The sequence below is a fragment of the Pseudomonas sp. NFPP12 genome (assembly GCF_900103205.1).
In the GTDB taxonomy this organism is placed as follows: domain Bacteria; phylum Pseudomonadota; class Gammaproteobacteria; order Pseudomonadales; family Pseudomonadaceae; genus Aquipseudomonas; species Aquipseudomonas protegens.
Window position 1 is genome coordinate 563,412 of record NZ_FMWW01000005.1, and the last position, 56,537, is coordinate 619,948.

At 64.9% G+C, this 56,537-nt stretch carries 51 protein-coding genes (2 of these 51 cut by a window edge); 32 read left to right on the forward strand and 19 right to left on the reverse strand.

The annotated features are described in order from the left end of the window. On the reverse strand, positions 1–832 hold the 5' portion of the coding sequence (locus BLS75_RS23755; protein ID WP_011064292.1) for a LysR substrate-binding domain-containing protein. The gene continues 83 nt to the left of window position 1, outside the view; the window shows 832 of its 915 coding nt (coding positions 1–832); it begins with the start codon at positions 830–832; its stop codon lies off the left edge, out of view. Positions 833–1,013: 181 nt separating this feature from the next. Between BLS75_RS23755 and aspA the strand changes: the two genes are divergently transcribed. The 13 genes from aspA (at position 1,014) to BLS75_RS23820 (ending at position 15,486) form a co-directional block, all read left to right on the forward strand. After that, positions 1,014–2,438 (forward strand): aspartate ammonia-lyase, encoded by a 1,425-nt coding sequence (gene aspA / locus BLS75_RS23760; protein ID WP_019094636.1) that lies wholly within the window; start codon positions 1,014–1,016, stop codon positions 2,436–2,438. A gap of 474 nt (positions 2,439–2,912) precedes the next feature. Then, positions 2,913–3,269, forward strand: a complete 357-nt coding sequence (locus BLS75_RS23765; RefSeq protein ID WP_072451884.1) for a DUF6124 family protein — start codon at positions 2,913–2,915, stop codon at positions 3,267–3,269. A gap of 201 nt (positions 3,270–3,470) precedes the next feature. Beyond that, the gene (locus tag BLS75_RS23770; protein ID WP_072443427.1) at positions 3,471–4,196 is read left to right on the forward strand and encodes a hypothetical protein; all 726 of its coding nucleotides are present in this window, start codon (positions 3,471–3,473) and stop codon (positions 4,194–4,196) included. Between the two features lie 93 nt (positions 4,197–4,289). Further along, complete coding sequence (locus BLS75_RS23775) at positions 4,290–4,937, forward strand: hypothetical protein (protein WP_072451885.1); 648 nt, start codon at positions 4,290–4,292, stop codon at positions 4,935–4,937. Positions 4,938–4,982: 45 nt separating this feature from the next. Beyond that, entirely contained in the window at positions 4,983–6,002 is a 1,020-nt protein-coding gene (locus BLS75_RS23780; RefSeq protein ID WP_072451886.1) for a beta-ketoacyl-ACP synthase 3, read from the forward strand. Then, complete coding sequence (locus BLS75_RS23785) at positions 6,002–7,009, forward strand: NAD-dependent epimerase/dehydratase family protein (RefSeq protein ID WP_072451887.1); 1,008 nt, start codon at positions 6,002–6,004, stop codon at positions 7,007–7,009. The genes BLS75_RS23780 and BLS75_RS23785 overlap by 1 nt, the downstream gene beginning before the upstream one ends. After that, positions 7,006–7,860 (forward strand): MBL fold metallo-hydrolase, encoded by an 855-nt coding sequence (locus tag BLS75_RS23790; RefSeq protein ID WP_072451888.1) that lies wholly within the window; start codon positions 7,006–7,008, stop codon positions 7,858–7,860. Before BLS75_RS23785 ends, BLS75_RS23790 begins: the two co-directional genes overlap by 4 nt. Beyond that, positions 7,850–9,208, forward strand: a complete 1,359-nt coding sequence (locus tag BLS75_RS23795; protein WP_072451889.1) for a F390 synthetase-related protein — start codon at positions 7,850–7,852, stop codon at positions 9,206–9,208. Before BLS75_RS23790 ends, BLS75_RS23795 begins: the two co-directional genes overlap by 11 nt. Further along, positions 9,196–10,350, forward strand: coding sequence for an ATP-grasp domain-containing protein (locus BLS75_RS23800; protein WP_072451890.1), 1,155 nt, complete (start codon positions 9,196–9,198; stop codon positions 10,348–10,350). Before BLS75_RS23795 ends, BLS75_RS23800 begins: the two co-directional genes overlap by 13 nt. Next, positions 10,347–11,486, forward strand: coding sequence for a hypothetical protein (locus BLS75_RS23805; protein ID WP_072451891.1), 1,140 nt, complete (start codon positions 10,347–10,349; stop codon positions 11,484–11,486). The genes BLS75_RS23800 and BLS75_RS23805 overlap by 4 nt, the downstream gene beginning before the upstream one ends. Then, positions 11,483–12,499: an aromatic ring-hydroxylating oxygenase subunit alpha gene (locus BLS75_RS23810; RefSeq protein WP_019094627.1), complete on the forward strand. Its 1,017-nt coding sequence runs from the start codon at positions 11,483–11,485 to the stop codon at positions 12,497–12,499. The genes BLS75_RS23805 and BLS75_RS23810 overlap by 4 nt, the downstream gene beginning before the upstream one ends. A gap of 441 nt (positions 12,500–12,940) precedes the next feature. After that, complete coding sequence (locus BLS75_RS23815) at positions 12,941–14,380, forward strand: alanine/glycine:cation symporter family protein (RefSeq protein WP_011064304.1); 1,440 nt, start codon at positions 12,941–12,943, stop codon at positions 14,378–14,380. A 104-nt stretch (positions 14,381–14,484) separates the two neighbouring features. Next, a complete protein-coding gene (locus BLS75_RS23820) occupies positions 14,485–15,486 on the forward strand; it encodes an asparaginase (protein WP_072451892.1) in 1,002 nt (333 codons plus the stop codon). Between the two features lie 72 nt (positions 15,487–15,558). On the opposite strand, the gene BLS75_RS23825 is transcribed toward BLS75_RS23820, so the two are convergent. Next, the gene (locus BLS75_RS23825) at positions 15,559–16,104 is read right to left on the reverse strand and encodes a hypothetical protein (protein ID WP_026020147.1); all 546 of its coding nucleotides are present in this window, start codon (positions 16,102–16,104) and stop codon (positions 15,559–15,561) included. Between the two features lie 198 nt (positions 16,105–16,302). Between BLS75_RS23825 and BLS75_RS23830 the strand changes: the two genes are divergently transcribed. From BLS75_RS23830 to BLS75_RS23850, 5 genes are all read left to right on the forward strand, one after another. Further along, on the forward strand, positions 16,303–17,295 hold the full coding sequence (locus BLS75_RS23830; protein WP_015637519.1) for an AraC family transcriptional regulator: 993 nt from the start codon (positions 16,303–16,305) through the stop codon (positions 17,293–17,295). Between the two features lie 184 nt (positions 17,296–17,479). Next, positions 17,480–19,276, forward strand: a complete 1,797-nt coding sequence (locus BLS75_RS23835; RefSeq protein WP_072451968.1) for an ankyrin repeat domain-containing protein — start codon at positions 17,480–17,482, stop codon at positions 19,274–19,276. A gap of 109 nt (positions 19,277–19,385) precedes the next feature. Continuing rightward, positions 19,386–21,299 (forward strand): ankyrin repeat domain-containing protein, encoded by a 1,914-nt coding sequence (locus tag BLS75_RS23840; protein WP_092214983.1) that lies wholly within the window; start codon positions 19,386–19,388, stop codon positions 21,297–21,299. 164 nt (positions 21,300–21,463) lie between these two features. Next, positions 21,464–22,495: a histone deacetylase family protein gene (locus tag BLS75_RS23845; RefSeq protein WP_072451894.1), complete on the forward strand. Its 1,032-nt coding sequence runs from the start codon at positions 21,464–21,466 to the stop codon at positions 22,493–22,495. A gap of 12 nt (positions 22,496–22,507) precedes the next feature. Then, entirely contained in the window at positions 22,508–23,608 is a 1,101-nt protein-coding gene (locus BLS75_RS23850) for a polyamine ABC transporter substrate-binding protein (protein ID WP_047338155.1), read from the forward strand. 113 nt (positions 23,609–23,721) lie between these two features. On the opposite strand, the gene BLS75_RS23855 is transcribed toward BLS75_RS23850, so the two are convergent. Beyond that, entirely contained in the window at positions 23,722–24,933 is a 1,212-nt protein-coding gene (locus BLS75_RS23855; RefSeq protein ID WP_072451895.1) for a YeeE/YedE family protein, read from the reverse strand. Between the two features lie 39 nt (positions 24,934–24,972). Then, positions 24,973–26,523 carry a MocR-like pyridoxine biosynthesis transcription factor PdxR gene (locus BLS75_RS23860; protein WP_065365004.1) on the reverse strand — a complete coding sequence of 517 codons (1,551 nt, stop codon included), beginning with the start codon at positions 26,521–26,523 and terminating at the stop codon, positions 24,973–24,975. Positions 26,524–26,629: 106 nt separating this feature from the next. Between BLS75_RS23860 and BLS75_RS23865 the strand changes: the two genes are divergently transcribed. From BLS75_RS23865 to BLS75_RS23875, 3 genes are read left to right on the forward strand one after another with little or no spacing between them, the layout of a single operon-like run. After that, entirely contained in the window at positions 26,630–27,253 is a 624-nt protein-coding gene (locus BLS75_RS23865) for an FMN-binding negative transcriptional regulator (protein ID WP_015637526.1), read from the forward strand. 30 nt (positions 27,254–27,283) lie between these two features. Then, entirely contained in the window at positions 27,284–27,730 is a 447-nt protein-coding gene (locus BLS75_RS23870; RefSeq protein ID WP_072451896.1) for a GNAT family N-acetyltransferase, read from the forward strand. A gap of 19 nt (positions 27,731–27,749) precedes the next feature. Continuing rightward, complete coding sequence (locus tag BLS75_RS23875; protein WP_072443398.1) at positions 27,750–28,421, forward strand: GNAT family N-acetyltransferase; 672 nt, start codon at positions 27,750–27,752, stop codon at positions 28,419–28,421. An 83-nt stretch (positions 28,422–28,504) separates the two neighbouring features. Here the strand turns inward: BLS75_RS23875 and BLS75_RS23880 are convergent, their stop codons facing one another. Continuing rightward, a complete protein-coding gene (locus BLS75_RS23880; RefSeq protein WP_011064317.1) occupies positions 28,505–29,404 on the reverse strand; it encodes a homocysteine S-methyltransferase family protein in 900 nt (299 codons plus the stop codon). 110 nt (positions 29,405–29,514) lie between these two features. On the opposite strand from BLS75_RS23880, the gene BLS75_RS23885 reads away from it, so the two are divergent. Further along, the gene (locus BLS75_RS23885; RefSeq protein WP_072451897.1) at positions 29,515–30,336 is read left to right on the forward strand and encodes an ABC transporter substrate-binding protein; all 822 of its coding nucleotides are present in this window, start codon (positions 29,515–29,517) and stop codon (positions 30,334–30,336) included. Further along, on the forward strand, positions 30,333–31,169 hold the full coding sequence (locus tag BLS75_RS23890) for an amino acid ABC transporter permease (RefSeq protein WP_072451898.1): 837 nt from the start codon (positions 30,333–30,335) through the stop codon (positions 31,167–31,169). The genes BLS75_RS23885 and BLS75_RS23890 overlap by 4 nt, the downstream gene beginning before the upstream one ends. A gap of 3 nt (positions 31,170–31,172) precedes the next feature. Here the strand turns inward: BLS75_RS23890 and BLS75_RS23895 are convergent, their stop codons facing one another. The 4 genes from BLS75_RS23895 to BLS75_RS23910 form a co-directional block, all read right to left on the reverse strand. Then, the gene (locus BLS75_RS23895) at positions 31,173–31,442 is read right to left on the reverse strand and encodes a helix-turn-helix domain-containing protein (RefSeq protein ID WP_072451899.1); all 270 of its coding nucleotides are present in this window, start codon (positions 31,440–31,442) and stop codon (positions 31,173–31,175) included. Beyond that, positions 31,439–32,713 carry a type II toxin-antitoxin system HipA family toxin gene (locus tag BLS75_RS23900; protein ID WP_072451900.1) on the reverse strand — a complete coding sequence of 425 codons (1,275 nt, stop codon included), beginning with the start codon at positions 32,711–32,713 and terminating at the stop codon, positions 31,439–31,441. Before BLS75_RS23900 ends, BLS75_RS23895 begins: the two co-directional genes overlap by 4 nt. 232 nt (positions 32,714–32,945) lie before the next feature. Further along, positions 32,946–34,754, reverse strand: a complete 1,809-nt coding sequence (gene oadA / locus BLS75_RS23905; RefSeq protein ID WP_011064322.1) for a sodium-extruding oxaloacetate decarboxylase subunit alpha — start codon at positions 34,752–34,754, stop codon at positions 32,946–32,948. A gap of 11 nt (positions 34,755–34,765) precedes the next feature. Continuing rightward, the gene (locus BLS75_RS23910) at positions 34,766–36,181 is read right to left on the reverse strand and encodes an acetyl-CoA carboxylase biotin carboxylase subunit (RefSeq protein ID WP_015637534.1); all 1,416 of its coding nucleotides are present in this window, start codon (positions 36,179–36,181) and stop codon (positions 34,766–34,768) included. A gap of 190 nt (positions 36,182–36,371) precedes the next feature. Here BLS75_RS23910 and BLS75_RS23915 point away from each other — a divergent pair, with 190 nt between their 5' ends. Further along, entirely contained in the window at positions 36,372–37,334 is a 963-nt protein-coding gene (locus BLS75_RS23915) for a LysR family transcriptional regulator (protein WP_072451901.1), read from the forward strand. Here BLS75_RS23915 and BLS75_RS23920 read toward each other — a convergent pair. From BLS75_RS23920 to BLS75_RS23930, 3 genes are all read right to left on the reverse strand, one after another. After that, positions 37,276–37,488 carry a PA3496 family putative envelope integrity protein gene (locus tag BLS75_RS23920; protein ID WP_072451902.1) on the reverse strand — a complete coding sequence of 71 codons (213 nt, stop codon included), beginning with the start codon at positions 37,486–37,488 and terminating at the stop codon, positions 37,276–37,278. The genes BLS75_RS23915 and BLS75_RS23920 overlap by 59 nt on opposite strands. Before the next feature lie 185 nt (positions 37,489–37,673). Next, entirely contained in the window at positions 37,674–38,540 is an 867-nt protein-coding gene (gene hexR, locus BLS75_RS23925) for a transcriptional regulator HexR (RefSeq protein ID WP_011064325.1), read from the reverse strand. 167 nt (positions 38,541–38,707) lie between these two features. Further along, a complete protein-coding gene (locus BLS75_RS23930) occupies positions 38,708–41,572 on the reverse strand; it encodes a putative bifunctional diguanylate cyclase/phosphodiesterase (protein WP_011064326.1) in 2,865 nt (954 codons plus the stop codon). A gap of 247 nt (positions 41,573–41,819) precedes the next feature. Between BLS75_RS23930 and uvrD the strand changes: the two genes are divergently transcribed. The 4 genes from uvrD (at position 41,820) to BLS75_RS23950 (ending at position 46,161) form a co-directional block, all read left to right on the forward strand. Then, the gene (uvrD, locus tag BLS75_RS23935; RefSeq protein ID WP_011064327.1) at positions 41,820–44,003 is read left to right on the forward strand and encodes a DNA helicase II; all 2,184 of its coding nucleotides are present in this window, start codon (positions 41,820–41,822) and stop codon (positions 44,001–44,003) included. 117 nt (positions 44,004–44,120) lie between these two features. Continuing rightward, positions 44,121–44,561, forward strand: coding sequence for an EamA family transporter (locus BLS75_RS23940; RefSeq protein WP_047290249.1), 441 nt, complete (start codon positions 44,121–44,123; stop codon positions 44,559–44,561). Positions 44,562–44,741: 180 nt separating this feature from the next. Then, entirely contained in the window at positions 44,742–45,617 is an 876-nt protein-coding gene (locus BLS75_RS23945; protein ID WP_011064329.1) for a Tim44 domain-containing protein, read from the forward strand. Positions 45,618–45,753: 136 nt separating this feature from the next. Beyond that, positions 45,754–46,161, forward strand: a complete 408-nt coding sequence (locus tag BLS75_RS23950; RefSeq protein ID WP_011064330.1) for an SMI1/KNR4 family protein — start codon at positions 45,754–45,756, stop codon at positions 46,159–46,161. 71 nt (positions 46,162–46,232) lie between these two features. Here BLS75_RS23950 and BLS75_RS23955 read toward each other — a convergent pair whose 3' ends face one another. After that, positions 46,233–47,996: a cation:proton antiporter gene (locus tag BLS75_RS23955; RefSeq protein ID WP_011064331.1), complete on the reverse strand. Its 1,764-nt coding sequence runs from the start codon at positions 47,994–47,996 to the stop codon at positions 46,233–46,235. A 289-nt stretch (positions 47,997–48,285) separates the two neighbouring features. Here BLS75_RS23955 and BLS75_RS23960 point away from each other — a divergent pair, with 289 nt between their 5' ends. Continuing rightward, positions 48,286–48,771 (forward strand): acyl-CoA thioesterase, encoded by a 486-nt coding sequence (locus tag BLS75_RS23960; protein ID WP_011064332.1) that lies wholly within the window; start codon positions 48,286–48,288, stop codon positions 48,769–48,771. A gap of 254 nt (positions 48,772–49,025) precedes the next feature. Continuing rightward, positions 49,026–50,438 carry an APC family permease gene (locus BLS75_RS23965; protein WP_072451903.1) on the forward strand — a complete coding sequence of 471 codons (1,413 nt, stop codon included), beginning with the start codon at positions 49,026–49,028 and terminating at the stop codon, positions 50,436–50,438. 7 nt (positions 50,439–50,445) lie between these two features. Here the strand turns inward: BLS75_RS23965 and pdxY are convergent, their stop codons facing one another. Beyond that, positions 50,446–51,318 (reverse strand): pyridoxal kinase PdxY, encoded by an 873-nt coding sequence (gene pdxY / locus BLS75_RS23970; protein ID WP_015637539.1) that lies wholly within the window; start codon positions 51,316–51,318, stop codon positions 50,446–50,448. Between the two features lie 117 nt (positions 51,319–51,435). Here pdxY and BLS75_RS23975 point away from each other — a divergent pair, with 117 nt between their 5' ends. After that, entirely contained in the window at positions 51,436–51,828 is a 393-nt protein-coding gene (locus BLS75_RS23975) for a DUF3301 domain-containing protein (protein WP_015637540.1), read from the forward strand. Between the two features lie 23 nt (positions 51,829–51,851). Here the strand turns inward: BLS75_RS23975 and BLS75_RS23980 are convergent, their stop codons facing one another. The 4 genes from BLS75_RS23980 to dksA all read right to left on the reverse strand — a co-directional run bounded on the left by BLS75_RS23980 (position 51,852) and on the right by dksA (position 55,304). Beyond that, positions 51,852–52,814, reverse strand: a complete 963-nt coding sequence (locus BLS75_RS23980; RefSeq protein ID WP_072451904.1) for a CobW family GTP-binding protein — start codon at positions 52,812–52,814, stop codon at positions 51,852–51,854. A gap of 145 nt (positions 52,815–52,959) precedes the next feature. Continuing rightward, the gene (locus BLS75_RS23985) at positions 52,960–53,661 is read right to left on the reverse strand and encodes a DUF1826 domain-containing protein (RefSeq protein ID WP_072451905.1); all 702 of its coding nucleotides are present in this window, start codon (positions 53,659–53,661) and stop codon (positions 52,960–52,962) included. Then, positions 53,661–54,869, reverse strand: coding sequence for a zinc metallochaperone GTPase ZigA (gene zigA / locus BLS75_RS23990; protein WP_072451906.1), 1,209 nt, complete (start codon positions 54,867–54,869; stop codon positions 53,661–53,663). Before zigA ends, BLS75_RS23985 begins: the two co-directional genes overlap by 1 nt. 30 nt (positions 54,870–54,899) lie before the next feature. Then, positions 54,900–55,304, reverse strand: coding sequence for an RNA polymerase-binding protein DksA (gene dksA, locus BLS75_RS23995; RefSeq protein ID WP_011064339.1), 405 nt, complete (start codon positions 55,302–55,304; stop codon positions 54,900–54,902). Between the two features lie 121 nt (positions 55,305–55,425). Here dksA and BLS75_RS24000 point away from each other — a divergent pair, with 121 nt between their 5' ends. Beyond that, complete coding sequence (locus BLS75_RS24000) at positions 55,426–55,803, forward strand: glutamine synthetase (RefSeq protein ID WP_072451907.1); 378 nt, start codon at positions 55,426–55,428, stop codon at positions 55,801–55,803. 109 nt (positions 55,804–55,912) lie between these two features. Here BLS75_RS24000 and BLS75_RS24005 read toward each other — a convergent pair whose 3' ends face one another. Then, positions 55,913–56,537, reverse strand: the 3' portion of a protein-coding gene (locus BLS75_RS24005; RefSeq protein WP_072451908.1) for an N-acetylmuramoyl-L-alanine amidase. The gene runs 599 nt beyond the window's last position; only the last 625 of its 1,224 coding nucleotides appear in the window; its start codon lies beyond the right edge, outside the window; the stop codon is at positions 55,913–55,915.

The window sequence follows — 56,537 nt, forward strand, 5'->3', positions numbered from 1 at the left end:
GGTACAGGCGAATCTCCAGCGGCACATGCCATTGCGCCCCGCCGCAGACCACCAGCTCGCCCCGGGCCAGCTCGGCGCGCACGCTCAGTTGCGGCACCCAGGCAATGCCCAGGCCTTCCAGGGCCATGCTCTTGAGGCTGTCGGCCATGGCGGTCTCATAAACCGTGGTGAAACGCAGGTTGCGCTGGCGCAGCAGCAGGTTCACCGAACGCCCGAGGAAAGCCCCGGCGCTGTACGCCAGCAACGGCACGCTGGCCTCGCCTTCCAGGTCGAACAGCGGCTTGCCCTGGGCATCGGCGGCGCACACCGGGAGCATCTCGGTGTGCCCCAGGTGCAGCGAGGGGAAGATTTCCGAGTCCATCTGCAAGGCCGCGTCCGGGTCATAGAAGGCCAGCATCAGGTCGCAGCCGCCTTCGCGCAGGGCGTGCACCGCATCACCGACGTTGGTGGCCACCAGCCGCGTGGCGATGTTCAGCCCTTCGTTGCGCAGTTGGGCGATCCAGCGCGGGAAGAAACCCAACGCCAGGGAGTGGGCAGCCGCCACCTGCATCACCTCGCCCTGCCCGCCTTCCAGGTGGTGCAGGTGACGCACCACCTCGCCGAGCTGTTCGACCACGGTGCGCGCGGTCACCAGGAACAACTGCCCCGCTGCCGTCAGCTCCACCGGCGTGCGCGAGCGGTTGACCAGGGTCAGGCCCAGGGCCGCTTCCAGGCTGCGGATCCGCCGGCTGAAGGCCGGCTGGGTCACGAAACGTCGCTCGGCAGCCTGGGAAAAGCTGCGGGTGGCGGCCAGGGCACTGAAGTCCTCGAGCCATTTGCTTTCCAGATTCATCACGTCCTCCCGGACACGCACCATTTTAGGTCACACGCTCGCCGGCAACCCGGCGTCACACCGGCATTATGCCGAATATGCATAGCCCAGTGTTTAACAGCATTGGCCCAAAAAATCCCTTCGGCCTAGGATTCGCAGCGTTCCCGGCACAGACCGGGTCCCTACCGAGATGATCTCCGTCATGTCCTCCGCTGCATCTTTCCGCACAGAAAAAGACCTGCTTGGCGTACTCGAAGTACCGGCTCAAGCGTATTACGGCATCCAGACCCTGCGAGCGGTGAACAACTTCCGCCTCTCCGGCGTTCCGATTTCGCACTACCCAAAACTGGTCGTGGCCCTGGCAATGGTCAAGCAGGCAGCTGCTGACGCCAACCGCGAACTGGGTCATCTGAGCGAAGCCAAGCATGCAGCCATCAGCGAGGCTTGTGCCCGCCTGATCCGCGGCGACTTCCACGAAGAGTTCGTGGTGGACATGATTCAAGGCGGCGCTGGCACTTCGACCAACATGAATGCCAACGAAGTCATCGCCAACATCGCGCTGGAGGCCATGGGCCACAGCAAGGGCGAATACCAGTACCTGCACCCGAACAACGACGTGAACATGGCGCAGTCCACCAACGACGCCTACCCGACCGCGATCCGCCTGGGTCTGCTGCTGGGCCACGACGCGCTGCTGGCCAGCCTCGACAGCCTGATCCAGTCGTTCGCCGCCAAGGGTGAAGAATTCAGCCACGTCCTGAAGATGGGCCGTACCCAGCTGCAAGACGCCGTGCCGATGACCCTCGGCCAGGAATTCAAGGCCTTCGCCACCACCCTGGGTGAAGACCTGGCTCGCCTGAAGACCCTGGCGCCGGAAGTGCTGACCGAAGTCAACCTGGGCGGCACCGCCATCGGTACCGGCATCAACGCCGACCCGCGCTACCAGCACCTGGCCGTACAACGCCTGGCCACCATCAGCGGCCAGCCGCTGGTACCGGCCGCCGACCTGATCGAAGCCACCTCCGACATGGGCGCCTTCGTGCTGTTCTCCGGCATGCTCAAGCGCACCGCGGTCAAGCTGTCGAAGATCTGCAACGACCTGCGCCTGCTGTCCAGCGGCCCACGCACCGGCATCAACGAAATCAACCTGCCAGCGCGTCAGCCCGGCAGCTCGATCATGCCCGGCAAGGTCAACCCGGTCATCCCGGAAGCGGTCAACCAGGTGGCGTTCCAGATCATCGGCAACGACCTGGCCCTGACCATCGCGGCCGAAGGCGGCCAGCTGCAACTGAACGTGATGGAGCCGCTGATCGCCTTCAAGATCTTCGACTCGATCCGCTTGCTGCAACGCGCCATGGACATGCTGCGCGAGCACTGCATCACCGGCATCACCGCCAACGAAACCCGTTGCCGTGAACTGGTGGAGCACTCCATCGGCCTGGTCACCGCGCTGAACCCGTACATCGGCTATGAAAACGCCACCCGTATCGCCCGCATCGCCCTGGAAAGTGGCCGTGGCGTACTGGAACTGGTGCGCGAAGAAGGCCTGCTGGACGACGCCATGCTCGACGACATCCTGCGTCCGGAAAACATGATTGCCCCGCGTCTGGTTCCGCTGAAAGCCTAACCGCCGCGACCCCGAAACATGCAACACCGCTCACCAGGTTGAGGGACTAGACACCTCTCACCTTTTGAGGGCTTGGAGATACGTCTCCAGGCCCTTTTTTTTGCCTGGAGAAAAGCAGAGTTTGTAAGGGGATGCCGCCCGGCATCGAAGCGGATTCGCTTTGTTTTGTAGGGCAAATCCGAGAGAATCCCCAACGCCTTTGAGCGCCTTGTACCCCTTCGAACGATCAGGCAGTCTCCCGGTGCCGCTGCCAAATCAGCGGCCCGGATGTGGAAGTTCGGACCTGAGTAAGCATGAGCGCTCATGAGCATGGCTCGACGCATAGTCGTCGGCATCGCTTTATGGCGGTTGTGCGCGGGACACCTTCGGGTGTGCTGGGTTACTCAGTCCCGGTCTTCCACACCCTCGCACAACTGCCACCCCTCATGTGGAAGTGAGCTCGGCAGTCCGTTAACTACTGAGTGAGTGACCGTCATGAAAAAGCTCGTCCCCGATCCACCCTTGCCCACCGATCATCCGCGCCGCGACCCGGAGCTGGACCGCGCCAACGCCAACCTGCTGGCTGCCTTGCACGGCACCCGCCATCGCCCCTTCGGCCTGCGCGATGGCCGGGGCCATCCGCTGTTCGCCGTAGAGCCCCTGGTGAATGCCGAAGACGCCCTGATGCACGTTTCCTTGCTGCTCAAATGCGCCGAAGAGGTGTCCGATGAAATCACCGAACGGGCCAGCGGCATCGAGCGCGGGCTGATCTGGTCCATGGTGCATTCCGTGGAAATGGCCCGCGCCGTGGTGGACGCCCTGCTCGACGGCGCCCGCCCCGGCCCCGCCTAAACACCGCCCCGTAGGAGCTGGCTTGCCAGCGAAGAGGCCTGCCCTGCCTTCACCGAAATCCGGCCGACGCCTTCGCCGGCAAGCCGGCTCCTACAGGTCTTGCGAGCGTTATGGTCCCTTGTTTTAAACCAGCACAATCCATCGCCCGCAGTGGATAATCGCCTCTCTCAAACATCCGCCATCCCCGAGGCACCGCAGTCGATGGACCCGACGCACACCCAAGCTCTGCAACAGCTACGCAAGCTGATCCCCATCGGCCTGCGCCATGCCCAGGCCCTGCTCGCCCGCTGCGCCAATAATCCGCAGCAAGCCGCCGAGTTCTACAAAGCCGAGCTGTTGCAGGTGCTGGTAGACAAATCCGGCCTGCCCCCCGAGCAAGCACGAGAACACTTGCTCAACGCCGGTTACGACCTGAACTGCGCCCTGCACGCTATAGAAGAAGCGCGCTTCACCCTGACCCAGCGCATCCTGCGCAAGCATCACCGGGACAAGGGCCAGGCCCTGGACCTGATCGCTCAGGCCATCGAAACCGCCGAGCAACTGCCGCGTCAGTACTGGCTGGATTTTCAGCGACTGGAACAACTGCCCCCGGCGCTGCGCTGCTTCATGGTGCTCCACGAGTGGCTGGCCTTCGAGGACTGGGAGGGTTTCGACAGCGCCCTGCACTTTCACCTGCCCCAGGCCATCGCTCAGTTCAGGTACCTGCAACTGGACGCCCTGGCGCACACCCTGGAACAGGCCGATCAGCGCCAGCAACAGGTGCGGGCCGCCCATGCTGCAAGCGACAGCGCCACCGAGCTGGCGGCTCGGGTCAATCAGGACCCGCTCTTCAACCGTTGCCAGGACAGTTATCGCCAACATCGAGCCCAGCTCGACGAGCGTCTGTTGGAGTGGGTGGAACAGCATCTGCCAGCATTTCCCGCCTGAGCGGCTCTGTCGCCGCTCATGCCACTCCTCGTCACACCCCAGAAGCCGGTAGACTGCCGCCCTCACCGAACACGGACCTCGGATTCAGCCCCCATGGAATTGCACTACCGCATCACCCCCGCCCACACCGAAGCCTGGATTGCCGAACCGCTGAAGCAGGAATTGCTCAAGGATGATCAGCAGCATGTCCGGGCCATGAGCACATTTGCCCGGTGGCAAAGCCGCTTTATCGGTCCCGTGATGTTCACCCTGTGTCTGATCGGCGGCTGCCTGTCGATCTATTTCCCCGAGCGGACCTTCACCCCGGAGAAGGTCATCGCCATGGTGGCGTTCGCCTTGATCTTCATCCCCCTGTGGTGGCGCTTTTCCGGGCGCTGGATCAAGCACCTGCAAGCCCGTATTGCCGCCACCCCGATCAAACCCCAAGCGCCGTTGCGCGGGTTGAGTCAGCGCCTGATCGAAACCCGCTTGCGGGCCGTCGAAGGCACCTATTGCCTGAACTTCGACGACCAGGGCTTCACCCTGCTCAACGCTCGCGGAGGTCAGAGCAGCCTGGCCTGGAAGCAGATCGCAAGCGTGCAGGAAATTCCCGACTTCTACCTCGTGGCGGACGCCGATATGGAGCGTCAAGGCGTGGCCTGCTTCATCGCCAAACACACTGACCTGATGCCCACCGAGGCCTACCAGCAGGGGCTGCAAGCCTTCCTGAGCCAATGCCCGGCGGCACTGCCAGCGCACTAACCGCCTCTCTCAACGCCAGCCCCGACGCCCACACACGGAATTTGCATGCACACATCAGCGTCCTCCCCTCGCCCGGCCCGCGCCCTGGCCATCCTCGGCACGGGCCATGCCCTGCCGCAGCGGGTAGTCACCAGTGCTGAACTGGACCGCCAGCTCGGCCTGGAAACCGGCAGCGTGGCGCGCATCAGCGGGGTGCAGCAGCGCCACGTCGCCGATCCTGCGGACACCGCCGCCAGCCTCGGCGCCAGCGCCGCGCGCCAGGCCCTGCACGCGGCGGGCCTGGCGCTGGATCAGTTGGACCTGATCGTCTGCGCCAGCGGCACCATGGATCAGGGCATGCCCTGCAATGCGGCGCTGCTGCAACGGGAGCTGGGCCTGGGGCAGTCGGGCATTGCGGCCATGGACATCAACGCCAGTTGCCTGGGCTTTATTGCCGCCCTGGACACCCTGTCCTGGCCGATCCAGGCCGGGCATTACCGGCGCGTGCTGCTGGTGTGCGCCGACATCGCCTCCTGCGGCCTGGACTGGCAGCAGGTGGAAGTCTGCGGCATCTTCGGCGACGGTGCGGCGGCGGTGGTGCTGGAGGCGGGCGACGGCGGCCCGAAGATCCTCGCCTCGCGCCTCAAGACCTACGCCGAAGGCGCCGCGCTGTGCCAGATCCCCGCCGGCGGTTCGCGCTTTCATCCGCGGCGCATCCAGGTGCCGTTCGAGCCCCTGACCAGTTTCACCATGCAGGGCAAAGGCGTGTTCCGCCTCGCGGCCAAGCACCTGCCCGAACTGCTGGACGATTTGCTGCAGCAAGCCGCACTGTCCCTTGCGCAGATCGACTGGATCATCCCCCATCAAGCTAGCCAACAGGCCATGCAGCATGCGGCCAAACGCCTGAGCCTGGGGCCGGAGAAAGTCATCGATATCTTTGCCCAGCATGGCAATCAGGTGGCGGCGTCCCTGCCCACCGCTCTGGATATCGCGGTGCGCGACGGGCGCATTCAACGCGGACAAACCCTGATGCTGATCGGCACCGGCGCGGGCCTGTCCCTCGGCGGCATGATCCTGGAGTACTGATGAAGATCCTGGTCACCGGCGGCACCGGTTTTATCGGACGGCATCTGGTCTGGAAGCTGGCCGCCGAAGGCTGCGAGGTGCAGTTCAGCGGGCGCAACCCCGAGGCGGCGGCGCAAGTCATTGCCCACAGCCCGGCGCCCGTGCGCTGGCTGCCCCTGGAGCACGGCAGCCCGTTGGCCAAACGCCTGCTGGCCGATGCCAGCCGCGAGCATGACGCCATCGTGCATTGCGCCGCCTTGTCTTCACCCTGGGGTTCGCCCCAAGCGTTTGCCCGGGCCAACCTCGACTCCACCGCCGAGGTGATCCACGCCTGCGGCAAGAACCGCATCCCGCGGCTGGTGCATATCTCCACCCCCAGCCTGTATTTCAATTTCAGTGATCGCCTGGGCATCCGCGAAGACCAGCCGCTGCCGCCACCGGTGAATGACTACGCCCGCAGCAAGGCCCAGGCCGAAACCCTGCTGGCAGACGCCAAATTGCCCGAATGCGTGATCCTGCGCCCCCGGGCGGTGTTCGGCCCCTGGGACGCAACCCTGATGCCGCGCCTGCTGCGGGTGATGCAACGGGGGGCGATTCCACTGATGCGCGGCGGCCAGGCACAGCTGGACCTGACCTGCGTCGACAATCTGGTGCACGCGGTGTGGCTGGCCCTGACCCGGCCCCTGCCGCGCCCGCTGTGCGTGTACAACCTGAGCAACGGCACACCCCTGGCCTTCAAGGACCTGCTGCAACAGATGGCCGAGCACTTCCGCCTGCCCCTGCGCACCCGTCGCCTGCCCTGGCCTCTAGTGCATGGCGTGGCGCGCCTGCTGGAGCTCAAGGCACGGCTGGGCAACGGCGCCGAACCCCTGATCACCCGCTACGGCGCAGGCGTCCTGGCCTTCAGTCAGACCCTGGACATCAGCGCCATCCAGCGCGAGCTGGGCTATCGCCCGGTGATCAGCCAGGACCAGGGCATCGCCCAGCACGCCCAATGGTGGCTGGCCCAACAGAGACAAAAACCATGAGCCGCAGCGTCAGCTTGAATATCCTCCGGGCCGGCTGGTGCCAGCACCTGGAATGCATGGCCGACCGTGGCGGGCGCCTGGCGCCGGTGCAGTTTCCGGCGCTGTGCGGGCTGATCCAGCACCCGGAGCACGGCTGGATTTTGTACGACACCGGCTACGCCGAGCACTTCTTCCAGGCCACCCGCGCCCTGCCCGAACGCCTGTACCGCAGCGCAGTGCCGGTGCAGTTGCCGGTGGTCGAGCAGCTGGGGGCGCAGCTGCATGAGCTGGGCATCGGCCCGGGGGATATCCGCCATGTGATCATTTCCCACTTCCACGCCGACCATATCGCCGGGCTGCGGGATTTTGCCAATGCGCGCTTTATCGCCCTTGAAGCCGATTACCGGCATATCGACAGCTTGCGCGGACAGCGTTGGCGCGCCACCCTTGGCGGCCATCTGCCGGGCTTGCTGCCGGACGACTTCAGCGCCCGCCTGCGCCTGGCCGAAGCCAGCCCCAACTGTGCGCTGCCAAGCTGGATGGCGCCCTTCGAGCAAGGCCTGGACCTGTTCGGCGATGGCAGCCTGATCGGCGTGCCGCTACCGGGGCACAGCGCCGGCCAGCTGGGCCTGTTCATCCCCGATGCCCAGGGCCGGCCGGTGTTCCTGGTGGCCGACGCCTGCTGGTCGGTGCCGGCCTGCCGCGCCGAGCGCCTGCCCGCTGCACCGGCACTGTGGTTTGCCAGCGCCGACCGTCAGCAATACGTGCGCACCTACAGCGGCCTGGGCCAGCTGATTCGCCGCGAACCGGCGGTGGCGGTGCTGCCGTCCCATTGCACCCAGGCCTGGGAGGCGTTCGCCAATGAACAGTGAGCGCCTGCTGGGTACCCTGCGCAGTATTGGCGCCTTCGTGTTCAGCCGCTACGCCCTGCGCTTTCGCCGCCGTGAGCGGCTGGAAGCCTGGCAGGCCCGGCGCCTGCGGCACTTCATGGCCAAAGTCCTGCCCCGTGGCCAGCGCTTTGCGGGGCTGGGCAACAGCGACCTGCACAGCTTGCCGCTCATGGACAAAGCCACCCTGATGAGCGAGTTCGCTGCCTTCAACACCCGCGCCCTGGGCCTGGAACAAGTGTTGCCGGTGGCCCTGCAGGCGGAGCGTTCCCGGGACTTCAGTCCGACCCTGGGGGACATCACCGTGGGCCTGTCCAGCGGCACCTCGGGGGCTCAGGGGGTGTTCCTGGTCAGCAGCGTGGAACGCCAACGCTGGGCCGGCATCCTGCTGGCGCGCACCCTGCCCCGGGCGCTGCTGCCGCGGCTGCTGTGCCCCTGGCTGGCGCCGCTGCGGATCGCCTTCTTCCTCCGGGCCAATAGCCGCCTGTACACCACCCTGGCCAGCCGCCGTATCGACTTCGCCTTTCATGACCTGACCCTGGGCCTGGCCGCGTCCCTGCAACGCCTCAACCAGCAGCATCCGGACGTGCTGGTGGCCCCGGCCACGGTGCTGCGGGGGCTGGCCCAGGCGGCCCTGGCCGGGCAGCTGACGATCCGCCCACGGCACATCCTGTCGGTGGCCGAAGTGCTGGAAAGCACCGACGCCGAGCTGGTCCAGCAAGCCTTCGGGCGCAAGCCGCAGCAGATCTATCAGGCCAGTGAAGGCTTTCTCGGCTACACCTGCGAGGCCGGCACCCTGCACCTGAATGAAAGCCACCTGCACATCGAGCCGCAATGGCTGGACCCTGAGCGCACGCGCTTCCAGCCGATCATCACCGACTTTTCCCGGCGTACGCAGCTGATCGTGCGTTATCGCCTCAACGACATCCTGCGGGTGGCCAGCGCGCCCTGCCCCTGTGGCCGTGCGGAGCGGGCCATCGCCGCCGTGGAAGGCCGCGCCGACGAGATCCTCTGGCTGCCCCGGCTCGACGGCCAGCAGCTGGCACCGCTCTACCCTGACGTATTGCGCCGGGCCCTGCTGATGCTCGGGGCGGAACTGGAGGAGTACCAGATTCACCAGCGCGGGCTGCTCTGGCAGGCCAACCTGCGTACCTCGGGCGACTACCACGGGCTGTGCCAGCGCTTGAGCGAAGCCCTGGCCGAACTCTGCGCGCAACAAGCGCTGCAGGCGCCGCAGCTGAGCTTCGGCCACTGGCAGGCACCACCGCCACAAACAAAAAGACGCCGCCTGCTGATGCTGCAACTACCCGAGGGACTGCCATGCGTGTATTGATTCTCGGCGCCCGGGCCCCGGCCTGCCTGGAGTGGGCCCGGGCCTTTGGCCAAGCCGGCTGGACGGTGACCGTGGCCGACTCCCTGGCCCAACCCCTGAGTCGCTTCAGCCGCGCCGCCGAGCACTTCGTGCGCCTGCCGGAGCCGCGCCACGACCCGGATGCCTGGATCGAAGCCCTGGCCGGGGTCATCCGCCAACAGGCCATCGACCTGCTGCTGCCCACCTGCGAAGAGGTGTTCTACCTGGCCCACGGCCTGGAGCGCCTGCGGCCTTTGTGTCGGGTGTTCACCAGCGACTTCGAGCTGCTGCACCGCCTGCATCACAAGGGCGATTTTGCTGCCATGACCCAGGGCTGGGACGTGGCCGCGCCGCCGACCCGGGCGCTGTATGACCTGGCTGCGGTGCAGGCGCTGGCGGCGGAGCACGACGCCCTGGTGTTCAAGCCGGCCTATTCGCGCTTCGCTTCCCAGACCCTGATCCGCCCGAGCCCGGCGCATCTGGCAAAAGTCCGGCCCAGCGCCGAGGCGCCCTGGGTGGCCCAGCAGTTTGTCCCCGGCCAGGAGTACTGCAGCTTCAGTGTGCTGGTGGACGGCCAGTTGCGCGCCCACAGCAGCTATCAGCCGCGCTACCGGGTCGGGCGCGGCTCGGGGATCTACTTCCATAGCTGCGCTCCGGCGCCGATCCGTGCGTTTCTGGAACAGTTCGGCCAGGCCACCGGCTACACCGGGCAGGTGGGTTTCGACTTCATCGAAGACCAGCAGGGCCGCTTCCATGTCCTGGAGTGCAACCCCAGGGCCACTAGCGGCGTGCACCTGTTCGACGACCAGCGCGTGCAGTTGGTAGCGGCGCTGGGCAGCGAAGCCGACGCAGCGCTGGAGGCGACCCTGGAACCCCGGATGATCGCCCTGGCCATGCTGCTTCTGGCGGCGCCGCAACGGGCCTTGAGCCGCACGTTCTGGCACGACTACCAACAAGCCCGGGACGTGATCGTCCAGGACGGCGATCGCGGCCCGCTGACCGCCCAGTTGCTGAGCCTGAGCGAGATCATCGGCCGCGCCCTGACCCGCCGTTGCGGGCTGCTGGCCGCCTCCACCGCCGATATCGAGTGGAACGGCCAACCCCTGGGAGCGCCGCGCCCATGAAGCTGTTGCTGCCCGAGCAACTGGCCCTTGAGCCCCCGAGCGCCGGCGACAGCCACGCCCGGCAGTACGTGCGCACCTGCGCCGGCGGCGCGCTGATCGGCAACGTCAGCACCGCCCTGGCCCTGCTGGACACCGGCCGCCAGCAGTTCCCGGTGAGCGTCAACCACGGCCACGACCCTGTGGATAACTGCTACGTGGTCTCGCCGCAAACCGCCTACAGCGGCTATGCCCGGGAAGAACTGCAGCGCCTGAAACGGCCCTGGCTGGCGTGGCCCTTGAGGCTGCTGACCCAGGGCGTGGACCGGCTCCTGAGCGCGGCCAAGGTCGACCGTTTGGTGCAGATCAATAACTGGCTGCTGTCGACCAACCTCTACCCGGCCGACTGGGATGGTTCGGATTTGCCGGCGATCACCGAACTGCTGCGCCGGCAGTTTCCCGACCACGGCTTTGGCTTTCGCTCGCTCAACGACTTCAGCAACCTCGCACTGCGCAAGCGCCTGCAAGCCCTGGGCTACCTGGCGATTCCCAGCCGTCAGGTGTACCTGTTCGACGGCCGCGAGGGCGAAAATTCAGCCTTCCTGCGCCACCACAACACCCGCCTGGACGCCACCCTGCTGCGCCGCAGCCCGTATACGGTGGTGCCCGGCAGCGAGCTGAGCGAGGCCGACTTCCAGCGCATCGAGCAGCTGTACAACCTGCTCTACCTGGACAAATACAGCCGCCTGAACCCCCACTACAGCGCCCACTGGCTGCAACGCGGGCAGGCCGAAGGCTGGCTGCAGGTGCGCGCCCTGCGCAACGCCGAAGGGCGCATTGACGGCGCCTTGGGCTGGTTCGCCAACAGCGCGCTGATCAGCACCCCCATCGTCGGCTACGACACCGCCCTGCCCCAGCGCACCGGCCTGTACCGGCAACTGACCAGGCTGTGCCTGCAAGAGGCGGTAAACCGCCGTCAGGTGCTCAACTTCAGCTCCGGCGCCGCCGCCTTCAAGCGCCTGCGCGGCGGCCAGCCCGAAATCGAATACAGCCTGATCCACGTCGCCCACCTGCCCTGGTCGCGGCGCCTGGTGTGGCAACTGATGGGCCTGCTGCTGCAACGAATCGGCGTACCGCTGATGAGGAAGCTCAAACTGTGAACAGTCACGCGGGCTGGTGGCCCGTCGCCCTGAGCCGGCAGCTGCAACGCCAACCTCTGGCCTGCACTCTGCACGGCGTACCGCTGGTGCTGTTTCGCGATGCCGACGGCGCCGCCGCCGTGCTGCCGGACCGCTGCCCCCACCGCTTTGCGCCACTGAGCGCCGGGCGGGTGCGCGACGGGCAGCTCCAGTGCCCCTACCACGGCTGGCGCTTCGACCCCCAGGGCCGTTGCACTCAGCTGCCCGGCCAGGAGCAGCAGCGGTGCAGCCAGCCCTTGCTACAACCCCTGCACAGCTGCGAAGCCCAGGGGCTGGTGTGGGCCAGCCTCGCCAGCGAGCGGCCGAATGCCCCGCCGGTGGCCGCCGCCGAGCAGGCCCAGGCCCTGGATGTGTTCTGGATCAGCGACCGGGTGCAGTGCAGCTTGCAGGACGCTGCGGAGAACTTCCTCGACGGTTTCCACACCCATTTCGTGCATGCCGGCTGGATTCGCCACGATCGCCAGCGCCAGCGGATTCGTGCCTGGGTGCATCAGCTCGAAGACGGGGTTGAAGCGCAGTACAGCGAAGAAGGCACCCAATCCGGGCTGATATCGCGGCTGTTCGAAGGCGAACGCGGTCTCAGCATGGGGCGCTTTCGCCTGCCGGGGCTGGCGGAAATCGAATACCGCGACCGTCAGGGCCGGCTCAACCTGCTGGTCAGCGCCTGGCTCAGCCCGGCCGCCGAGGGCGAACTGCGCCTGTTCGCCCGCATCGCCACGGCCCGCGGGCGCCTGCCGGGTTGGCTCAAGCGCGCTGTGCTGCAACCCTTGTTCAAGGTGATCCTCAAGCAGGACCGGCAGATCCTGGAAAAAGTCAGCGCCAACCAGCAGCGCTTTGCCCGGGTGCCGCTGCGCTGGCACCGGCCCACCCCTCTGGACAGCTCGCTGGATCTGCTGGGGCCGTGGATTCGGCAATTACTGGAACAAGGTGAACTGAAGGACTTCCAAGAACGCCGAGAGGAATTCTGGCTGTAATCCCGTAGGAGCCGGCTTGCCGGCGAACAGGCCCTCAAGACCGGCGCCGCTCAAACGGGCCCCTTCGCTGGCAAGCCAGCTCCTACGGTTGGCAACAGTATCGCGAGGATGATGCGGGCCCCTTGGGGCCCCTGTTCGCGGGGTTTTGCGGGGCGCGACAAGAACCGATTCAGCCCCCCGTACAGCCTGCCGTTCCTCGGCTCGACGCGCTACATGCAGACGGCGAGCCCGCGCACCGGTATAGTGCGCCCCCTCTTCACGTGGACAGCCGTCGGTAACGAGGCTCAAACCCACGGGAAACCCGAACTAATAACAACCCGCGAATAGAGAACCGGGACGAACAATCGCCCCACCGCTTTGCCGTGCGTGCAATCAGCGGTGTAACAGAATGTTTCCGTCTGCTCTGCTTTTGCCTACACAAAAAACAGCGAGGAATAATCCATGCTCGAAGTCATCAACGACTTCCTCTCAGGGAAAGTGCTGATCGTGCTCATTGTCGGGCTCGGCAGCTACTTCACGATCCGCTCGCGTTTCGTTCAATTGCGCCACTTCCTCCACATGTTCGCGGTGTTCCGCGACAGCCTGAAAAGCAGCGGCGGCCAGCTCAGCTCGTTCCAGGCGTTGATGCTCAGCCTCGCCGGCCGGGTCGGCGCGGGCAACATTGCAGGCGTCGGCATCGCCGTGACCCTGGGTGGCCCGGGCGCGGTGTTCTGGATGTGGGTGACCGCACTGGTCGGCATGTCCAGCAGCTTCTTCGAATGCACCCTGGCCCAGGTCTACAAACGCGCCGACGGCGACGGCCTGTACCGCGGCGGCCCGGCCTACTACATCGAGCACGGCCTGAAGCGCAAAGGCATGGCGGTGGTGTTCTCCATCCTGCTGCTGGTCACCTACGGCTTCGCCTTCATCGGCCTGCAGTCCTACACCGTGACGCACTCGCTGCAGGACGCCTTTGCCTTCGACCCAAGCCACACCGGCATCGTCCTGGCGGTGCTGCTGGCCATCACCTTCATCGGCGGCATCAAGCGCATCGCCGCAGTGTCCGACCTGCTGGTCCCGATCAAGACCCTGGCCTATATCGCCGTGACCCTGTACGTGATCGGCACCCAGATCGAACAAGTGCCGGCCATGCTGGAGACCATCATCAAGAGCGCCTTCGGCCTCGACCCGGCCTTCGGCGGCCTGCTCGGCAGCGCCATCGTCATGGGCGTGAAGCGTGGCGTGTTCGCCAACGAAGCGGGCCTGGGCAGTGCGCCCAACGTCGCTGCCGTGGCCGCCGTGAAGCACCCGGGCGCCCAGGGCGTGGTCCAGGCCTTCAGCGTGTTCCTCGACACCTTCGTGATCTGCACCTGCACCGCGCTGCTGATCCTGCTGTCGGGCTTCTACACCCCGGGCTTCGAAGGCGACGGCATTGTTCTGACCCAGAACTCGCTGGCCGCCGTGGTCGGTGACTGGGGTCGCCTGTTCGTCAGCGTCGCGCTGTCGCTGTTCGTCTTCACCTGCATCCTCTACAACTACTACCTGGGCGAGAACAGCCTGCAGTTCCTCACCCGCAACCGCACCGTGCTGATGCTGTTCCGCGGCCTGGTGCTGGCGCTGGTGGTATGGGGTTCGATGCAGGACCTTTCGACCGTGTTCGCCTTCGCCGACATCACCATGACCTGCCTGGCCTTCGTCAACCTGGTGGCCCTGGCCATGCTGTTCAAGGTCGGCCTGCGGGTGATGCGCGACTACGACGAGCAGCGCCGCGCCGGCGTCGCCCAGCCGGTGTTCGACTCGCGCAAGTTCGCCGATCTGGACCTGGACCTGAAGGCCTGGCCCGCCGAACCCTCGGCCACCGCCGAGGCCGAGCCGCAAGGCGTGCCCGCAGCGCAACGCTGACGGGTGAACGACGGGCGCATCCTCTGCACCCGTCGGTTACAGTGCGATAAATGTGCGAGCGGGCTTGCCCGCTCCCACAGGTACTCACCGTTTCGGAGAATCCCATGACCCCTTCGACCTACCCTGGCGCCCAGCACGTCATGGTGCTCTACACCGGCGGCACCATCGGCATGCAGGCCAGCGCCGACGGCCTGGCCCCGGCCTCGGGTTTCGACGTGCGCATGCGCGCCTACCTCGACAGCCAGCCCGGGCTGGTGCTGCCGGCCTGGCGCTTTCGCGAGATGGCGCCGCTGATCGACAGCGCCAACATGACCCCCGACTACTGGCAGCGCCTGCGTGAAGCGGTGGTCGAAGCCGTGGACCAGGGCTGCGACAGCGTGCTGATCCTCCATGGCACCGATACCCTGGCCTACAGCGCCGCCGCCATGAGCTTCCAGTTGCTGGGCCTGCCGGCGCCCGTGGTGTTCACCGGCTCGATGCTGCCGGCCGGCGTGTCCGACAGCGATGCCTGGGAAAACCTCAGCGGCGCCCTGTCAGCCCTGGGCCAGGGCCTGGCCCCGGGGGTGCACCTGTACTTCCACGGCGAGCTGCTGGCACCGACCCGCTGCGCGAAAATCCGCAGCTTCGGCCGTCACCCGTTCGCCGCCCTGAAGCGCAATGGCGGCGGCGCCAGGGCCGAGGCGATTCCCGCCGGGCTGGATTACCGCCAAGCCAGGCAACTGGCCAAGGTCGGCGTGCTGCCCCTGTTCCCCGGCATCGGCGCCGAGCTGCTGGACGGTGTGCTCGACAGCGGCATCCAGGCCCTGGTCCTGGAATGCTTCGGCAGTGGCACCGGGCCCAGCGACAACCCGGCGTTCCTGGCCAGTCTCAAGCGCGCACAGCAGCAAGGCATCGTGGTGGTGGCGGTGACCCAGTGCCATGAAGGCGGCGTCGAGCTGGACATCTACGAAGCCGGCAGCCGCCTGCGCGGCGTGGGCGTGCTGTCCGGTGGCGGCATGACTCGCGAAGCGGCGTTCGGCAAGCTCAATGCGCTGCTCGGTGCCGGGCTGGAAAGCGCCGAAGTGCGGCGCCTGGTCGAACTCGATCTGTGTGGCGAGTTGAGCTGAAGCTCGCGCTCGGGAGCCGGTGGCTACTGCGGTAGCTGCCGGCTCGACGACGAGCAAGGGGTGGCTGTCAGGTTACTTTTTGACCGAGTAATCCTGGCCCCAGACCCGCACCGAACTCGAGCTCTCGATCGGCCCTTCAAACACGAACTTCTGCCGCACTGCTGCCTTGGCCGGGATGGTGACTTCGTCCGGGTTGTCGAGGCTGACAGTCAGGTTGTTGGCGTAACCGTCCTGGTCGATCGCCAGCAGGGCGCCGGTCTGCTTGAGGTTGATCAGCCGCAACTGGCTGTCGCTGCTGTTCTTGAAACCCAGGGTGACGTTGAAGCTGTCGCCGACGGCTTCGGTCTTCAATACCTGGACCTCAACGCGGCCTTTCATTTGCTCACGGGAGGAAATGATCGACGCACCGTCGACGCCTTGCGCCGATTGGCGACCATCGAGCACACCTTCGCTGACGCCGCCCAAGAGGTTCTTGCCTGCCGAGATGGCTGACGAGACGGCTGACTTGGCAGAGTCCTTGATGGTGCTTTCGCTGCCTGGCTCAGCCTCGGCCAGGCACAGCGAACTCAGGAGCAAGCCGGACACCAGAAGCAGGGAACGCGCAGGAATGAGGGTCATACATAGTCCTTTATCGGGGTTGCTGCACCGCCACCTCAGGCGGTGAATGGCAGGCAGGTTGCACCAATCGATGCGCCAAGTCACTAGCCACACAACGCCGGGAATGCCGCATGTCGCTGGCCGGCAAACCGCAGGCCTGATCGCGGGCGGCATGCAACTTGCTCCGGTTAAGGGTCTTTCCCAGGCTGGAATCTGCGCATGCTGCACTCGCACCTCACCACCCTCAATGCGGTTTCCCTGATCCTCAATACCTTCAAGGACCAGGGCCAGGCCGGCGGCGCGCTGTTGGCCGGCAGCGGTATAAACCCCGCCGACCTGAGCCGCGCCGACACTCGCATCACCACCAACCAGGAAATGCTGGTGTGCGCCAACGCCGTGGCCTTGCAACGGGACATCGGCCTGGAACTGGGCCGGCGCATGCACGTTTCCTCCTACGGCATGCTCGGCTATGCCCTGCTCACCAGTGCCACCTTAGGTGACGCTTTGCGCCTGGCGCTGCGCTATCCGGCGCTGATGGGAACACTTTTCGAACTGAGCCTGGAAACCGACGGTTCGCGCATCTGGCTGACCGCCGCCGACTACCGCGAAAGCCCGGCCCTGGCCGCGTTCAATACCGAGTTCTGCCTGGTATCGCTGAAGGTCATCTGCGACGACCTGCTGGGCCACGCCCTGCCGCTACTGGGCGCACGCTTCGACTACCCGGCCCCGGACTATCAGCAACGCTACCGCGAGCCTTTCGACTGCCCGCTGCAATTCAACGCCAGCAGCAACGCCTTCGCCTTCGACCAGCGCTGGCTGGACCAACCCCTGCCCCTGGCGGACGTGATCACCCACCAGGCCATGGCCGAACGCTGCCGCAAGCAGAACACCGAGTTCACCGGGCGCCAGGCCTGGCTGGGGCGCATCCGCCAGTTGCTGGCGGCGCAGCTGGACGCCGCACCGGGCCTGGAAGGGCTGGCGGAACAGATGAACTGCTCGGCCCGGACCCTGCGCCGCCACCTGCGGGACCTGGGGTGCAGCTATCAGGAACTGCTGGACGAGCTGCGCTTCGAGCGCGCCAAGCAGATGCTCTGCGAAGACCAGATGCCCATCTACCGCATCGCCGAGGCCCTGGGCTTCAGCGAAACCGCGAGCTTTCGCCATGCTTTCATCCGCTGGAGCGGCGTGGCGCCGAGCCAGTTCCGGCCCTGACAAAAACCCCGGCACAACGCTGGCGATTGCATTACATTGCCGACCTTTCTACCGGCAAGGGACTGCACGCTTGAACCTATTCACACACGCCATCGGCATTCGCAGGCTTTGCCTGGCACTGGTGCTGCTGGCTGGCGTCCCTGTCGCCCAGGCGTTCGACCTGTCGAAGATCCGCTGGTGGGAGATGCAGAACGGCATCCTCCTGGACGATCCGGAAACCGCCACGCTGCAACTCGAACCCTTCCCCCTGCCCGGGCTGGCCCAAGCGCCAGCCCGAGTGATCCTCAGCCAATACCACGGCCTGTTCTATCTCAACGGCTATGCGGATGGGCAGTACCGGCAGCGGGTCTACAAGTCGCCGCCCCTGCCGCTGTTCAACGCCCAGGAACTACAGGCCTGCGTGCCCGAGCAGCAACCCGTTGGGGCCTCGGACAACTGGCCGTCGAGCAAGCAGCTGGAAGCCGCCCTGAGCCTGACCAAACTGAGTTTCGACTGCCAGAGCCCAGGCTGGGAGTTGAGCAATCGCTATCTGCTGGTGGACAGCCGCGATCCCCAGCGGCCGTTGCTGGCCATCGGTCAGCGCCAGGGCGAGGCACGGATCGACTTCACCCCGCAGCAACCCATCAGCGCCGAGGTCCAGCAGCAATGGCTACAAGCCCTGCAGAAATATCCAAAGTTGCTGGAGCCCTTTGACGCCAGCAGCGGCCAGCTCAGCGTCAAGCCCTATGCGCTGCCGCCCAGCGCGGAGCAGGTCTGGACAGAATTTCGCCAACTGCACGCGCAATTGCGCGACGCCAAGGACAAGGCTCCGGGCATATCCCGGGTGCAAGTCTTCTTCACCCGCCATGACTTTCGCGCTATCGCCCCCGAGCGCAGTACCTACCCGGGCCTGCTCAACGACATCGCCTATTGGGCCACCGAGGCCGGCCAGTTGCAGAGCGCCCGGCCCTGGCTGGCCTATGTACTGAGCCGCGACCCCAACCGCATGCCTACCTACCTCAATCTGGCGGACCTGGACTGGCGCCTGTACGAACAGGAGCCAGCGGACACCCGGCACCTGGGCCGGGCCATGGAAAACTATCGGCTGTACTGCGGGCTGCGTCTGCAACGCCAGCTCGGGGTGCCCGCCAGGGTTAGCCAACGTCTGGGCCTGGAGGTTGCCAGCGAGCAGGCCTGCCAGAGCTCCTGGCCACTGGTGACGGCAGTGGACCAGGGTGACCAGGCCGAAGTCCGGCGTCTGCTGCACAATGGCCTGCGCGGCGACGTCATCGCCGCCGATGGGCGCCCGGCGCTGTTGCACGCGCTGGACAAACCCGACCTCGACATTGCCCGGCTGTTGCTGGCCCATGGCGCCCGCCCCCAGGGCCAATACAACGGCCGCACCCAGGTGGTCCTGGCCATGCGCCGCGACCTCAAGGACAACCCGGACCTGAGCCAGGCCAAGCGCCTTGGGTTCCTGTTGCAGGCCGGTGCCGCGATCGATGAGCAGGATGCCCAGGGCGGCACTGCACTTCAGCAAATGGCCAAGGAACGCGACGACATCGAGCGCTTCAACTGGTTGCTGCAACACCCGCAAGACCTCGACAAGCGCAGCGGGCCAGACGGCGAAACCGCACTGTTTCTGGCGCTCAGGGGCGGCAACTACGCCGCTGCCAGAGAACTGATAGAGGCCGGTGCCAACCTCAACCTGAGCTACGGCCGCGATTTCTGCGCACAGCAGCCGATTCGCCAAAGCCTGCTGATGATCGTCGCCGAACAGGGCTCGCCCGAGGTCATCAATCCCTGGGTCAGCCAGCAAGAGAGCCTGGACATGTTCACCCTGCTGCTACAACGTGGCGCCGACCCCAACGTCGGCCGCTACTGCAAGAACAACGGCTACACCTGGCTGCTGGAGATCATGGCCCGGCGCAAGCGCGACGACATGCTCAAGGTGCTGCAAGGCTTTGCGCCGCCACCGCCGGCGACGGCGTTTCGTCTGTGAGGCGTGGCGCCGAGCCCGCTTCGCTCCAGAAACAAAGCCCGGCACAACGGCGCCGATTGCATTACATTGCCGGGCTTTCTACCGGCAAGGGACTGCACACGTGAACCTATTGACCGCCATCGCCCGGCGCAACGGCATTCGCGGGCTTGGCCTGGCGCTGGCACTGCTGGTTGCCGCCCCCGTGGCCCAGGCCTTCGATGTGGACCTGGCCTGGTTCAAATGGTCGGGAATGCGCCGCAACTTCGTCCTCGACTCCCCGGAAACCGCCACCCTGGAGCTCAAGCCTTTCCCCCTGCCGGGCTTGGCGCGAATGCCGCTGCGGATTGTCCTGAGCCAGTACCGCGGGCTGTTCTACTTCAATGGCTATCAAGACCTGCAGTACCGGCAGCGGGTCTACAAGTCGCCGCCGATGGCCCTGTTCAGCCCTGAAGAGCTGCGGGCCTGTGTGAGCCCGGGCGATGACATCCAGGTCAGCGACATCTGGCCCACGAGCAACAGCCTGGCCCCCGGCATCACCCTGACGCCCCTGAGCTTCCAGTGCAAGGAGCCATCCGAGTGGCAACTTAGCGGGCGCTACCTGCTGATCGACCAGCGCGATCCGCAACACCCGCTGCTGGCCATCAGTCACCGCCAGGACCTTGGCCAGATGGAATTCACCCCGTTGCAACCCATCAGCGAGGAAACCGCGCGGCAGTGGTTGCAGGCCCTGGAGACATTCCCGCCGTGGTTCCGCCCCTTCACCCAAGGCAGCGGGCCGATCACCGTCAATGCCTTTGTGCCTGCGCCAGCCTCGACCCCGGACAGCCTGTGGAAAGAGTTCCGCGCGCTGCACGAACAACTGCGCACGGCCAAGGACAAACTGCCGGGCATCCGCGAAGTGGAAGACTTCTTCGTCACCCATGACTTTCGCAGCATCGCCACCGAGCGCCGTGAATACGCCGGCCTGCTCAACGACATCGCCTACTGGACCAGCGAAGCCGGGCAGCTGCAAACCGCCCGCCCCTGGCTCAAAGAGGTGCTGCACCGCGACCCGGGGCGCATGCCGACCTACCTCAACCTGGCGGACCTGGACTGGGCGATCTACCAACAACGCACGCAGGACAACATCCACCAGGGCCGGGCCATCGAGGGCTACCGGGTGTATTGCGGCCTGCGCCTGAAGCGCCAGATGAGCATCCCACCCCGGGTGCTGCAGCGCTTGGGCCTGAACGCCGCCAACCCCCGGGACTGCCAGGCCTTCTGGCCGCTGGTGGCCGCCGCGGATGCCGGCGACCTGAGCGAAGTGCAGCGCCTGCTGGCCAGTGGCATCAGCGGCGAGGTCATGGCCGACGATGGCCGCAGCGCCTTGTTGCACGCCCTGGACGCACCGCACCTGGACATCGCCCGGCTGCTGCTGGAGCACGGCGCCCACACCAGCGGCCTGTACAACTGGACCACCCTGGCGACCCTGGCCATGCGCCGCGACCTGGGCGACAGCCCCGACCTGAGCCAGGGCGGGCGCCTGAAGTTCCTCATCGAGGCTGGCGTGGCCATCGACGAACCCGACAGCCAGGGCGTGACGCCACTGATGCAGATGGCCGAGAACAAGCGCAGCCTGCAAGGCTTCAGCTGGCTGCTGCAGTACCCGCAGAACCTCGACCTGCGCAACAAGAATGACGGCGAAACCGCACTGTACCGGGCCTTCTCGGGCAACAACTACGTGGCCATGAAGCAGTTGATAGCGGCCGGCGCCAACCTCAACCTGAGCTACGGCCGTGCCGTTTGCAACAACCAGCCCGTCGGCGAAAGCCTGCTGACCCTGGTCGCCGACAAGACCTCCGCCGACGCCCAGTCGCCCTCCGTCAGCCAGCAGGACACCCTGGAGATGTTCACTCTGCTGCTGGAGAAAGGCGCCGACCCGAATGTCGGCCAGCACTGCGAGAAAAAGGGCTACGCAATATTGCTGGAAGCCATTGCCCGGAAAAAACGCGAGGACATGCTCAAGGTCCTGCAGCGCTACGCCCCTACCCCGCCTGCCAGCTGAAACCGGATGGCGCCCCGCAACGGGGCGCCATGCCTCTTTAAGGGGCGAATTTCGGTCAAACACTTTGGCCACATCAATCCCCTTTTGGCCGCTCCTGCCGTTCTCCCAAACCCCGCGCCCCGCAAGACTGTGATCCACCGAATCAGCCTGCGGAGAACAAGAAAATGCTGACGATCTACTCGGACGATCACCACCTGCACCACGGCCGTTGCGAACTCATCGACGGGCAACTGATGCCCTGCTTCGAAATGCCTTCCCGGGCCGACCACGTGCTGGATCGGGTGAAACATCAAAACCTGGGGCCGGTAGAGGCACCCAAGGATTTCGGCCTGGAGCCCATCGAGCGCATCCACAGCCGGGCCTACCTGGACTTCTTCAAGGGCGCCTGGGCGCGCTGGGCGGCACAGGGCATCGACGGCGACCTGCTGCCCTACACCTGGCCGGCGCGTACCCTGCGCAGCGTGATTCCCACCAGCCTCCACGGCCAGCTCGGCTACTACAGCTTCGACGGCGGCGCGCCGATCACCGCCGGCACCTGGCAGGCGGCCTATAGCGCGGCGCAGGTGGCGCTGACCGCCCAGGCCCATATCCAGAATGGCGCCCACAGTGCCTTCGCCCTGTGCCGGCCACCGGGACACCACGCCGCCGGCGACCTGATGGGCGGCTACTGCTACCTGAACAACGCCGCCATCGCTGCCCAGGCGTTCCTCGATCAGGGTCACAGGAAGGTCGCGATCCTCGACGTCGACTACCACCACGGCAACGGTACCCAGTCGATCTTCTATGAGCGCAGCGACGTGCTCTTCACCTCGATCCACGGCCACCCGGAAGCCGAGTTCCCGTTCTTCCTGGGCTATGCCGACGAATGCGGCGAAGGCGCCGGGGAAGGCTTCAACTTCAACTACCCGCTGGCCGCCGGCAGCGGCTGGGATGCGTGGAGCGCGGCCCTGGAGCAGGCCTGCAACGAGATCCACAGCTATGACGCCGACATCATCGTGGTGTCCCTGGGCGTGGACACCTTCAAGGACGACCCGATCTCGCAATTCAAACTCGACAGCCCGGATTACCTGGCCATGGGCAAGCGCATCGCCGCCCTCGGCAAGCCGACGCTGTTCGTCATGGAAGGCGGTTATGCGGTTGAGGAAATCGGCATCAACGCCGTCAACGTTCTCGAAGGCTTCCAAAGCGCCCAGTGAGGGATTCGCATCATGCAAAGACTCAAACGCTTAATGATCCCCGCCCTGTGCGCCAGCCTGCTGGGAACCGCCGCCCACGCCGAAGAACGCACCCTGCGGGTGTACAACTGGTTCGACTACATCACCCCCAAGGCCCTGGAAGACTTCAAGGCCCAGAACAGCCAGGTGAAGCTGGTCTACGACATCTTCGACACCAACGAAGCCCTGGAGGCCAAGCTGCTCACCGGCAACTCCGGGTATGACGTGGTGGTGCCGTCCAACGTGTTCCTGGCCAAGCAGATCGAGGCCGGGGTGTTCCAGCCCCTGGACCGCAGCAAGCTGCCCAACTGGAACCATCTGGACCCCAAGCTGATGAAGCTGATCGAGGCCAACGACCCGGGCAACAAGTTCGCCGTGCCCTACATGTACGGCACCATCCTGATCGGCTTCAACCCGGACAAGATCAAGGCCGCCCTGGGGGACAAGGCGCCGGTGGACAGCTGGGACCTGATCTTCAAGGAAGAGAACATCAGCAAGCTCAAGCAGTGCGGCGTGGCCCTGCTGGATTCGCCGTCGGAAATCCTGCCCCTGGCCCTGCAGCACCTGGGCCTGGACCCCAACAGCAAGAAACCGGCGGACTACGAGAAGGCTGAAGCGCTGCTGATGAAGATCCGGCCGTACATCACCTACTTCCACTCGTCCAAGTACATGGCCGACATCGCCAATGGCGATATCTGCGTGGCGGTGGGCTACTCGGGGAGCTTCTCCCAGGCTGCCAACCGGGCCAAGGAAGCCAAGAACGGCGTGACCGTGGACATGCGCCTGCCCAAGGAAGGCGCACCGATCTGGTTCGACATGCTGGCGATCCCCAAGGGCGCGAAGAACCCGGAAGATGCCTACACCTTCATCAACTACCTGCTGCAGCCCCAGGTGATTGCCCCGGTCAGCGACTTTGTCGGTTATCCCAACCCGAACAAGGACGCGACCGGACTGGTAGACCCTTCGATCCGCAACAACCCCAACCTGTATCCGACAGAAGCGGCCATGAGCACCCTGTACACGCTGCAGCCGTTGCCCCGTGATGCAGAGCGGGCGCGGACCCGGGCCTGGACCAAGATCAAGTCCGGGACCTGATCCGGCGCAAGCACACGGGCGGTGTTCTGGTGGGCGGCGAACGACGAGGACGCGGCGGGTGATAGACCGCGTCGCCGCTGTTCGCCGGCAAGCCGGCTCCTACACAGTGGCGTTTAGCAGCCGGTGAGGCCTTGGGGGCTGCGTTCCTCGGCGAAGAACCAGGGCCGCAGGCGCACGCCCACGCCGTTGCCGATGAAGGCCGCCACCAGCCACAGCCAGCCATGCAGGCTGCCGGAGGCGATGCCGCTGAAGTAGGCGCCGATGTTGCAGCCATAGGCCAGGCGCGAACCGTAGCCCAACAGCAGGCCGCCGATTACCGCCGCCACCAGGGAACGGGTGGGGATTCTCAGGTTGGGGGCAAAACGTCCCGCCAGCCCTGCCGCCAGCAAGGCACCCAGGACGATGCCGATGTCCATGACGCTGGTGATGTCCTGCCACACCGGTGCCGCCAGCGCCTTGGCATTCGCCGCGCCCTGCCAGAACACCCAGCTGCCTACGTCCACCCCCAGCCCGCTGGCGACCTTGGCGCCCCACAGGGCGAACGCCGAGGTAATGCCCCATGGGCGCCCCGCCAGGGCCAGGGTGGCAAAGTTCAGCAGAGCCAGGGCTACCGCGCCCCAGACCAGCGGCCAGGGGCCGCGCAGCAGCCGGCGCCAGCCCTGGTGCTCGCTGGCGACCGGAGCTTCAAGGCTGCCATGACGGCGCTTTTCCAGGGTCAGGGTGAGCACCGCGATCAGCGCGAACAGGCACAGGCTCAGGCCCAGCGCCGGGCCTACACCAAAACTCTGGACGATAGAGATTGGCGGCAGCGACGGCAGCGCAAACCACCAGTCGACGTGATGGGTGGCGATCAGCGAACCGCAAATGAAGAACGCCAGGGTCACCAGCATCCGCGCATTGCCGCCGCCAACGGTGAACAGGGTGCCCGAGGCGCAACCGCCGCCCAACTGCATGCCGATGCCGAAGATGAAGGCACCGAAGATCACCGAGACGCCGGCCGGCGCCACCAGCCCCACCACCGGCTGGCCGAACAGGCTGCCCGCCCCCAGCGCGGGGAAGAACAGCAGCACCGCCAGGGCCAGCATGACCATCTGCGCTCGCAGGCCGGCGCCACGCCGGTCGCGGATGAACACCCGCCAGGCCGAGGTGAAGCCGAAGGCCGCGTGGTACAGGGTCAGCCCCAGGGCAGCGCCCAGCAGCAACAGCAGCACCTGGCGGGCACCCACCTGGGCTTGCAGGAACAGAGCACCGGCCACCAGCATCAGCAAGGCGAACAGCGGGGCGCCGAACTTGCGTTCAGGCGCCAGGGAGAGGGTCTGGCTCATGGGGGTTCTCGCGCGGGAAATGCTCGCGAGTATACCGCGTCAGGCCCGCCAGGCCTGGCGCAAACGGCTTACCGCAGCCTGTATATCGGCTTCCGGCACAGCCGCGAAGCCCAGAACCAGCCCGGCCCGCTGGTCCTCGGGCAAGGTGGTTTGCGGCAGCCAGTAGCTGCTCAGGCCGGCGACCTCGACCTCCACACTGGCGGCCTGGGCCAGCAGTTCCTGTTCCCGCGCCAGGCTGTCGACCCGCACCGTCAGGTGCAGCCCCGCCGCCACGCCGGGCAGCGGCCCAACGCCGCCGATCGCCTGCGGCCAGGCCGCCAGCAAGGTGTTGCGCCGGCTCAGGGCCGCCCGGCGCATGCGCCGGATATGCCGCTGGAAGTGCCCGGCGGCCATGAACTCGGCCATCACCGCCTGGGTACTGACCTCGGAATGGCGCACGTCCACCGCCCGGCGCTGGGCGAAGGCCTGGACCAGGGTCGGCGGCAGCACCAGGTAGCCCAGGCGCAGGGCCGGAAAGGCGACCTTGCCGAAGGTCCCGACGTAGATCACCCGGCCCTGGCGGTCCAACGCCGCCAGGGGGGCCAGGGGCGCACCGCTGTAGCGGTACTCGCCGTCGTAGTCGTCCTCGATGATCCAGCCCTGGCTGCGTTCGGCCCAGGCCAGCAGCTCCAGGCGCCGGGCCAGGCTCATGATCACCCCGGTGGGGTACTGGTGGGACGGCGTGACATAGGCCAGGCGGCAGCTGTCCAGCTGCTCCAGCTGGCGGCAGTCGATGCCCTCCTGGTCCACCGCCACGCCCTGCAACTGCGCACCCGCCAGGGCGAAGGCATGCCCCGCGGCGCGGTAGCCGGGGTTTTCCACAGCCACCTTGTCGCCGGGCTCCACCAGCAGCTGTGCACAAAGGCTGATGCCCTGCTGCGCGCCACTGGTGATCACAATTTGTTCAGCCGTGCAGTTCAGGCCCCGAGCGCTGCGCAGGTAGGCGGCGATCAGGCTGCGCAGCCGCGGATCGCCCGCCGAGTCGCCGTAGCACAATTGCCCGAGGTCGGGCCTGCGCCAGAAAGCCGCATTCAGCTTGGCCCAGACCTCGAACGGGAACAGATCGAAGGCTGGCACGCCAACCCGAAAAGCCCGTGGCGGCCCCTTGGGCGGGGTACTCAAATGATGGGTTTGCAGGCGCTGCCAGCCGCTGCTGTGGATAACTTTACTGGATAAATCACCAGCCATTTCTGCCTGTTTTGTGGATAACCCTGTGGGTAAGCCTGTTGAAAACCCTGTGGATAGTTTTGTGGATAGTTTTTTGATCGGCAATCGGGTTTCCGGCAATTGCGCCACATAGGTGCCGTCACCGACCCGCCCTTCGATAAAACCCTCGGCGTACAGCTGGTCATAGGCCCGCACCACGCTGTTGCGGGAAATCCCCAGGGCGGCGGCCAGGTCGCGGCTGGCAGGCAGGCGCGTACCACTGGCCAGGCGCCCGTCCAGTACCCGCTGTCGCAAGGCCTGGTACAGCTGGCGACTGAGGCCCTGGCGGCGGTCCAGCTCGATGCCGGCAGGGTTGAAGGACAACGGGGGTACGGCACTGTTCATCGAGGTTCACCCGGGCAATTGGACCTACAAAATAGACCAGAGATGGCTCTTACAACGAACCATTAGCCTGCCTAGGATGCAGCCACTCGCCAAGGATTTTTTTTACATGTACCTACCCCGCGCTTTCGTCGATGAAGACCTCGCCCGCCTGCAGCAACTGATCCTGGGCAGCCGCCTGGCGACCCTGGTGACCTGGGGCGCCCTGGGCCTGCAGGCCAGCCACCTGCCCCTGCTGCTGGACCCCGGACAGGGGGCCAATGGCACCCTCTACGGGCACCTGGCCAAGGCCAACCCGCAATGCGCCGAACTGGCCGCTGGCGCCGAGGCGCTGGTGATCTTCACGGGCGAGGATGCCTACGTCAGCCCCTCGTTCTATCCAAGCAAGGCCGAGCACGGCAAAGTGGTGCCGACCTGGAACTACGTGGCAGTGCACGCCTATGGCCAGCCTGAGGTATTCAGCGATCCGGAGCGGCTGCTCAAGGTGGTGGGGGGCCTGACCGAGCGTCACGAAGCCGGCCGCCCCCAACCCTGGCAAGTGACAGATGCCCCCGCCGACTACCTGGAGGGCATGCTCCGGGCAATCGTCGGCTTTGCCTTGCCGATCCAGCGGCTGGAAGGCAAGCGCAAGCTCAGCCAGAACCGCAGCGCCGAGGATATCGCCGGGGTGCGCGAAGGCCTCGCGGCCAGCGCCGACCTGCGCGACCAGCAACTGTCCCGACTGATGAGCTAGGTTTTCGTCCAGAACAATAAAGGAGCTTTCATGCGCCAGATCCAGATCCGCCCCGTTACCGCCGCCGACCACAGCGCCTGGCTGCCCCTGTGGCAGGCCTACCTGCGCTTCTACGAAACCGAACTGCCGGACGCCGTGACCCAGAGCACCTGGCAGCGCTTTCTCGACCCCCGCGAACCCACCCACGCGGCCCTGGCCTGGGACGGCGAGCGCGCCGTGGGCCTGGTGCATTTCATCTACCATCGCTCCAACTGGAGCATCGAGAATTCCTGCTACCTGCAGGACCTGCTGGTGACCCCGGACCAACGCGGGACCGGCGTGGGCCGCCAGCTGATCGAGTTCGTCTACGCCCAGGCCAAGCAGGACGGCTGTGCCAAGGTGCATTGGCTGACCCACGAAACCAATGCCACGGCCATCCAGTTGTATGAGCGCATCGCCGAGCGCCCGGGTTTCATCCAGTTCCGCAAACCCCTCTGAGTTGCCAAGGAGCCACTGCATGTCGATTTCACTCGCCGATTGGAAAGGCGTTCCCGCCCCCTCGGCCACCCTGCTTGATGGGCGCTTCATCCGTTTGGAAAGGCTCGACCCGGCGCGCCATGGCGACGATCTGTTCCAGGTGCTGCAAGGCCCGGGCGCCGATCCGGTGCTGTGGAACTACCTGCCTTACGGCCCCTTCCCCGAGCGCGCGGCGTTCGATGCCTGGCTCAGTGGCCATGCCGCCGCCAGCGACCCGTATTTCTTTACCGTGATCGACCGCGCCAACGGCCAGGCCCAGGGCATCATCAGCCTGATGTCCATCGTCCCGGCCCAGGGCCGCATCGAGATCGGCCACGTGACCTTCGGTTCCCCCATGCAGCGTTCGCCAAAGAGCACGGAAGCGGTGTACCTGCTGGCCAAGGAAGCTTTCGCCCTGGGTTACCGGCGGCTGGAGTGGAAGTGCAACAACGCCAATGAGCGCTCGCGCTATGCCGCACAGCGCTTGGGTTTCAGCTTCGAAGGGGTGTTTCGCCAGCACATGGTGGCCAAGGGACAGAACCGCGATACCGCGTGGTTCTCGATCCTGGACGGGGAATGGCCGGCAATCGCCAGGGGCTTCGAGCAGTGGCTCAGCGATGAAAACCAGAGCGGCTCGGGGCAGCTCAAGTCGCTGGCGGAGTGTCGCGGCTAAGCGGGATTTTCGCCGGCAAGCCGGCTCCTACAGGAATTGCGGTGAACCCGAACCTTGTAGGAGCTGGCTTGCCAGCGAAGGACTCAACCGAGCTTCTGCGCCAGCACCGCAATATGCTCGGGCCCGATGCCGCAGCACCCGCCCACATGGCTGGCACCGCGCTGGTGCCAGTCCGCCACCCATTGCAGATAACCCGGCGGGTCCAGGTCTTCACGCAGCGGGCACAGGCCATCGTTGGCGGTGGCATCCTCGGGCTGCGGCGGGAAGGCATTGGCGTACACGCCGATATGGATCTGCACGCCCAGGCGCTCGAAGGTCTCGCGAGCCGCATCCACCGCAGCCCCAATCACTTCCGGCTGGCTGCAGTTGAACAGCAGGGTCTGCACCCCCAGTTGCGCCGCCACGGCTGCCGCTTCGGCCACCGTCTCGCCGGAACGCAGGCGCGGCACTTCGTCGACCTCTTCGTCCTTCAGGGTGAAGGACAGCCAGAACGGCTTGCCGTCCTTGGGCAGGCCGGCGTGGATAGCCCGCGCTTCGACGATCGAGCTCTGGGTTTCCGCCAGCCACAGGTCGACATGAGGCGCCAGGCCCTTGACCAGCGGGCTGAGGATTTCCTCGACCCGCGCAGCGTCGAACAGGTCCGGACGATAGGAGCCGAACAGCGGCGGCAACGACCCCGCCACCCGCACCGGCTTGCCGGAGGCCTCGACCGCGCGGCGCGCCAGCTCGCCCGCCAGGGCAGCCAGGGCCTGGCCTTCAGCAGCGAAGCGCTCTTCGCCGATATGGAAAGGCACCACCGCGTAGCTGTTGCTGGTGATCACATCAGCGCCGCTGTCGATGTAGGCCGCGTGCACCGCCTCCACCGCCCGGGGGTCTTCGCTCAATGCCAGTGCCGACCACTCGGGTTGCCGGAACGGCGCACCACGGCGCTGCAACTCGCGACCCATACCGCCATCCAGAATTACCGTGCTACCTGCGCCCATATGCTTTTCACTCATATGCTTATGAAAATAACTCACTATCAGAGTCGTTCTTATAACTATTTAATACGCACCATTCAGTTAATAACAACTCTTTTTCAGTCAGGTTTTCGATGAATTTCAAACCGCTGCTGGCCCTCGGCCTGACCGTTCTCGCCGCCTCCTCCCAAGCCTTCGCCGGCGCCACCCTGGAACGTATCGAGCAGAAAAAGGAGCTGGTCGGGGTGCTGATGGAAAGCTACCCGCCCTTCTCCTTCCTCAACGAGCAGAACCAGCTGGACGGCTTCGACGTCGACGTGGCCAAGGCCGTGGCCGACAAGCTCGGGGTCAGGCTGCGCCTGGAAACCCCGTCCTGGGATGTGATCGCCGCCGGACGCTGGAGCGGGCGCTACGACATCTGCATCTGCTCCATGACCCCGAGCAAGGCCCGCGCCGAGGTCTTCGACTTCCCGGTGCAGTACTACGCCTCGCCGGCGGTAATCGTGGTCAACGCCAAGGATGAACGGATCCACGGCGCCCAGGACCTGAGCGACAAGAAGGTCGGCCTCACCGCCGCCTCCAGCTACGAGGGCTACCTGAACAAGAACCTGGTGATCGAAGGCGCCGAGGACACCCACCTGCAATACCCCTTCGAGAATGTGCAGATCGCTCCCTACGACACCGACAACGTGGCCTTCCAGGACCTCGGCCTGGGCCCGGGTGTACGCCTGGATGCGATCCTCACCAACCTGGTCACCGCCCAGCCGCGCCTGACCCAGGACTCGCGCTTCAAGCTGGCCGGCGAGCCGCTGTACGCCGAGCCCAACTCGGTGGCCATCGAGAAAGGCGATGCCCAGTGGGACGCCAAGGTGCGTGAAGTCTTCGCCCAGTTGAAGCAGGACGGCACCCTGAGCAAGCTGTCGCAGAAATGGATCGGCGCCGATATCAGCCAATGACTGCCTACACGCCACCGCCTCAGCCACCCCAACCGGTGGCTGAACCGCTGCTCAAGCGCCTGCTGGGTTTTCGCAGCCGCCTGTACCTGACCTGGGCGACCCTGCTGGTGCTGTTCGCCAGCTTCTTCCTGAGCTTCGAGCTGAAGTTCTCGATCATCCTCGACAAGCTGCCGAACCTGCTGGGTCTGCACCTGTCCCCCAGCGGCTTTCTCCAGGGTGCGGCGCTGACCCTGTTCCTCTGCGCCTGCTCCATCGTCGCTTCGTCGCTGCTGGGCTTCATCACCGCCCTGGCGCGGCTGTCCTCGAGCGCCGTGGCGTTCGGCATCGCCAGCTTCTACGCCTCGTTCTTTCGCGGCACTCCGCTGCTGATCCAGATCCTGCTGATCTACCTCGGCCTGCCACAACTGGGGGTGGTGCCGGGCGCCATTACCGCCGGGATCATCGCCCTGTCGCTGAACTACGGCGCCTACCTCAGCGAGATCTTCCGCGCCGGCATCCTCGGCGTGCCCCATGGCCAGCGCCAGGCCGCCCTGGCCCTGGGCATGAGCGACAGCGTGATCTTCTGGCAGGTGACCCTGCCCCAGGCCATGCGCACCATCATTCCGCCGGCCACCAACCAGTTCATCTCGATGCTCAAGGACTCGTCGCTGATCTCGGTGATGGGGGTCTGGGAAGTGATGTTCCTGGCCCAGTCCTACGGCCGTTCCAGCTACCGCTACATCGAGATGCTCAGCACCGCGGCGCTGATCTACTGGCTGCTGTCCATCGGCCTGGAACTGATCCAGGCGCGGATGGAAAGGCATTACGGCAAGGGTTACGTTCAGCGCGGGTGAAGCTCAAGGGCGCAGGGAAACCACCCCCATCTGCAGGCCGAAAGGCTTGAACACCGCGTTCAGCGACTTGAGGGTCGGGTTGCCGTCGCCGTGTTCGATATGGATCAGGGTACGCAGGGAAATCCGGCACACCCTGGCGAACTGGCTCTGATGCAACCCGGTGACTTCAGTGCGCAGGCGCTTGACCGCATCACCAACCGACAAACGCCCAGCGGCCAGTTCCTGGCGGATGTTATCGATCAGCAGGCCGCGCTGTTCCAGGGTCGTAGTCATCGCAAACCCCACTCCTGCAGGCGTCGATCCAGGTCACGCAGGTAAATGCGCGGGTGATTCAGAGTGGCCTCGGGCAAGCCCCCGGCACTCAGCAGGTCCGGCAGGGCCCGTAGCCGTTCGGCATCTTCGCGCAGGCGCGTCAGCGCAGCATCGGGATCGATCAGCGGCTTGAGGCTGGCACACACCTGGCGCCAGTCGATATCACCCGCCACTTCCATCCGGCCGGGCCATTTGGTGCTGCGGGTAATGCCCTTGTCATCCATCACTCGCGGCGCCAGATCGTGGATCGGCGCCAACTGCACCTGGCCCTCGTGACGGATGATCCAGGTATTGCGCCCATGGTTGGCCGAGTTGCCAAGGATCTTGTTGAGCAGGTCCCGACGCAGGTAGTCGGCCACCAGCTCCGGGATCGCCGAGGCCTGCCCGGCGGTTCGCCAGAGTTCGGCCAGCAGCCCCAGGACCTTGGTGTGCCGCATGCCCAGGCTCTGGCCGGGCAACCCCGCCAGGGAATAGATGGACTCCAGCGCCAGCCGTTCCACACCCTGCCCGTGCAGGCGACGATCAAAGCGTCGCATCCACAGGCTCGGCTGTCGCTCCTCTTCCAGGGCCAGGCCTTGGGCGGGAACCGTATCGATGCCCAGCTGCTGCAGCGCCCGGTAGTAGTGGAACTCGCTTCTGAGCATGTCGCAGTCATTTGGCGTCGCCTGCTCTGGCGGGCATTTCACCTGCCAGTGGCACGCCGCCAACCTGTCTTCCAACAGCGCATCGGGGTACAGCAACCCGTCACGCCCCTGGGTCAGCAGCAGCTTCGTCGCCTCGCCAACGGCACCGGTGGCACCGCTCATTGCCGCTCCCTGTTCATGGGCGTATTCAAGAAAGCGGTTGTCGCGGGCGCTGACCTCGGCCCGGGAGAACCCTAGCAGCGGCCGTTCATTCATGGCGGCAAGGGACTCCTTGATCCGCAGATTGCCCATGGGGGCCGCGCTGGATCGGGCCAGCAGGAACAAGTCGGGGGCAATGCCGGCGGGGCGCACGCCCACCGAGCGCTCGGCCAAAAAACGCTGCATGGTGAGCGTCGGCGCAATGTCATACAGGAACGCCGGGGCGCCCGGACTGCGCAGCAGTTCCCAGGTCAGCGGCAGACGCACACTCACCGATCCCGCCAGCGGCGTGGCAAAGGCTTCCAGATTGCCTGCCAGGTACGACTGCTCATAACCCAGACGGCAAGGGCTGGTGAAACCCTGCTCGGGATGCTCGAAAATCAGGGTCATCGCATCGCTCCACGTCCCGGCGCGATGGACCTGCAAAGTCAGCTGTAGCATTCATTACCTGCAATTTAATGCACTTTTGGTGCGTCATTACCTCTGCGAAATGCATTGTAATGCAGATACAGCCGATTTTTGCAGACAATAAGTGCACTAAAATGCACTTAGGCAAATCGTGGACAAAAAAAGGGAGGCCGTGGCCTCCCCGAGGTAAAGCGTTGCAGATGAAGGCCTGAACTCAGCCTTCGATCTCGATCAGGATCTCGCCCGGGTTGACCCGGTCGCCCTTGGCCACATGGATCGCCACGACCTTGCCGGCAACCGCTGCCTGGACTTCGGTCTCCATCTTCATGGCTTCGGTGATCAGTACCGCCTGGCCGGCCTTGACCGTGTCGCCTTCCTTGACCAGCACATCGACGATGTTGCCCGGCATGGTGGTGCTGACATGGCCCGGGGCGCTCGCCTGCTTGCGCTTGCTGCCACCGCCGCCGACGAATTCGTTGAGAGGTTCGAACACCACCTCTTCCGGCATGCCGTCGATGGACAGGTAGAAGTGACGCTTGCCTTCGGCCTTGACCCCGACGCCGGTGATGTCGACGCGGTAGGTCTCGCCGTGGACGTCGATGACGAACTCGGTGGGCACGCCTTCACCGCCCGGCTTGCTCACGCCGCCCGCTTCAGGAATCGGCAGCAGCACTTCCGGAACCAGGGTGCCAGCCTCACGCTCTTCGAGGAACTTGCGCCCGATGTCCGGGAACATGGCGTAGGTCAGCACGTCTTCTTCGGAATGCGCCAGGGCGCCGATTTCGCCACGCAGCTTGGTCATTTCCGGCTTCAGCAGGTCGGCGGGACGTACATCGATCACCTCCTCGCTGCCGATGGCCTGGCGCCGCAGTTTCTCGTCGACTTCCCCCGGAGCCTTGCCGTAGCCGCCTTGCAGGTAGAGCTTCACTTCGTTGGTGATGGTCTTGTAGCGCTCGCCAGCCAGGACGTTGAAGAACGCCTGGGTACCGACAATCTGCGAAGTCGGGGTCACCAGCGGCGGGTAGCCCAGGTCGTGACGGACCCGTGGAATCTCGGCCAGCACTTCGTTCATGCGGTTCAGGGCGCCCTGCTCTTTGAGCTGGTTGGCCAGGTTGGAAATCATCCCGCCCGGCACCTGGTTGACCTGCACCCGGGTGTCCACGGCGGTGAATTCGCTTTCGAACTGGTGGTACTTCTTGCGCACGGCGTAGAAGTACAGGCCGATCTCTTGCAGCAGCTCCAGGTCCAGGCCGGTGTCGAACTCGCTGCCTTTGAGGGCTGCGACCATGGATTCGGTACCCGGGTGGCTGGTGCCCCAGGCGAAGCTGGAGATGGCGGTGTCGATATGGTCGGCGCCGTTCTCGATGGCCTTGAGTTGGCACATCGCAGCCAGGCCGGCGGTGTCATGGGAGTGGATGAACACCGGCAGCGACAGCTCGGCCTTCAGCGCCTTGACCAGCTCGCCGGTGGCGTAAGGGGTCAACAGGCCGGCCATGTCCTTGATCGCGATGGAGTCGCAGCCCATGGCTTCCATCTGCTTGCCCTGGGCCACGAAGGCCTCGATGGTGTGCACCGGGCTGGTGGTGTAGGCGATGGTGCCCTGGGCGTGCTTGCCGGCGGCTTTCACCGCTTCGATGGCGACCCGCAGGTTACGCACGTCGTTCATGGCGTCGAAGATGCGGAACACGTCGATGCCATTGACCGCCGCCTTGGCCACGAAGGCCTTGACCACGTCATCGCTGTAATGGCGGTAGCCCAGCAGGTTCTGGCCGCGCAGGAGCATCTGCAGGCGGGTGTTGGGCAGCGCGGCGCGCAGTTTGCGCAGGCGCTCCCAGGGGTCTTCCTTGAGGAAGCGCACGCAGGCATCGAAGGTGGCGCCGCCCCAGACTTCCAGGGACCAGTAGCCGACTTTGTCGAGCTTGTCGCAGATCGGCAGCATGTCGTCGGTGCGCATGCGGGTCGCCAGCAGCGATTGGTGGGCGTCGCGCAGGATGGTGTCGGTTACATGAATCTTCTTGGACATTGTTTTATTCCTCACAGGCCTGCGTGGGCGGCAATGGCGGCGGCGATGGCCAGGGCCAGCTCTTCGGGTTTGCGCTTGATCGAGTAGTTGGTCAGTTCCGGGTGGCTCTCAACGAAGCTGGTGTTGAACTGACCGCTGCGGAATTCCGGGTTGCGCAGGATTTCCTGGTAATAGGCGGCGGTGGTCTTGACCCCTTGCAGGCGCATGTCGTCCAGGGCGCGCAGGCCACGGTCCATCGCTTCTTCCCAGGTCAGGGCCCAGACCACGAGTTTCAAGCACATGGAGTCGTAGAACGGCGGAATGGTGTAGCCGGTGTAGATCGCCGTGTCGGTGCGCACGCCCGGGCCGCCGGGGGCGTAGTAGCGGGTGATCTTGCCGAAGCTGGGCAGGAAGTTGTTCTTCGGGTCCTCGGCATTGATCCGGAACTGCAGGGCAAAGCCGCGGTGCTGGATGTCTTCCTGTTTCACCGAGAGTGGCAGGCCGGAAGCAATGCGGATCTGCTCGCGGACGATATCGATGCCGGTGATTTCTTCGGTGATGGTGTGTTCCACCTGCACCCGGGTGTTCATCTCCATGAAGTACACCTCGCCCTCGGCGAGCAGGAACTCCACGGTGCCGGCGTTCTCGTAGCCCACGGCCTTGGCTGCGCGCACCGACAGGTCGCCGATGTAGGCGCGCTGTTCCGGGGTCAGCTGCGGGCTCGGGGCGATCTCGATGAGCTTCTGGTTGCGGCGCTGGATCGAGCAGTCGCGCTCGAACAGGTGCACCACGTTGCCAAAACTGTCGCCGAGGATCTGCGCTTCGATGTGCTTGGGATTGACGATGCACTTTTCCAGGAACACTTCCGCCGAACCGAAGGCCTTGGTGGCTTCGGAAATGACCCGGGGGAAAGCCTGCTCCAGCTCTTCACGGCTGTTGCAACGACGGATGCCGCGCCCGCCACCACCGGAGGTGGCCTTGAGCATCACCGGGTAGCCGATGCGGTCGCCTTCGGACAGGGCTTCGTGGATATCGGCCACGTTGCCTTCGGTGCCCGGAGTCACCGGCACGCCCGCCTTGATCATGCTGCGGCGGGCTTCGGTCTTGTCGCCCATGCGGCGGATCACTTCCGCCGACGGGCCAATGAACTTGATTCCACGTTCGGCGCAGATGTCCGCCAGTTCGGCGTTTTCCGAAAGAAACCCATAGCCGGGATGCAGCGCATCACAGCCGGTTTCCACCGCCAGGTTCACCAGTTTGCGTGGGTTCAGGTAGCCGGCCAGCGGCTCGGCGCCAATGCTGTGGGCCTCATCCGCGCGCTTTACATGCAAGGCATGGCGATCGGCGTCGGAGAAGATCGCTACCGAACGGATGCCCATTTCCGCGCAGGCACGCACGATTCGTACGGCAATCTCACCACGGTTGGCGATCAGGATCTTTTTTATCACTTGGAGGTTCCCTTGAGCCGTTGAAACAGACGACCCGCTAGACCGAGTCGGCGCGTGACCAAATGTTTCAAGTCAGTCGCAGCGACACACTAGCTCTGCAGAGGGATTAACAAAAATCAATAATTATTGGGTTGGCCATAAGTAAAGACTTATAGTCATGCCACCAGCCCTTGGCGCGAGCCCTCAAGAAATGCGCAAGTCCTTGATGAGACTGACATTGCGTCAGTTGCAGATTTTCAATGAAGTCTGCGATCTACGCTCCTACAGCCGCGCCGCCGATGAAATGTCCCTCACCCAACCCGCGGTCAGCCTGCAGATTCGCCAGTTGGAGGAGCTGATCGGCCAGCCTCTGTTCGACTATGTGGGCAAGAAGCTCTACATGACCGAAGCCGCCGAAGCGCTGCAACGGGCCAGCCGGGACATCTTCGGGCGCCTGGAGAACCTCGACATGCAGCTCTCCGACATGCAGGGTTCGCTGCAGGGCCAGCTCAAGCTGGCCATCGAATCCAGCGCCAAGTACTTCGTGCCGCACCTGTTCGCCGCCTTCAAGCGCCAGCACCCGGAAGTGCACCTGCAACTGACGGTGGTCAACCGCTCCCAGGTGATCCGCCGGCTCTCGGACAATCGCGACGACCTGGTGATCATGTCCATGGTGCCCCAGGACATGGAGCTGGAGTTCCTGCCCTTCCTCAACAACCCGATCGTCGCGGTGGCCCCGCCGGAGCACCCCCTGAGCCACATGGGCCCGCTGCGCCTGCAGGACCTGGAGCCCTACACGCTGGTACTGCGCGAACAGGGTTCAGGCACACGCCTGGCGTGCGAGGAGTATTTCAAGGAGAAGCGCGTGCACTTCACCCAGATCCTCGAAGTGTCATCGGCCGAGGCTCAGCGCGAGTGCGTGCGGGCAGGTCTGGGCGTGGCCTTGTTGACGCGCCACGCCCTGAACCTTGAGTTGGCGACCGGCGGCTTGATCGAGTTGCCGGTCGAAGAGCTGCCATTGCTGCGCAGCTGGTGCCTGGTGCAGGCCAAAGCCAAGCGCCTGTCACCGGTAGCGCATGCGTTCCTGGGATTCATCCGCAGCGAACGGGTGCAGATCAGCGGCTTGGTTGAACGCTTCGACGGGAAGCTGCGGGCGCCGCCTGCCAGTAATTGACGGCGTCCAGCTCGGGGTAATCGTTGATTTGCTGCTGCAACTGACGCAGCTCGAAGCGGTGTTCGATCGCACGACGAAATTCCATGCGGCGCTGGTCTTCCTGCTGACGACGGGTCTTGACTGCGCTGTTGCTCTCTTCGTAAGGCCGGGCCATTTCGAGTCTCCCAATGCGAGTACGGAAGCTTCACGATGGACGTCGGCGGTTACGGTTTGGCGGCGGGCCGGTTACAGGACGATGAACATTCACAGCGCCTACCTTTCTGTAGGAGCTGGCTTGCCAGCGAAGGCGTCCGTCAGCGCGATGCACCACCCCGAGGCCTCATCACCGGCCAGAGAGACTCAGTCGTCCAGGGCTTTCACCGACTTGGGCGAGAGGCGCAGGCTGCGCAAGCTGCGCTTGACGCTCTTGAGGTGGTTCACCAGGCTTGGGCCGCGGGCCATGGCCACGCCCATGGCCAGCACGTCGATCACCACCAGGTGGGCGATACGCGAGGTCAGCGGGGTGTAGATCTCGGTGTCTTCGTGCACGTCGATCGCCAGGTTGACCGTGGACAGTTCGGCCAACGGCGTCTGGCTCGGGCACAGGGTGATCAGCGAGGCGCCGCTTTCACGTACCAGGTTGGCGGTGATCAGCAGGTCCTTGGAACGACCGGACTGGGAAATGCAGATGGCGACATCGGTAGGCTTCAAGGTCACCGCCGACATCGCTTGCATGTGCGGGTCGGAATAGGCCGCTGCGGTCAGCAGCAAGCGGAAGAACTTGTGCTGGGCATCCGCCGCTACCGCGCCCGAGGCACCAAAGCCGTAGAACTCCACGCGCTGGGCCTGGGACATGGCGGTCACCGCCTGCTGCAGGGCCACCGGGTCGAGCTTCTCGCGGACCTCCATCAGGGTATGCAGGGTGGTGTCGAAGATCTTCAGGCTGTAGTCGGCGACCGAATCGTCTTCATGGATCGCGAACTGGCCGAAGCTGGCCCCGGCGGCAAGGCTCTGCGCCAGCTTGAGCTTGAGGTCCTGGAAGCCGGAGCAGCCGATGGCCCGGCAGAAGCGCACGATGGTCGGTTCACTGATGCCCACGCTGTGGGCCAGGTCCGCCATGGAACTGTGCATCACGGCCGCAGGATCAAGGAGCACGTGATCGGCGACCTTGAGTTCCGATTTGCGTAACAAATGACGTGACTGGGCGATGTGCTGCAACAGGTTCAAAGGGCTGGACTCATTGTTATTGGCTGACGCCGGGGATGTAGCAAGCTTGTAGTTATACTACAGGAATCGGCTTTTTGCCCGCCCAATGCATCACGAAGTTGCCTGCCTGCCCCCCATTTTCAGCCGGGTACGACTTATGTAGCCGTTGTGGCAGGCAGCCCTGGCGGCTACCGGCTCTGGGCCTGCAACAGCAGCGCGAGGCCTTCGGCGGCCACCGGGCGGCTGATCAGGTAGCCCTGCACCTCGTCGCAGTGTTCCGCCTTGAGGAAGGCCAGTTGCGCGGGGTCTTCCACCCCTTCGGCCACCACTTTCAACGACAGCCCATGAGCCATGGCGATGATCGCCCGGGTGATCGCCGCGTCCTCACCGCCCTCGGCCAGGCCGCGAATGAAGGCCTGGTCGATCTTCACGTAATCCACCGGGATCCGTTTCAGGTAACTCAGGGACGAATAGCCAGTGCCGAAGTCGTCGATGGCCAGCTTGACCCCCAGGCCCCGCAGTTGCTGGAAGGTCGCGATGATGTGCTCGACGCTGTCCAGCAGTTGGCTTTCGGTCAGTTCCAGTTCGAGAAAATGCGGCTCCAGGCCGGTTTCTTCCAGCACCTGGCGCACCAGGCTCACCAGCTTGCCCTGGCGCAACTGATACACCGACAGGTTGACCGACACGCGAATCGGCTCCAGGCCCTGGCGTTGCCATTCGCAGGCTTGGCGGCACGCCTGGCGCAACACGAACTCACCAATGGGGCCGATCAATCCGGTCTCTTCCGCCAGGCCGATGAAATCCCCCGGGGGCACCCGGCCCATGACGGGGTGATCCCAGCGCACCAGGGCCTCGGCAGCATTCAGACGGCCGCTGGCCAGGCACAGCTTGGGTTGGTAGAAGACCGTCAACTGGCCCTCCTCAATGGCCTTGCGCAGCTGGTTTTCCAGCTGCAGGCGCTCCAGGGTGCTGGCTTGCAGGCTCTCGGTATAGAACTGGAAATTGTTGCCGCCCAGGTGCTTGGCATGAGCCATGGCCATGTTCGCCTGGCTGATCAGGGCTGCGATCTCCCGGGCGCTGTCGGGCAGCATGCTGATGCCCATGGAAGCGCTGACCACCAGTTCATGGCCCTCGACGGTGATCGGCAGGCGCAGCTTGCTCAGCAGCCGGGTAGCGACCCGGGTCAGGCTCGACAGGCTGCCGTAAGCGTCGAACAGTACGGCGAATTCGTCCCCGGAAAGCCGGGCGATGGTGTCGGCTTCCGGCAAGGCATTGACCAGCCGCCGGGCCATCTTTTGCAGCAGCTGGTCGGCCACTTCATGGCCAAGGCTGTCGTTGAGCAGCTTGAAACGGTCCAGGTTGATGTGCAGCAAGGCCAGGCTGCGGCCGCCCTGGCGCACCCGCTGATGGGCCTCGCGCAGGCGCTCGCGGAACAGCGAACGGTTGGCCAGCCCCGTGAGTTCGTCGTAATGGGTGAGGTAGCGCATGCGCTCCTCGGATTCGCGCCGTGCCGAAAGATCGGCGAAGAAGCCCACGATATGCCGGACTTTTCCTCGTTTATCACGCACTACATTCAATTGCAGCCATTGCGGGTAGAGCTCGCCGTTCTTGCGTGTCTCCACCAACTCGCCCTGCCAGCTGCCGTACTGTTCCAGGGCCTGGTGGATCAACGGGTAGTGCCGGCGCGCATCGCGGCTGCACGACAGCTCCACTACATTGCGCCCGAGCATGTCTTCGATCTGGTAGCCGGTGACCTGGCTGAAGGCCTGATTGGCGGCGATCAAGGCGTAATCGGGGTCGAGGATGACGATGCCTTCGCTGGCCGCCTCGAACACCGTGGCCGCCAGGTTGCGCTGGACCTCCAGCTCCTTGTCGGCACTGATGTCGCGACGGGTGCCGGCCATGCGCAGCACCCGGCCACTGGGGCTGCGCTCCACGGCCCGGCCACGGTCCTCGATCCACACCCAGTGGCCGGCGCCGTGGCGTACCCGGTACTCCACCTGGTAATCGTCGCTGCGGCCCTTGAGGTGCTCCACCAGGGCGCGCTTGAGCAGGGGCAGGTCTTCCGGATGCAGGCGTGGCTTGAGATGGCTGAGCATGGCCGTGACATCTTCCGGCTCCAGGCCGAACAGCTCCTTGATCTGGGTGTGATGGACCTCGTCGGTCTGCAGGTTCCAGTCCCACAGCCCCAGCTCGCTGGCGTTCAGGGCCAGGGCCAGGCGCGCCTCGCTCTTGCTCAGGGCCTGGTTGGCGGCGTCCAGCTCCAGGCTGCGCTGGGCCACTCGCTGTTCCAGCCCGGTCTGGGCTTCGCGCAGTTGCTCCTCGGCACGGCGGCGCTGCTCCACTTCCCGGGCCAGCTCGCGGTTGAGCTGATCGCTGCGGCCCTGGGCATTCTGCAGGTGCTCGATCAGGGCCTGGTTCTGAAAGCGCCGCAGCAGGCCGCGCTGCATCAGGCGGTTGACCTGCCAGGCCACCACACTCAGGGACACCAGCAGGATCAGCCCGAGCCAGCCCCAGCCACGCTGCTGGTCGTCGCCGCCCCAGAACAGGTAGGCGATGGCCGGCAACAGACATGGCAAGGTGAATGAAAGGAAGGCCTGCAGGCTCACCGCGTAGGCTACGCTGGCCGACAGGATGGCCGCACCGATGAGGCCGAAGACCCAGGCCTGCTGCAGGAAATTGTCGGTGGGCACCAGGGCGATGCCGGCGCAGGCCAGGGTCAGGCCACTGACCGCCGAGCCCAGGAGAAACATGCGTTGCCACACCGGCTGTGCCTGGCGGCTGGGAATCGCCGAATCGAAGGCCGCCACCTGGATCACCCGCAAGGCCACCAGGGCCAGCAGCCAGACCATCCACACACTGAGCAACAGATAGCGCGCCGGGCTCCATAGCAGCCAGGTGCACACCAGGCCGTTGAGCAACATGAACAAGGTAGGCAGCAACGAGCCCTGGTACAGCAGGCGCGTACGCTCCACTGCCATCTCCACGGCGTAGTGCTGGCGGATGACCCGGGGCTCCACAAAGGGCCCGGACAGGTCGGGGTTAAGTGTCATAGGCAGTGTTCTTATAATGGTTGAGCCCGAAACGTCGCCGGAGCATACACAAGCAAAGCCCCGAGCCAAACTGCTCCAGGTCATAAAATCGATAAAACCGGATGGTCCGGCTTGCACCCTGAAAGCGTCCGGGCGAGAAGCGCCAATGGCTGGGGCCTGTGACCAACCGGTCGTCATCGGCGGCTGTTTTATCGGCTAATGCAAAGCCGGGTTTGCCCGGGGTGGCGCCGCCCCCTAGAATGCCCCGATGCGCGATGATCTCTCCCTCCTGTTGAACTCCCTCAACGACGCCCAACGCCAGGCCGTAGCCGCCTCCGTGGGTCGTCAGTTGGTCCTGGCCGGTGCTGGCTCCGGCAAAACCCGTGTGCTGGTGCACCGTATCGCCTGGTTGATCCAGGTCGAGAACGCCTCACCCCACTCGATCCTGTCGGTGACCTTCACCAACAAGGCCGCAGCCGAGATGCGCCACCGCATCGAACAACTGCTGGGCATCAACCCGGCAGGCATGTGGGTCGGCACCTTCCACGGCCTGGCCCACCGCCTGCTGCGGGCCCACTGGCAGGAAGCGGGGCTAAGCCAGACCTTCCAGATCCTCGACAGCGACGACCAGCAACGCCTGGTCAAGCGGGTGATCCGCGAGCTGGGCCTGGACGAACAGCGCTGGCCGGCCCGCCAGGCCCAGTGGTTCATCAACGGGCAGAAGGACGAAGGCCTGCGCCCGCAACATATCCAGGCCAGCGGCGACCTGTTCCTGGCCACCATGCGCGGCATCTATGAGGCCTACGAGGCCGCTTGCCAGCGTGCCGGGGTCATCGACTTCTCCGAACTGCTGCTGCGCGCCCTGGACCTGTGGCGCGACCACCCGGGTTTGCTGGCGCACTACCAGAAGCGTTTCCGCCACGTGCTGGTGGACGAGTTCCAGGACACCAACGCCGTGCAATACGCCTGGCTGCGGTTACTGGCCCAGGGTGGCGACAGCCTGATGGTGGTGGGCGACGACGACCAGTCGATCTATGGCTGGCGCGGGGCGAAAATCGAGAACATCCACCAGTACTCCGCCGACTTCCCGGACACCGAAGTGATCCGCCTGGAGCAGAACTACCGCTCTACTGCCGGCATCCTCAAGGCTGCCAACGCCCTGATCGCCAACAACACCGGGCGCCTGGGCAAGGAGCTGTGGACCGACGGCGGCGACGGTGAAGCCATCAACCTGTATGCCGCCTTCAACGAGCACGATGAAGCCCGCTATGTAGTGGAAACCATCGAGAGCGCGCTGAAGACCGGCCTGGCCCGCAGCGACATCGCCATTCTCTACCGCTCCAACGCCCAGTCCCGGGTGCTGGAAGAAGCCTTGCTGCGCGAACGCATTCCGTACCGCATCTATGGCGGCCAGCGCTTCTTCGAGCGGGCGGAAATCAAGAACGCCATGGCTTACCTGCGCCTCCTGGAAGGCCGTGGCAACGACGCAGCCCTGGAACGGGTGATCAACGTGCCAGCCCGGGGCATCGGCGAGAAGACCGTCGAAGCCATCCGCGAGCATGCGCGCCACAGCGATGTATCGATGTGGGAAGCCATGCGCCAGCTGGTGGCCAATAAAGGCCTGACCGGGCGCGCTGCAGGTGCGCTGGGGGCCTTTATCGAACTGATCGAAAACCTCGCCGCCAAGACCCTGGAAATGCCCCTGCACCTGATGACCCAGACCGTCATCGAGCAGTCGGGTCTGATTGCCTACCACGAAGCGGAAAAAGGCGAAAAAGGCCAGGCCCGGGTGGAAAACCTCGAGGAACTGGTGAGCGCCGCGCGCAACTTCGAGAACACCGAAGAGGATGAAGACCTGACGCCCCTGGCGGCATTCCTCGGCCACGCTTCCCTGGAAGCCGGCGATACCCAGGCCGACGAGCATGAAGACAGCGTGCAACTGATGACCCTGCACAGCGCCAAGGGTCTGGAGTTCCCCTACGTGTTCCTGGTGGGCATGGAAGAAGGCCTGTTCCCCCACAAGATGAGCCTGGAAGAACCCGGCCGCCTTGAGGAAGAACGCCGGCTGGCGTATGTGGGCATCACCCGGGCCATGCAGAACCTGGTGATGACCTACGCGGAAACCCGACGCCTGTACGGCAGCGAAACCTACAACAAGGTGTCGCGTTTCGTGCGCGAGGTGCCCAAGGGGCTGATTCAGGAAGTGCGGCTGTCCAACAGCGTCAGCCGGCCTTTCGGCGGCGGCCAGTCACAAAGTACCAGCAGCCTGTTCGGCGGCAGCGAAATCCCGGACACCGGCCTGAGCCTCGGCCAGGCGGTACGGCACTCGGTGTTCGGCGACGGGGTGATCCTCAATTTCGAGGGCGCCGGCGCCCAGGCCCGGGTCCAGGTCAACTTCAGCGAAGGCAGCAAGTGGCTGATGCTCGGCTATGCCAAGCTGGAAGCCATCTAACCCCACCCGACCGTAGGAGCCGGCGTGCCGGCGAATCTCACTGGCGAAGGCCGGCACCAAGGCTTCTTCGCCGGCAAGCCGGCTCCTACAGCTCAGTGCAGAAAGGGAAGCGCGAACATGGGCTCAGGCTTTTTTTCCTCCTGGACATTCTGGGCCCTGTTGTCGGCAACTTTCGCCGCGTTGACGGCGATCTTCGCCAAAGTCGGGATAGAAAACGTCAATTCAGACTTCGCCACCCTGCTGCGTACCGTGGTGGTTCTTGTCAGCCTGGCCTTGATTTTGTACGCAACGGGCCAATATCAGTCCCTGGGATCGATTTCTCCCAAAAGCTACCTGTTCCTGCTGCTGTCCGGGCTGGCCACGGGCGCATCCTGGCTGTGCTATTTCCGCGCCTTGAAACTCGGCCCCGCTTCATTGGTGGCGCCGGTGGACAAGCTCAGCGTGGTGTTCGTCGCGATCATCGGCGTGTGCCTGCTGGGAGAGAAGCTCGACCTGCGGCAGTGGAGCGGAATCGGCTTGATCACCGCAGGTGTGGTGCTACTGGCACTGCGCCGCTAACGGCTTTCGGGTTGAACCAGAGCCAGGTCCGCGGGGACCAAAAACCTATCGGCGAGCATGACGCCTGGCGAAGCTGAACCGAGGCTGTCAGGCAAAAGCCCGAAACATTATGCCGCTCGCCACTGACACTTCACCTGTGCAATATGGCGCGCGTGCCATCCACAAATGGGAACCCCCTTTATGAAACGTTTTCTTAGCATCGCCATGGCGCTGTGCATCGGCCTGACGATGAGCCTCGACGCCAACGCCAAGCGCTTTGGTGGCGGCAAAAGCGTCGGCGCTGCCCCGACCCACCAAACCCGCCAGGCGGCGCCAACCGCTCCGGGCGCTCCCGCCGCTGCAGCCACCGCGGGCGCAGCCGGTGCCGCGGGCGCTGCTGCCAAGGCCGGCGGTGCTTCGCGCTGGCTCGGCCCTCTGGCCGGCATCGCAGCCGGTGGCCTGCTGGCCTCCATGTTCATGGGCGGCGGCTTCCAGGGCATGCAGATCTTCGACATCCTGATCATGGCGGTCATCGCCTTCGTGATCTTCCGCTTCATCGCCGCTCGTCGCCGCAAGCAGCAGGAGCAATACGCTCCAGCCGGCCACGCGCCGATGCAGCGCGAAGCCTTCGAGCCCCAGCAGCCTGCCGGCGGTTCGATCTTCGGTGGTTCGCCAGCGCCTGCCGCGCGTCCGGTAATCAACGCACCGGCCTGGTTCAATGAAGAGCGCTTCATTGAAGCGGCGCGCAGCCACTTCCAGTCCCTGCAGCAACACTGGGACGCCAACGAAATGGACAAGATCGCCGAGTTCGTGACCCCACAGATGCTGCAGTTCCTGAAACAGGAACGTGCCGATCTGGGCGACGGCTTCCAGTCGACCTACATCGACAACCTGCAAGTGCAGCTCGAAGGTGTGGATGACCGTGCCGACAAGACTATCGCCACCCTGACCTTCAGCGGTGTGTCGAAGACCTCGCGCTTCGACCAGGGCGAAGTGTTCAGCGAAAGCTGGAACATGGAACGCGCCCAGGGCGACAACCAGCCATGGCTGGTAGCAGGTATCCGCCAGAACGGCTGATTCATTCTGCTGTCACAGCTGTAAGGCAAAACCCCGACTCAGGTCGGGGTTTTGCATTTCACGATTGCACTTATAGCGAGCTACTGTATAAACCGCCGTCAAACAACCGCGCCATAGAGCTAAGAGGACCCAGGCCGTGGAAGAAGTCATCGAACAACTCCGGGAAGCCAACGAACCGGTACCCGTCCCCCTGGAACTGCCGGACGAAGACCAACTGGTGGAAATTGAAGAACAGCTGTTCATCAATATCCCGTTCGTCTTCAAGGAGTTCCTGTTGACGGTCAGCGACGTGGTTTACGGCAGCCTGGAACCTGTGACCGTCACCGATCCGCAATCCCATACCTACCTGCCGGAAGTGGCTGCGACCGCCTGGGACATGGGCGTGCCGCGCGAGCTGATCCCGATCTGCCAGGACGGCGACGATTACTACTGCGTCGAGGAAGACGGCACCGTGGTGCTGTGGTCCGGCGAAGAAGAGCTGATCACCGAAGAATCCTGGGAATCGGTGTGGCACTGGGCGCGGGACGTCTGGCTGGAAAGCTGAGACGCCGCCGCGGCGGCGTGCACCGCGGCGACTGAAACAGCTCGCCGGCGCCCTGCCGGCGAGCGGCAAGGTCAATGCCCACTGTTGTCCTTGCTGTGGTCGAAGGTTTCGATCAGCGCCACCTGCATCCGCGTATGCACACGGATGAACCAGCGCCACAGGACTGCGGCCACCGCCGCCGCCACTACGGCGATCAACACCAGCAGTTCCAGGGTCGGCAGGATGCTCGACGAGAGCGCCGCCAGCAGCAGGAAAATCACCAGCAGCGACAGGATCGGGATCACCTCGGCGATCACCCGACGCACTCGCTGGGTATGGCGCCCGGCCATTTCCGGCTTGACCCCCATCTCCGCCAGCAACATCGACAGTGCCTTGAGCTTGCGATAGGCAGCAATCAGGAACGGCAGCGAAAGCAGCAGCGCCCCGCCCCAGATCAAGGCTTTCTGCCAGCTTGGCTCACTGACCCAATCTTCCAGGTAGGTGCCAATGCGCTTGGCGAAATAGCCACCGGAAAAGAAGATCGCCACCACCAGCGCCAGGTTCACCCCCACTTGCAGCAGGATCTTACGGATCATCGTCGCCAGCAGCGCACCCTCGCCCTGGGGCTGGATGCTGCGCAACCACTCGCCATACATGCCCAGTACCCGGCTCAGGCGCTTGGGCAGGACCCCTGCCAGCTTCAGCGATAGCGGGTCCGCGGCACGGATCAGGTAGGGCGTGAGCAAGGTGGTGATGGCGGACACCGCCACCGCTACCGGGTAGAGGAAGTCGCTGGTGACCTGCAGGGTCATGCCCAGTGCGGCGATGATGAAGGAAAATTCGCCAATCTGTGACAGGCCCATGCCTACCCGCAGTGAGGTGCGTCCATCATTGCCGGCGATAAAGGCCCCCATGCCGCAGGACAGCATCTTGCCCAGCACCACCGCCACCGTGATCACGGCAATCGGCCAGGCGTATTGCAGGAGGATCTGCGGGTCGATCATCAGGCCGATGGCGACGAAGAAGATTGCGCTGAACAGGTCGCGAACCGGTTCGATCAGCCGCTCGATCTTCAGCAACTGGCGGGACTCGGCCATGATCGCACCGATCAGGAAGGCCCCCAGGACCATGCTGTACTCCAGTTTGACCACCAGCAGGCAGAAGCCGAAACACAGCCCCAGCACGGTGATCAGCAGCATCTCGTTGCTGTCGAACCTGGCCACGTAGGCCAGCAGGCGCGGCACCAGCAGGATGCCGATCACCAGCGCCACGATCATGAACAGCGAAAGCTTGCCGACGGTGGAGAACACCTCGCCGGAACTCACCGTACCGCTGACCGCGATGCTCGACAGCAAGGCGATGATGCCGATGCCGAGGATGTCCTCGACGATCAGTACGCCGAAGATCAGCTGGGCGAAGCGCTCGTTCTTCATCTTCAGGTCATTGAGCGCCTTGACGATGATGGTGGTGGAGGAAATGGCCAGGATCGCCCCGAGGAACAGCGAATCCATGGTGCTCCAGCCGAACCAGCGGCCGATCTCGTAGCCGATCCAGATCATCAGGACGATTTCCAGGAACGCCGCGATAAAGGCCGTGGCCCCGACCTTGAACAGCTTGCGCAGGCTGAATTCCAGCCCCAGGCAAAACATCAGGAAAATCACCCCCAGCTCGGCCAGGGTCTTGATGGTCTGTTCGTCGTGGATCAGCCCGAAAGGCGGAGTGTGAGGGCCGATGATGAAGCCGGCGACTATGTAGCCCAGCACGACAGGCTGCTTGAGGCGATGGAAGAGGATGGTCACCACGCCTGCGACCAGCATGATCACGGCCAGGTCCTGAATGAAGCTGATGGCATGCATGGCCGGGGCTCTCCTTGGAATGCTGGGCGGGGGTGATCGCCTAAAAAGAATGTTCTGATCAGTAGAAGGAAATATCCAAAATAAAAGCGGAAAATGCCCTGGAACGGGTGTTTTGCAGGTTAACACCGCGACTTCCGGCAGGAAGGCGGTGCAATATTAGGAAACAGATCCACCAGGGCGTGACGACGTGGCCCGGCCCGGCGTCCCGTTATCGATGGTTTGAAAACCCTTTGGAGCCAGCACCCGCAGAGGTGCTCCAGCAACCCCTGCCCAGAACCGTGAGCGTGCTATGGAACCCGGAAACGCCCAACTGTCGATGACGGTATTGATGACCCCTGACATGGCCAATTTCTCTGGCAATGTCCACGGCGGCACCTTGCTCAAGTACCTCGATGAAGTCGCCTATGCCTGCGCCAGCCGTTACGCCGGCCGCTACGTGGTGACCCTGTCGGTGGACCAGGTGATCTTCCGCGAGCCGATCCATGTCGGCGAGCTGGTGACCTTCCTGGCCTCGGTCAACTACACCGGCAACACCTCCATGGAGGTGGGCATCAAGGTGGTCACCGAGAATATCCGCGAGCGTTCGGTGCGCCACACCAACAGCTGCTTCTTCACCATGGTGGCGGTGGACGACCAGCGCAAGCCGGCCCAGGTGCCGCCGCTGCAGCCGGAAACCGCCGACGGCAAGCGACGCTTTATCCAGGCCCGGCAGCGCCGGCAGATCCGCCAGGAACTGGAACAGCGCTACCGGGAAATCAAGGCCGACGGCCCTTGATGCTCAAGCTGCACCGCTGATTCAGCAGGGCCACGGACGGTCATCCCCCCTCCAGAGCTTCCGGCGCTGCGCCGCCACACTCCAACACCCGCCAGCAGGCTTCTGCGGTCATCCCGAATGGCCAGATCCATCCCTTTTTGACCACATCGAGAGTTATGCCCCCAGGGCACCGCTGCCAGAATCGAAGGGCAAGGCACAAACGCACTCCCCGCCCGGGGAGCCTTCGAGCCAACGAACGCGTGAGAACAATAAAAATGCCCAGCGCCAATGCTCTTTCCAGCAGCCCCCCTGCGTCCGCCCATCACGCCAGCCTCGATGGCGGCTTCACCCACAGTGCCCAGGGCACCTCGCTGCGACGCATCCTCGGCCTGCCGGCCCTGGTGTTCTTCGGCCTGGTGTACATGGTCCCGCTGACCGTCTTCACCACTTACGGCGTGGTCACCCAACTCACCGGCGGGCGCACCGCCGCAGCCTATGTGATCACCCTGCTGGCGATGATCTTCACCGCCCTTTCCTATAGCGTAATGGTCAAGAAATACCCCATTGCCGGCTCAGCCTATTCCTACGCCAGCCTCAGTTTCGGCCCGGGCATCGGCTTCCTTGCCGGCTGGTCGCTGCTGCTGGATTACCTGTTCCTGCCGATGATCAATTACCTCGTGATCGGCCTGTTCCTCAACCTGGCCTTCCCCGCCGTGCCCGCCTGGGTCTTCGTGGTGGCGACCATCAGCCTGGTGACGCTGCTGAACATCCGCGGCATCGGCTCGGTATCGAGCATGAGCAACCTGATCGTCTGCGCGCAGATGGTCTTTGTGGTGGTGTTCGTGGCCCTGGTGGTCCGCCAGTTGGCAGGGGCCGAGAACCTGGACCTGAGCGCACCCTGGGTCGGCGATGGCAGCCAGGATGGGCTGTTGCCGCTGATGGCGGGGGCCGCGGTGCTGTGCCTGTCGTTCCTGGGCTTTGACGCGGTGTCGACCCTGGCCGAGGAAACCCGCGACCCGCGCCGGGACATCCCCCGGGCAATCGTCATCACCACCCTGGGCGCCGGCCTGCTGTTCATCCTGCTGGCCATGACCAGCCAGCTGGCGTTCCCCGGCAGCAGTTTCAAGGACGCCGACTCGGCGGCCAGCGAGGTCATGCTGCACGCCGGCGGACGCTTCCTGGAGATGTTCTTCACCGCCACCTATGTCGCCGGCGCCGCCGGTTCGGCCCTGGCATCCCAGGCCTCGGTATCGCGCATTCTGTTCAGCATGGGCCGTGACGGCATCCTGCCACGTCGGGTGTTCGGTACCCTGTCCGAGCGCTACAAGACCCCGGTGGTGGCCATTGTCCTGGTGTCGCTGGTGTCATTGCTGGCGGTGGTCATCGACCTCACCACCCTGGCGTCGATGATCAGCTTCGGTGCACTGGTGGCGTTCTCGGTGGTCAACCTGGCGGTGATCAAGAGTCACCTGGGCCAGGGCCAACTGCGCAGCACCGCACGGCTGTTGCAGTACGGCCTGCTGCCGTTGATCGGCTTTGCCCTGATCGCCTGGCTGTGGACCAGCCTTTCGGCCCTGACCCTGGGCATCGGCCTGGCCTGGTTCGCCCTGGGCCTGCTGTACCTGGGCATACACACCCGGGGCTTTCGCCAGCCCGCGCCGACCGTGCAGTTTTCCGAGCAGGCCTGAGCCCGCCTCAGAAGCCGATCGGCGTGGCCTCGAAGCGCACCCGTGGGTGGGCGATGCGGTCCTGGGCGCGCACCAGCTCCAGCTCGTAACTGGCGCAGGCCTGGGTTTCCAGCAGTACTTCATGCACCGCCGCGGCGGTGAATTCGAAGGCCGCCACCAGGCTGTCCCCCAACAATACCCGGGCCAGGAACAGGCCTGAGGTCAGGTCGCCCACCCCCACCGGCTGGCGCGGGAACGCCAGTAATGGACGGCGCAGGTGCCAGCTGCCATCAGCGGTCACCAGCAGCATCTCGAAACCGTCCGCCAGCTTGCCCGGGTAGTCCAGGTGCTTGACCAGCACCGCCCTGGGGCCCTTGTCCAGCAGCGACCGGGCCATGCCCAGGCAGTCGAACAGCGATTGCGGCTTGCGCCCGCAAAAGCTGTCCAGCTCCAGCTGGTTGGGGCAGAGAAAATCCGCCATGGCCACGGCCTCGTCCAGCAGGAAGTCACTGACTTCAGCCGGCACGCTGCAGCCCTTCTCCGGGTGGCCCATCACCGGGTCACACAGGTACAAGGCCTTGGGATTGACCGCCTTGATCCGCGCCACACCGCTGAGGATCGCCCGGCCCTGGGCCGCGCTGCCCAGGTAGCCGGACAGCACCGCGTCGCAGTTGCCCAGCTCACCGATGGCGGCAATGCCTTCCACCAGCTCGGGAATCTGCTGTGGCGCCAGCACTTCCCCGGCCCACTGACCATACTGAGTGTGGTTGGAGAACTGCACCGTATTCAGCGGCCAGACATTCACCCCAACCCGCTGCATGGGGAATACCGCGGCACTGTTGCCGGCGTGGCCGAAAACCACATGGGACTGGATCGCAAGCAGGTGGGGCGTACGTTTCATGCAGGATTTTCCATAAAACCGGTGGAATTCAAGCCGCGCAGTATGCGACTAAACGCAGCCTGTACGACAGACCGGAGTCGCAGTTAAGCTGACGCCACCTCGTTGGAGCAAACCTTCATGCTGACCCTTGGAAACATCTTTGTGCTGATGCTGCTGGCAACCGCTGCTGCCTGGCTGTGGCACAACCACGGCCTGCGCGAACGGGCCCTGGAGCGGGTCAAGCAGCACTGCGCGCGGCTCGACATCGAGTTGCTGGACGGTAACGTGGCGCTCAAGCGCATCGGTTTCGTCAAGGATGGCAATGGCCGGCGGCGCCTGGCGCGGGTCTACAACTTCGAGTTCACCGTGACCGGCGAAACCCGTCATGCCGGGACCATCACCCAGTTCGGCGCCCACAGCGCCCATATCGAGCTGGCGCCCTACCCGTTCGAAGCCAAGGAGCCCCTGCCCAGTGCCGAGGTGATCGAGCTGAGCCAGTGGCGCGAGGAACATCGCAAGTTCAAGCCGTAAGAGTGGCGTGCACGCCGTTTTTCCTACAGGCGACAGGCATCGAGACTGGCCTGCAGGACGGCAATGTCCTGAGGGCTACTGAAGATCAGTTCCAGGCGCGAATCCCGGCGCCATTCGCTGGGCAGCCAGTTCAGCGGTGAATTATCCAGCCCGTTGCCCGACCGCCAGCCTTGATCACTGTGGAGCACCAGCTTGGCCCGGCGCCAGTCGAGGTTCTGCAGCCAGTGCTCGACCCGGACCAGATCGAACTGTTGGCTGGGGTGCCAGCGCCAGCCGATGCTCCAGCCATCCTCCTGGGACTTGCTGAGGCAGATCGGCAGCGCCGGATCGCTCCACACGGCCGGCAACTGGGCCAGGCCCTGGGGAATGCCCGACTGCTCCAGGGCCGCTTCGGCGCTGGCTCCCAGGCCCGGCAGCTCGGCCAGGGGCAAGGCGGCATGGCGGGTCCAGAACAAGGGAAGGTCCGGCAATTGCTCCAGCACCCGCAACCTGTCGCTGTCGCTGAGCAGTTCGTCCTTGTTCAGTACCAGCAGGCCGGCGCTGGGCAGCGCATCCTGCTGCGCCCGGGGCAACGGCTTGCCAGCGGCCAGCGCCTGGGCATCCAGCACCAGCACGCAGGGTTGCACCGCCAGCACGCCCTTCCAGGGCGCTTCATTCAACTGCTTGAGCAATTGGGCCGGGTGGCCGAGGCCGGAGGGCTCGATAAGCAGGCGGTCCGGCCGGGCCTTGCGCAACAGGCGGCCCAGGCCCACCTGGAACGGTGCACCGTTGACGCAGCACAGGCAGCCGCCGGCCACTTCGCCCAGGGCGATGCCATCTTCGTCGCGGGTCAGCAAGGCCGCGTCCAGGCCGATCTGGCCAAACTCGTTGATCAGCACCGCCCAGCGCTCGGCGGCCGGGCGCTGGCTCAGCAGATGGCGGATCAGGCTGGTCTTGCCGGCGCCCAGGGGGCCGGCGATCACGTGGGTGGGGATGTTCTGCAGCATGGGAAGGGGTCCGGAAAACCTGTGAGGTGATGCTACGCCCTTCCCGCCCTGGGCGAAAATCCGCTCGATTCGACGCTGCTCTTGGGAGCGCTGAAGGTCCTGCGGAGCTTCGCCCAGGCTCGGCAAGCGGCTGCACGGGCCTAGGTCAGCCCAGCCAATCGAGGGTGAGGATCAGCCGGCGTGCCCCTGGCGCTGGCTGCGGCGAGCGGTGGATCAGGCCAAAGCCTTCGTTGCCGTGCCATTTCTCGCCCTTGAACAGCGCCACGTCGCCGCTGGCGATCTGCTGGATCTGTGCCGGGTCCCGTGGTTCGCCCTCGGCCTGGCCCAGTTTCCTGCGGTCCATGGCGCCTTCGCGCAGCCATTGGCTGCCGGCTCCGGCGTAGGTGGTAATCAGCCGCACCGGTACATGGTCCACGTGAAACCGCGGGCACATGGGCTTGTCCAGGACCCGCAGGCGCAGCCCGACGCGCCTGGCCCCGAGCAGGCAGGCAAAAGCGCTGACCAACCAGGCAACATCGGCGATAAAGCCTTCATAACCCTGCAGATCACTGAACCCCGAAGCCAGGCCGCGCAGATTGGGTTGCGCGTCTTCGTCGGGCAGCTCCAGGGACAGGGATTCGGCCAGCGGCTGGTCCAGGGACAGCAGCAACTCGGCGAAGTCGGCGATGTGGGCCGGCAACTGCCGCTGCCAGAGGCCGAGATTGACCTCATCCTCCAGCACCTGGGCGAGCACCGCCGGGGTGCTGCCGATGGCCTGGCGGCGAGAGACCGGCGCGGTCACGCTCGGCAGCAGCAGCCATCTGGGCGGATTGGCCAGTGGAGTCACCGGCAAGTTCAGGGTCAGCATCAGGCCGCTTCCTCGTCATGCCAGGGGCCAAAGGGATCGTTCAGCAGGCTCCAGCCCTCGACGCCGAGGGCCATTTCATCGTCATCCAGCAGGCACAGGTCGAGCTCCGCGCAAAGCCGGGTGAAGTCGATGTTCTGGCCGATGAACACCAGTTCCTGGCGGCAATCGCCGGTGGCCGCGGTCCAGTTGTGCATGATCGCCGCGGTGCCTTCTTCGTCCTGGGGCCAGTGCTGCTTGGGCACGAAGCGCCACCAGCGCCCGGCAAAGCCATGGCGCATCAGGCCACCGGCCTGGGACCAGCTACCGGCTTCCTGATACTTGCTGGCCAGCCAGAAGAAGCCCTTGGAGCGCAGCAGCTTGCCGTTGACCCAGGGCCGGTTGATGAAGTCGAAGAAGCGCTGGGGATGGAACGGCCGCCGCGCCCGGTAGGCGGTGGAAGCGATGCCGTACTCCTCGGTTTCCGGCACATGCTCGCCGCGCAACTCCCGCAGCCAGCCCGGAGCCTGGGCCGCGCGCTCGAAATCGAAGCGCCCGGTGTTGAGGATCTTCGCCAGCGGCACCTGGCCCATGACCATGGGCACGATCTCGGCCTGGGCATTGAGGCTCTTGAGGATGGCCAGCAGTTCCTGGCGCTGGTCGCTGCTGATCAGGTCGATCTTGCTGACCAGGATCACGTCGGCGAACTCCACCTGTTCGATCAGCAGGTCGCTGATTGAACGTTCATCGTCTTCGCCCAGGGTTTCGCCCCGGGAAGCCAGGCTGTGCGCGGCCTGGTAGTCCAGCAGGAAATTCATGCCGTCGACCACCGTGACCATGGTGTCGAGCCGCGCGATATCCGCCAGGCTCTGGCCGGATTCATCGCGAAAGGTGAAGGTTTCCGCCACTGGCAGCGGCTCGGAAATCCCGGTGGATTCGATCAGCAGGTAATCGAAGCGCCCGTCGCGGGCCAGCTTGCCCACTTCCACCAGCAGGTCTTCGCGCAGGGTGCAGCAGATGCAGCCGTTGCTCATTTCCACCAGCTTTTCTTCGGCGCGATTGAGGCTGACATCGCGCTGCACTTCGCTGCCATCGATGTTGATTTCGCTCATGTCGTTGACGATCACCGCCACCCGCAGGTGGTCGCGGTTGCGCAGGATGTGATTGAGCAAGGTGCTTTTGCCGGCGCCGAGAAAGCCGGACAGCACGGTAACGGGGAGACGGTCGGTCATGGGTTGTTCCTCATCAGGATCGCGGCTGGGTCAAAGCGCCCGTTGATGGCGTTCGCGCAGCTCTTGGCGTTCTTTGGCTTCGATACACAGGGTGGCGGTGGGCCGCAGCAGCAGGCGCTTGAGGCCGATGGGCTCGCCGGTGTCGCGGCACCAGCCGTATTCGCCACGGGCCAGGCGCTCCAGGGCTTCGTCGATCTTGTCCAGAAGCTTCTTTTCCCGCTCCAGCAGGCGCAGTTGCCACTGGCGCTGCTCTTCGGCACTGCCAATGTCGGCGGGGTCGCTGTGGGGTTCCTGCTCGCGCAGCTGGTCGAACTCGCCGGCAATGCGCTCCTGCAGATCACTGCGCTGGGCCAGCAGCAGCTGGCGAAAGAAGCCCTGCTGGGCTTCGTTCATGTAGTGCGTCTCGGGTTGGGCGAGAAGGTCTTGTTCAGTCATGGCGAGTCACGGGTCAGGCTGTGTTTTTATGTTATATTATAACAACACAAATTAGCCAACCTTCCCTTGCCGCCCACGACGAAGGGCGCGATGCTGCGCCCCTGTCGTCACGAGAATCGCCATGCGCCCTGTCCTGCCCATCCTGCTTTCAGGCCTGTTGCTGCTGGCTGGTCACGCCAGCGCGGCGGTGCCCAGTACCCTGGCCACCTGCACCCGCAGCGCCACCTTGCTGGCCTGCGTCGACCCGCTGGGCAACGCCTACAGCGTCGCCACGGCCGGCAGCACCACCTACCTGCGCGGCTTCGAGGTGATCGGCAAGCGCTATTGGGCGCAGACCAACAGCCGCTACGGGCAGCTGACGTTCTTCACCGGCCTGGCCTCCGACGGCGAGGCCTGGGTGGGCTACAGCCAGCGCGTGGGCTGGACCACACGCAACCGCTTTTCCAGCTCCGGCGGTAGCCGCGGGCAGTTCACCTGCAGCCGCATCAGCGGCTGCTAGCTCCCTTTCCCGTACCGCCTGCGTAGGAGCTGGCTTGCCAGCGAAGACATCCTCAGCCACCCCATTCACCGGCCTCTTCGCCGGCAAGCCGGCTCCTGCAGGTCGGCGTTCAGGCGGGGCGGTTGTTCTTGGTTTCCTGGAGCCAGGCCATGTAGCTGTTAACCGGTGGGTTTTTCTCGAAGTAGCGCTGCAGGCCGTTGAACAGGCCATCGGCAATCGCCTGCTGGTGGCGCGCGGTGACCAGGCGCTGGCTGTCGCGGCTGTTGGAGATGAAGCCGGTTTCCACCAGGATCGACGGCACGTCCGGTGACTTGAGCACCGCAAAACCGGCCTGTTCCACACGCTTCTGATGCAGGGTGGTAATGCCCGACAGGCTCTGCAGCACAGTCCCGCCCAATTGCAGGCTGGCGGCGATGGTGGCGTTCATCGACATGTCGACAATCACCCCCGCCAGCATCGGATCCTTGTCCTTGAGGTTGAGCAACGTCGTCGCCCCCAGCAGGTCGGCGCCGTTTTCCCGCTGGGCCATCAAGCGCGCGGTGGCCGAGGTGGCGCCACCTTCGGACAGGGCGTACACCGATGCGCCGGATGCGGTCAGCCGCGGCGCGGCATCGGCGTGCACCGAGATGAACATGTCGGCCTGGTGCTTGCGGGCAATCTCCACGCGTTTGCGCAGCGGCACGAAAAAATCATCGTTGCGCACCAGCTTCACGTCGAAACCCTTCTCGCGCTTG

Bases quoted from the DNA above. Each gene is read 5' to 3' on its own strand.
- aspA (WP_019094636.1), top strand. From the start codon at position 1,014: ATGTCCTCCGCTGCATCTTTCCGCACAGAAAAAGACCTGCTTGGCGTA.
- BLS75_RS23765 (WP_072451884.1), top strand. From the start codon at position 2,913: ATGAAAAAGCTCGTCCCCGATCCACCCTTGCCCACCGATCATCCGCGC.
- BLS75_RS23770 (WP_072443427.1), top strand. From the start codon at position 3,471: ATGGACCCGACGCACACCCAAGCTCTGCAACAGCTACGCAAGCTGATC.
- BLS75_RS23775 (WP_072451885.1), top strand. From the start codon at position 4,290: ATGGAATTGCACTACCGCATCACCCCCGCCCACACCGAAGCCTGGATT.
- BLS75_RS23780 (WP_072451886.1), top strand. From the start codon at position 4,983: ATGCACACATCAGCGTCCTCCCCTCGCCCGGCCCGCGCCCTGGCCATC.
- BLS75_RS23785 (WP_072451887.1), top strand. From the start codon at position 6,002: ATGAAGATCCTGGTCACCGGCGGCACCGGTTTTATCGGACGGCATCTG.
- BLS75_RS23790 (WP_072451888.1), top strand. From the start codon at position 7,006: ATGAGCCGCAGCGTCAGCTTGAATATCCTCCGGGCCGGCTGGTGCCAG.
- BLS75_RS23795 (WP_072451889.1), top strand. From the start codon at position 7,850: ATGAACAGTGAGCGCCTGCTGGGTACCCTGCGCAGTATTGGCGCCTTC.
- BLS75_RS23800 (WP_072451890.1), top strand. From the start codon at position 9,196: ATGCGTGTATTGATTCTCGGCGCCCGGGCCCCGGCCTGCCTGGAGTGG.
- BLS75_RS23805 (WP_072451891.1), top strand. From the start codon at position 10,347: ATGAAGCTGTTGCTGCCCGAGCAACTGGCCCTTGAGCCCCCGAGCGCC.
- BLS75_RS23815 (WP_011064304.1), top strand. From the start codon at position 12,941: ATGCTCGAAGTCATCAACGACTTCCTCTCAGGGAAAGTGCTGATCGTG.
- BLS75_RS23820 (WP_072451892.1), top strand. From the start codon at position 14,485: ATGACCCCTTCGACCTACCCTGGCGCCCAGCACGTCATGGTGCTCTAC.
- BLS75_RS23825 (WP_026020147.1), bottom strand. From the start codon at position 16,104: ATGACCCTCATTCCTGCGCGTTCCCTGCTTCTGGTGTCCGGCTTGCTC.
- BLS75_RS23830 (WP_015637519.1), top strand. From the start codon at position 16,303: ATGCTGCACTCGCACCTCACCACCCTCAATGCGGTTTCCCTGATCCTC.
- BLS75_RS23835 (WP_072451968.1), top strand. From the start codon at position 17,480: ATGCAGAACGGCATCCTCCTGGACGATCCGGAAACCGCCACGCTGCAA.
- BLS75_RS23845 (WP_072451894.1), top strand. From the start codon at position 21,464: ATGCTGACGATCTACTCGGACGATCACCACCTGCACCACGGCCGTTGC.
- BLS75_RS23850 (WP_047338155.1), top strand. From the start codon at position 22,508: ATGCAAAGACTCAAACGCTTAATGATCCCCGCCCTGTGCGCCAGCCTG.
- BLS75_RS23855 (WP_072451895.1), bottom strand. From the start codon at position 24,933: ATGAGCCAGACCCTCTCCCTGGCGCCTGAACGCAAGTTCGGCGCCCCG.
- BLS75_RS23860 (WP_065365004.1), bottom strand. From the start codon at position 26,523: ATGAACAGTGCCGTACCCCCGTTGTCCTTCAACCCTGCCGGCATCGAG.
- BLS75_RS23865 (WP_015637526.1), top strand. From the start codon at position 26,630: ATGTACCTACCCCGCGCTTTCGTCGATGAAGACCTCGCCCGCCTGCAG.
- BLS75_RS23870 (WP_072451896.1), top strand. From the start codon at position 27,284: ATGCGCCAGATCCAGATCCGCCCCGTTACCGCCGCCGACCACAGCGCC.
- BLS75_RS23875 (WP_072443398.1), top strand. From the start codon at position 27,750: ATGTCGATTTCACTCGCCGATTGGAAAGGCGTTCCCGCCCCCTCGGCC.
- BLS75_RS23880 (WP_011064317.1), bottom strand. From the start codon at position 29,404: ATGGGCGCAGGTAGCACGGTAATTCTGGATGGCGGTATGGGTCGCGAG.
- BLS75_RS23885 (WP_072451897.1), top strand. From the start codon at position 29,515: ATGAATTTCAAACCGCTGCTGGCCCTCGGCCTGACCGTTCTCGCCGCC.
- BLS75_RS23890 (WP_072451898.1), top strand. From the start codon at position 30,333: ATGACTGCCTACACGCCACCGCCTCAGCCACCCCAACCGGTGGCTGAA.
- BLS75_RS23895 (WP_072451899.1), bottom strand. From the start codon at position 31,442: ATGACTACGACCCTGGAACAGCGCGGCCTGCTGATCGATAACATCCGC.
- BLS75_RS23900 (WP_072451900.1), bottom strand. From the start codon at position 32,713: ATGACCCTGATTTTCGAGCATCCCGAGCAGGGTTTCACCAGCCCTTGC.
- oadA (WP_011064322.1), bottom strand. From the start codon at position 34,754: ATGTCCAAGAAGATTCATGTAACCGACACCATCCTGCGCGACGCCCAC.
- BLS75_RS23915 (WP_072451901.1), top strand. From the start codon at position 36,372: ATGCGCAAGTCCTTGATGAGACTGACATTGCGTCAGTTGCAGATTTTC.
- BLS75_RS23920 (WP_072451902.1), bottom strand. From the start codon at position 37,488: ATGGCCCGGCCTTACGAAGAGAGCAACAGCGCAGTCAAGACCCGTCGT.
- BLS75_RS23930 (WP_011064326.1), bottom strand. From the start codon at position 41,572: ATGACACTTAACCCCGACCTGTCCGGGCCCTTTGTGGAGCCCCGGGTC.
- uvrD (WP_011064327.1), top strand. From the start codon at position 41,820: ATGCGCGATGATCTCTCCCTCCTGTTGAACTCCCTCAACGACGCCCAA.
- BLS75_RS23940 (WP_047290249.1), top strand. From the start codon at position 44,121: ATGGGCTCAGGCTTTTTTTCCTCCTGGACATTCTGGGCCCTGTTGTCG.
- BLS75_RS23945 (WP_011064329.1), top strand. From the start codon at position 44,742: ATGAAACGTTTTCTTAGCATCGCCATGGCGCTGTGCATCGGCCTGACG.
- BLS75_RS23955 (WP_011064331.1), bottom strand. From the start codon at position 47,996: ATGCATGCCATCAGCTTCATTCAGGACCTGGCCGTGATCATGCTGGTC.
- BLS75_RS23960 (WP_011064332.1), top strand. From the start codon at position 48,286: ATGGAACCCGGAAACGCCCAACTGTCGATGACGGTATTGATGACCCCT.
- BLS75_RS23965 (WP_072451903.1), top strand. From the start codon at position 49,026: ATGCCCAGCGCCAATGCTCTTTCCAGCAGCCCCCCTGCGTCCGCCCAT.
- pdxY (WP_015637539.1), bottom strand. From the start codon at position 51,318: ATGAAACGTACGCCCCACCTGCTTGCGATCCAGTCCCATGTGGTTTTC.
- BLS75_RS23975 (WP_015637540.1), top strand. From the start codon at position 51,436: ATGCTGACCCTTGGAAACATCTTTGTGCTGATGCTGCTGGCAACCGCT.
- BLS75_RS23980 (WP_072451904.1), bottom strand. From the start codon at position 52,814: ATGCTGCAGAACATCCCCACCCACGTGATCGCCGGCCCCCTGGGCGCC.
- BLS75_RS23985 (WP_072451905.1), bottom strand. From the start codon at position 53,661: ATGCTGACCCTGAACTTGCCGGTGACTCCACTGGCCAATCCGCCCAGA.
- zigA (WP_072451906.1), bottom strand. From the start codon at position 54,869: ATGACCGACCGTCTCCCCGTTACCGTGCTGTCCGGCTTTCTCGGCGCC.
- dksA (WP_011064339.1), bottom strand. From the start codon at position 55,304: ATGACTGAACAAGACCTTCTCGCCCAACCCGAGACGCACTACATGAAC.
- BLS75_RS24000 (WP_072451907.1), top strand. From the start codon at position 55,426: ATGCGCCCTGTCCTGCCCATCCTGCTTTCAGGCCTGTTGCTGCTGGCT.